The sequence below is a fragment of the Streptomyces chilikensis genome (assembly GCF_001642695.1).
In the GTDB taxonomy this organism is placed as follows: Bacteria; Actinomycetota; Actinomycetes; order Streptomycetales; family Streptomycetaceae; genus Streptomyces; species Streptomyces chilikensis.
The window spans coordinates 6,408-64,078 of record NZ_LWCC02000146.1; the positions used below are offsets into that span (position 1 = coordinate 6,408).

General features: G+C 70.4%; 38 protein-coding genes and 5 pseudogenes (1 of these 43 only partly in view). 18 read left to right on the plus strand and 25 right to left on the minus strand.

Going from position 1 to position 57,671, the window contains the following annotated elements; translation table 11 throughout:
• Window positions 1-5 precede the first annotated feature (5 nt).
• Entirely contained in the window at window positions 6-1,133 is a 1,128-nt protein-coding gene (locus tag A2U95_RS29080) for a lipid II:glycine glycyltransferase FemX (protein WP_166028488.1), read from the minus strand.
• A 107-nt stretch (window positions 1,134-1,240) separates the two neighbouring features.
• Between A2U95_RS29080 and A2U95_RS29085 the strand changes: the two genes are divergently transcribed.
• The gene (locus A2U95_RS29085) at window positions 1,241-1,666 is read left to right on the plus strand and encodes a CoA-binding protein (protein ID WP_166028490.1); all 426 of its coding nucleotides are present in this window, start codon (window positions 1,241-1,243) and stop codon (window positions 1,664-1,666) included.
• 898 nt (window positions 1,667-2,564) lie between these two features.
• Here the strand turns inward: A2U95_RS29085 and A2U95_RS29090 are convergent.
• Both A2U95_RS29090 and A2U95_RS29095 read right to left on the minus strand, forming a co-directional pair.
• Window positions 2,565-3,002: a hypothetical protein gene (locus A2U95_RS29090; protein WP_166028492.1), complete on the minus strand. Its 438-nt coding sequence runs from the start codon at window positions 3,000-3,002 to the stop codon at window positions 2,565-2,567.
• Between the two features lie 146 nt (window positions 3,003-3,148).
• The gene (locus tag A2U95_RS29095; protein ID WP_206283109.1) at window positions 3,149-3,886 is read right to left on the minus strand and encodes an EcsC family protein; all 738 of its coding nucleotides are present in this window, start codon (window positions 3,884-3,886) and stop codon (window positions 3,149-3,151) included.
• A 581-nt stretch (window positions 3,887-4,467) separates the two neighbouring features.
• Between A2U95_RS29095 and A2U95_RS29100 the strand changes: the two genes are divergently transcribed.
• Window positions 4,468-6,321, plus strand: a complete 1,854-nt coding sequence (locus A2U95_RS29100) for a DUF262 domain-containing protein (protein WP_166028496.1) — start codon at window positions 4,468-4,470, stop codon at window positions 6,319-6,321.
• An 87-nt stretch (window positions 6,322-6,408) separates the two neighbouring features.
• Here A2U95_RS29100 and A2U95_RS33135 read toward each other — a convergent pair whose 3' ends face one another.
• Entirely contained in the window at window positions 6,409-7,005 is a 597-nt protein-coding gene (locus tag A2U95_RS33135; RefSeq protein ID WP_240958331.1) for a hypothetical protein, read from the minus strand.
• 309 nt (window positions 7,006-7,314) lie between these two features.
• Window positions 7,315-7,992 (minus strand): serine/threonine-protein kinase, encoded by a 678-nt coding sequence (locus A2U95_RS33140; RefSeq protein ID WP_240958333.1) that lies wholly within the window; start codon window positions 7,990-7,992, stop codon window positions 7,315-7,317.
• A 366-nt stretch (window positions 7,993-8,358) separates the two neighbouring features.
• Between A2U95_RS33140 and A2U95_RS29110 the strand changes: the two genes are divergently transcribed.
• Window positions 8,359-9,015 (plus strand): hypothetical protein, encoded by a 657-nt coding sequence (locus A2U95_RS29110; RefSeq protein ID WP_166028498.1) that lies wholly within the window; start codon window positions 8,359-8,361, stop codon window positions 9,013-9,015.
• 250 nt (window positions 9,016-9,265) lie between these two features.
• Window positions 9,266-10,059: pseudogene (locus A2U95_RS29115) on the plus strand (IS5 family transposase).
• 14 nt (window positions 10,060-10,073) lie between these two features.
• Here A2U95_RS29115 and A2U95_RS29120 read toward each other — a convergent pair.
• Together A2U95_RS29120 and A2U95_RS29125 are read right to left on the minus strand one after the other, a co-directional pair.
• Window positions 10,074-11,748 (minus strand): annotated as a pseudogene (locus tag A2U95_RS29120) (type I restriction-modification system subunit M); the annotation flags it as partial.
• A 138-nt stretch (window positions 11,749-11,886) separates the two neighbouring features.
• On the minus strand, window positions 11,887-14,067 hold the full coding sequence (locus A2U95_RS29125; RefSeq protein ID WP_240958334.1) for an N-6 DNA methylase: 2,181 nt from the start codon (window positions 14,065-14,067) through the stop codon (window positions 11,887-11,889).
• Window positions 14,068-14,275: 208 nt separating this feature from the next.
• On the opposite strand from A2U95_RS29125, the gene A2U95_RS29130 reads away from it, so the two are divergent.
• The 9 genes from A2U95_RS29130 (at window position 14,276) to A2U95_RS29170 (ending at window position 31,851) form a co-directional block, all read left to right on the plus strand.
• Window positions 14,276-15,508: a DNA sulfur modification protein DndB gene (locus A2U95_RS29130; protein ID WP_166028500.1), complete on the plus strand. Its 1,233-nt coding sequence runs from the start codon at window positions 14,276-14,278 to the stop codon at window positions 15,506-15,508.
• A gap of 10 nt (window positions 15,509-15,518) precedes the next feature.
• Entirely contained in the window at window positions 15,519-17,228 is a 1,710-nt protein-coding gene (locus A2U95_RS29135) for a ribonuclease HI (protein WP_166028502.1), read from the plus strand.
• 51 nt (window positions 17,229-17,279) lie between these two features.
• Window positions 17,280-18,353: a DUF3644 domain-containing protein gene (locus A2U95_RS29140; RefSeq protein WP_166028504.1), complete on the plus strand. Its 1,074-nt coding sequence runs from the start codon at window positions 17,280-17,282 to the stop codon at window positions 18,351-18,353.
• Between the two features lie 288 nt (window positions 18,354-18,641).
• Entirely contained in the window at window positions 18,642-20,804 is a 2,163-nt protein-coding gene (locus A2U95_RS29145; protein ID WP_166028506.1) for a hypothetical protein, read from the plus strand.
• Window positions 20,801-21,793, plus strand: a complete 993-nt coding sequence (locus tag A2U95_RS29150; protein WP_166028508.1) for a hypothetical protein — start codon at window positions 20,801-20,803, stop codon at window positions 21,791-21,793. Before A2U95_RS29145 ends, A2U95_RS29150 begins: the two co-directional genes overlap by 4 nt.
• Window positions 21,794-21,795: 2 nt before the next feature.
• Window positions 21,796-27,255, plus strand: a complete 5,460-nt coding sequence (locus A2U95_RS29155; RefSeq protein ID WP_166028510.1) for a DEAD/DEAH box helicase — start codon at window positions 21,796-21,798, stop codon at window positions 27,253-27,255.
• Window positions 27,255-28,994 carry a hypothetical protein gene (locus A2U95_RS29160; protein ID WP_166028512.1) on the plus strand — a complete coding sequence of 580 codons (1,740 nt, stop codon included), beginning with the start codon at window positions 27,255-27,257 and terminating at the stop codon, window positions 28,992-28,994. The genes A2U95_RS29155 and A2U95_RS29160 overlap by 1 nt, the downstream gene beginning before the upstream one ends.
• A 197-nt stretch (window positions 28,995-29,191) precedes the next feature.
• The gene (locus A2U95_RS29165) at window positions 29,192-30,100 is read left to right on the plus strand and encodes a hypothetical protein (protein WP_166028514.1); all 909 of its coding nucleotides are present in this window, start codon (window positions 29,192-29,194) and stop codon (window positions 30,098-30,100) included.
• Entirely contained in the window at window positions 30,097-31,851 is a 1,755-nt protein-coding gene (locus A2U95_RS29170; RefSeq protein ID WP_166028516.1) for an Hsp70 family protein, read from the plus strand. Before A2U95_RS29165 ends, A2U95_RS29170 begins: the two co-directional genes overlap by 4 nt.
• 276 nt (window positions 31,852-32,127) lie before the next feature.
• Here the strand turns inward: A2U95_RS29170 and A2U95_RS29175 are convergent, their stop codons facing one another.
• The 4 genes and pseudogenes from A2U95_RS29175 to A2U95_RS29190 all read right to left on the minus strand — a co-directional run bounded on the left by A2U95_RS29175 (window position 32,128) and on the right by A2U95_RS29190 (window position 37,328).
• The gene (locus A2U95_RS29175; protein WP_166028518.1) at window positions 32,128-32,376 is read right to left on the minus strand and encodes a recombinase family protein; all 249 of its coding nucleotides are present in this window, start codon (window positions 32,374-32,376) and stop codon (window positions 32,128-32,130) included.
• A 555-nt stretch (window positions 32,377-32,931) separates the two neighbouring features.
• Window positions 32,932-34,410 (minus strand): SulP family inorganic anion transporter, encoded by a 1,479-nt coding sequence (locus A2U95_RS29180; protein WP_206283112.1) that lies wholly within the window; start codon window positions 34,408-34,410, stop codon window positions 32,932-32,934.
• Window positions 34,411-34,511: 101 nt separating this feature from the next.
• Window positions 34,512-34,664, minus strand: a pseudogene (locus tag A2U95_RS29185) (carbonic anhydrase); the annotation flags it as partial.
• Between the two features lie 1,884 nt (window positions 34,665-36,548).
• Window positions 36,549-37,328 (minus strand): flavin reductase family protein, encoded by a 780-nt coding sequence (locus tag A2U95_RS29190; protein WP_166028520.1) that lies wholly within the window; start codon window positions 37,326-37,328, stop codon window positions 36,549-36,551.
• Window positions 37,329-37,762: 434 nt separating this feature from the next.
• Between A2U95_RS29190 and A2U95_RS29195 the strand changes: the two genes are divergently transcribed.
• The gene (locus tag A2U95_RS29195; protein ID WP_206283110.1) at window positions 37,763-39,661 is read left to right on the plus strand and encodes a WD40 repeat domain-containing protein; all 1,899 of its coding nucleotides are present in this window, start codon (window positions 37,763-37,765) and stop codon (window positions 39,659-39,661) included.
• Window positions 39,662-39,672: 11 nt separating this feature from the next.
• Window positions 39,673-40,956: an MFS transporter gene (locus A2U95_RS29200; RefSeq protein ID WP_166028522.1), complete on the plus strand. Its 1,284-nt coding sequence runs from the start codon at window positions 39,673-39,675 to the stop codon at window positions 40,954-40,956.
• A 77-nt stretch (window positions 40,957-41,033) separates the two neighbouring features.
• On the opposite strand, the pseudogene A2U95_RS33150 reads toward A2U95_RS29200, so the two are convergent.
• Window positions 41,034-41,279 (minus strand): annotated as a pseudogene (locus A2U95_RS33150) (aromatic-ring hydroxylase C-terminal domain-containing protein); the annotation flags it as partial.
• A gap of 222 nt (window positions 41,280-41,501) precedes the next feature.
• Between A2U95_RS33150 and A2U95_RS29205 the strand changes: the two are divergent.
• A complete protein-coding gene (locus A2U95_RS29205; RefSeq protein ID WP_240958336.1) occupies window positions 41,502-42,254 on the plus strand; it encodes an alpha/beta fold hydrolase in 753 nt (250 codons plus the stop codon).
• A 22-nt stretch (window positions 42,255-42,276) separates the two neighbouring features.
• Here the strand turns inward: A2U95_RS29205 and A2U95_RS29210 are convergent, their stop codons facing one another.
• The 10 genes from A2U95_RS29210 to A2U95_RS29255 form a co-directional block, all read right to left on the minus strand.
• Window positions 42,277-42,615, minus strand: a complete 339-nt coding sequence (locus tag A2U95_RS29210) for an STAS domain-containing protein (protein WP_166028526.1) — start codon at window positions 42,613-42,615, stop codon at window positions 42,277-42,279.
• Complete coding sequence (locus A2U95_RS29215; protein ID WP_166028555.1) at window positions 42,612-43,919, minus strand: PP2C family protein-serine/threonine phosphatase; 1,308 nt, start codon at window positions 43,917-43,919, stop codon at window positions 42,612-42,614. Before A2U95_RS29215 ends, A2U95_RS29210 begins: the two co-directional genes overlap by 4 nt.
• On the minus strand, window positions 43,919-44,722 hold the full coding sequence (locus A2U95_RS29220) for an alpha/beta fold hydrolase (protein ID WP_166028528.1): 804 nt from the start codon (window positions 44,720-44,722) through the stop codon (window positions 43,919-43,921). The genes A2U95_RS29215 and A2U95_RS29220 overlap by 1 nt, the downstream gene beginning before the upstream one ends.
• A gap of 76 nt (window positions 44,723-44,798) precedes the next feature.
• On the minus strand, window positions 44,799-45,677 hold the full coding sequence (locus tag A2U95_RS29225) for a carbon-nitrogen hydrolase family protein (protein ID WP_166028530.1): 879 nt from the start codon (window positions 45,675-45,677) through the stop codon (window positions 44,799-44,801).
• 135 nt (window positions 45,678-45,812) lie between these two features.
• Window positions 45,813-46,757, minus strand: coding sequence for an isopenicillin N synthase family dioxygenase (locus A2U95_RS29230; RefSeq protein ID WP_166028532.1), 945 nt, complete (start codon window positions 46,755-46,757; stop codon window positions 45,813-45,815).
• Between the two features lie 237 nt (window positions 46,758-46,994).
• The gene (locus A2U95_RS29235; protein WP_166028534.1) at window positions 46,995-47,972 is read right to left on the minus strand and encodes a formylglycine-generating enzyme family protein; all 978 of its coding nucleotides are present in this window, start codon (window positions 47,970-47,972) and stop codon (window positions 46,995-46,997) included.
• On the minus strand, window positions 47,969-48,634 hold the full coding sequence (locus A2U95_RS29240; RefSeq protein WP_166028536.1) for a GTP cyclohydrolase II: 666 nt from the start codon (window positions 48,632-48,634) through the stop codon (window positions 47,969-47,971). Before A2U95_RS29240 ends, A2U95_RS29235 begins: the two co-directional genes overlap by 4 nt.
• Window positions 48,631-50,493 (minus strand): WD40 repeat domain-containing protein, encoded by a 1,863-nt coding sequence (locus A2U95_RS29245; RefSeq protein WP_166028538.1) that lies wholly within the window; start codon window positions 50,491-50,493, stop codon window positions 48,631-48,633. Before A2U95_RS29245 ends, A2U95_RS29240 begins: the two co-directional genes overlap by 4 nt.
• A 437-nt stretch (window positions 50,494-50,930) precedes the next feature.
• A complete protein-coding gene (locus A2U95_RS29250; RefSeq protein WP_166028540.1) occupies window positions 50,931-52,508 on the minus strand; it encodes a pectate lyase family protein in 1,578 nt (525 codons plus the stop codon).
• Between the two features lie 289 nt (window positions 52,509-52,797).
• Window positions 52,798-53,982: a CaiB/BaiF CoA transferase family protein gene (locus A2U95_RS29255; RefSeq protein WP_166028543.1), complete on the minus strand. Its 1,185-nt coding sequence runs from the start codon at window positions 53,980-53,982 to the stop codon at window positions 52,798-52,800.
• Between the two features lie 280 nt (window positions 53,983-54,262).
• Here A2U95_RS29255 and A2U95_RS29260 point away from each other — a divergent pair, with 280 nt between their 5' ends.
• Window positions 54,263-55,360 carry an ABC-2 transporter permease gene (locus A2U95_RS29260; RefSeq protein WP_420857073.1) on the plus strand — a complete coding sequence of 366 codons (1,098 nt, stop codon included), beginning with the start codon at window positions 54,263-54,265 and terminating at the stop codon, window positions 55,358-55,360.
• Window positions 55,361-55,417: 57 nt separating this feature from the next.
• Here the strand turns inward: A2U95_RS29260 and A2U95_RS29265 are convergent, their stop codons facing one another.
• From A2U95_RS29265 to A2U95_RS33905, 3 genes and pseudogenes are all read right to left on the minus strand, one after another.
• The gene (locus A2U95_RS29265; protein WP_166028545.1) at window positions 55,418-55,783 is read right to left on the minus strand and encodes a hypothetical protein; all 366 of its coding nucleotides are present in this window, start codon (window positions 55,781-55,783) and stop codon (window positions 55,418-55,420) included.
• 84 nt (window positions 55,784-55,867) lie between these two features.
• On the minus strand, window positions 55,868-56,470 hold the full coding sequence (locus tag A2U95_RS29270) for a cellulose binding domain-containing protein (protein ID WP_206283111.1): 603 nt from the start codon (window positions 56,468-56,470) through the stop codon (window positions 55,868-55,870).
• A gap of 136 nt (window positions 56,471-56,606) precedes the next feature.
• Window positions 56,607-56,669, minus strand: a pseudogene (locus A2U95_RS33905) (hypothetical protein); the annotation flags it as partial.
• Window positions 56,670-56,854: 185 nt separating this feature from the next.
• On the opposite strand from A2U95_RS33905, the gene A2U95_RS29275 reads away from it, so the two are divergent.
• A protein-coding gene (locus A2U95_RS29275) for an RNA polymerase sigma-70 factor (protein WP_166028546.1) crosses the window boundary here: on the plus strand, window positions 56,855-57,671 show its 5' portion. 128 nt of this gene lie beyond the right edge of the window; the window shows 817 of its 945 coding nt (coding positions 1-817); it begins with the start codon at window positions 56,855-56,857; the stop codon falls past the right edge of the window.

Here is a 57,671-nt window from a genome sequence, read left to right on the forward strand (position 1 = left end):
CCGCGTCAGCCGCCGCGACGGGCGATGTACAGGTCGAGGGCCTTGTGGAGGACCTTGCTGATCGGGAAGTCCCACTCCCCGAGGTACTCCACCGCCTGCCCGCCCGTGCCGAGGCGGTGACGGAGCTGCGCCAGATGCTGTTCGTCGCCCGAGACGGCGTCCGTGATGCCCCGCAGGTCGTAGACGCCTGCCCCCATCTCATGGGCGTCCGCCATCATCCGCCACTGCAGAGCATGGTCGGGGCACACATCCGTACGGGTGTAGGGCGAGGCCCCATAGGCATGCCACACATGGTCGCCCACGGTGAGCATCAGGGCGGCGGCCTGGTCCTCGTCCTCGTGGCGGGCGAGGTAGAGCCGCATCCGGTCCGGGTGCTCGTTGCGCAGGGCGATCCACATCCGCTGGAAGTAGGAGAGGGGGCGCGGGATGAAGCCGTCGCGCTCGGCGGTCTCCGCGTAGAGCCGGTGGAAGGCGCCCAGGTCCTCGTAACCGCCGCGGACCACCTCCACCCCGGCCCGCCACGTCTTCTTCGCGCTTCGTCGCCACTCCGGGCTGAAGCCCTGCTGGACGTCCCTGAGCTGCCGCCCGGCGAACGGCACCTGGAACACGTAGCGGGGCTGGCTGACGGCCGCGCTGTCCTCCCCGTCGGCGGTGACCGCACGCCAGCCCAGCCCCTGCAGTCGCTCCACCAGCTCCCGCGCCGCCGGGTTCTCCTCGGAGGGCGTCACGTCCCGCAGCCACCGGGCCTCCGGGTCGGCCACCGCGGCCCGCACCGCGGCGGCGTCCCACCGGCGCACGACGACCGGCGGGCCCATCCGCACGGTGAAGGCGCCGAGGTCGCTCAGGTACTCGGTCATCGGCCGCAGCCAGTCCCCGAGGTCCGCCGCCGCCCAGTCGAGGACCGGGCCCTCCGGCAGATAGGCGAGGTACCGCCGGACCTTCGGCAGCGACCGCAGGAGCACCAGCCCGGCCCCGACCAGCCGGGCCTCGTCGTCGAACCAGCCGAGCGAGGCCGAACGCCAGTCGCTCTTCACCTCGCCCCAGGAGGGGATCTGCAGGTGGCTCACCGACGACTGCCGGGCGACGAAGGCCAGGTGCTCCTCACGGGTGATCGCTCGCAGACGGTACTTCATGGCGGTGCAGCGCTCCTTTGTTCGAGCACCAGCCTAAGCGGAGGGAATGCCGCCGCGTTCCGTGCCGTTCGAGTGGTACGACGCCCCCGACGACGAGGAGGAACCCCATGAGCGACGCCCCGGACACGGCCGCGGTCACGGCGACGGCCCGGAAGATCCTGACCGAGCTGGGCGACACATGGGCCGTCGTGGGCCTCTCCGACAACCGGGACCGCGCCGCCTACGGTGTCGCCCAGGTGCTGCAGCGCTTCGGCAAGCGGGTGGTGCCGGTGCACCCGAAGGCGGAGACGGTCCACGGGGAGCAGGGCTACCCCTCCCTGGACGCGATCCCCTTCGACGTGGACGTGGTCGACGTCTTCGTGAACAGCGACCTGGCCGGCGCGGTCGCCGACGAGGCGGTCGCGATCGGGGCGAAGGCGGTGTGGTTCCAGCTCGGCGTCGTCGACGAGGCGGCGTACGACCGGGTCCGCGGGGCGGGGCTCGACATGGTGATGGACCGGTGCCCGGCGATTGAATATAAGTCCCTAAGTTAAGGGATGCCGGGTAAAGAGCGGTAGTCCTACACCCGCTCGGGCTACGTAGCCCCTTCCCCGACGAAGAGGCCCGGTCGGTGGTAGATCACCACTTGCCCATCCGCCGCTGTGCGCTCTTCCCGGACCAGTCTGAGGCGGCAGTGATACGACTCCGTGAGGTCGGGCAGTTCTGCCCGAAGATGTGGGATGGACTCTGCGAAATCCCACGACGACGAGGTGAGTTGGAAGCGGCCCAACGCGGGGGCATCCGCCAGGCGAAAGCCGATTTCGCACACCGGCACACTTCCGAGGCTCCGCCAAGCTGTTGTCCTATGAGCGCGCCAAAAGGCAGCGCACCGACAATGCGCGCTGTCAGGCCGGTGGGCGGCGGGGAAGGGCGTTTCTACTTGGGGGATGCCGGTCCCGTTCACGGGGCTCATCCGGAGAGAAATCTGGTCCGCGTCCGTGAGCACCGGTACTCCCTCGCGATCGATGACCACGACTTCGTCAGAGCAGAGTTCCCCGCTCAAAGCGTGCTTGAGAGCTGTGGCACCGTAAGAATCGGTGCAGCGGACCGCCCACCCGCAGCGTCCGGAGTTGAAAAGTCGGGGAGAAAACCGCCCAACATATTCCTGTTCTTTGAAGGTTGTGGTGTTCGTCCCCTGCTACATCGACCGGAGGTGTGCTTGATCAATCGCTGATGGCATGCCTGGGTGGCCTGGTGGCATGGTTTCCGCTCGTGCTGACGCGGGTGATAGAGGACGAACCCGTCAGGATTGTCTCGCGGCGTCTACTTGGCCGTGGGTCTTGCTGCCGGACTCGTCGTATGTCAGGCGCTCCCATAAGACTCGGGGTCCTACAACGCCGAGGCCCGGTCCGGGAAATGCGGCAACCGGGCCCTGCGCCTTACCGCGATGGGTCAGAAGTCGGGGCAGAGATGCTTACGCACGGCCGCGGTGATCTTCTCGCCCGTCGCCGGGATTGCGATTTCCGGCAGCCGAGAGTTGACGGTGAAGCGGTCCAGAGCAGCCTCGGCAAGCTTCTGCGTGTCGTCGGGGGAGTCCTTGACGGTGCGGCACTGATTCATGCCGCGGCTGACAGCTTGGTCCTCCTTGCCGGGCTTGATGATGCGCGCGTCGATCGCGTTCAGCGCATCCAGGTAGGCGCCGCGGGCCTTCGCATCGGGCTCTGGCGGCAGTCCGGCCGCCTCGCGGGCCTTCGCAAGGTCCTCCGCACTGATGGAAGGCGCCTGACTGGTGGCCGATTTGGCATTGGCCGGGTCCGGCGAGGTGCTGCCGCTACCGCAGGCGGTGAGCGTGGCGACGATGACGGACGCGAAAGTGGTACGGATACGCATGGTGCGGGTTCCCCCCAGGGAAGTGGTGCTTGATTGAACATGGTTGAGCTGCGCAGAAATTCGGACACCGGGACGAGGCCTCGTGCGCTGGTCTCTCGCCGCACGGGCGATGCGTGGGGTATGTCCTGTGCACCCGGTGTGATCTTTCACTGCGGCTCGGGGTCGCCCTGCAGGGTGCCGTCGCGCAAGGCCTTGTCCGTGGCGCGGCCGATGAGAGCGGTCGAAGTCGCGTCCACGGCGCCTCCGACGACGCCTCCGAGTATCGGCACGGCCTTGGCAAGCGTGATCGTGGCGCGCTGGGTCCCGTACTTCGCGAGGAGGTGGAAACCCACCTTCTTGTTGATCGCCTTGATCGTCTCGTGCGAGACCTTCTTGATCATTTGCTCGGCGATCTTCTGGCCAACCTTCACACCGAAGGAGGACAGAACGTTCTGTGCGCTCATTCCGATCGCGAGCATCATCGCGACGGTCCGCACCTGCGGATCGGCAATGTTCCATCCTCGCAGGTGAACGATGGCCCCGGCCATCCGCATGTTGATGGCGATGGAGGCGGCCACGTTCGCCGGTATCGTCAGTCCTGCGGTGATCAAGCCTCCGAACCCGGTGACGAACCCCTGGGTGCCGGAAGCAGTCGCTGACTCTTTGATGAGTCGGGCTATGACCGCATCGATATCATCCGCCATGTCCTCGGGGGAACGGCGCTCGTCGTCGCCGGGCGGCCGGTAACCGTCGCCCTGCCGACGCGCGAGACGCTCCTCGGCCCAGGTCTCCGAGCCCGAGATCCGGCCGACGCCGTTCATCATGACCTTGTCGGCGAGACCACGGACCCACTGGACGGCCTTGTCGGCCGCTCCCTCGTCAGGAGTCTTCTCGTCAGCCATCATTATCCCCTCCGTGGGCGCCCGGTCAGGAGCGCCCGCACCGTTGCGGACAGGAGAAGGAACCCCCAGTGCATGCTTCTCTGGCCTGGCTGCGGACGGCCGAAGCCGCACCCCCTCGCCACCGCCCGTCCACCCCTCGGGCCGCGACGTCGTTCGCCGCGACACCTCAGCGAGCTGAGGCGATCGCACTTTCTCATGAAAGTGAAAGCGTCGTCAAACGCTCCTCGGGTGTTGCGAGGCGGTGACTATTCCGCCCCGCAGCAGGCCTCCACCAAGAGCGGGCTTCGCTGCCCGTCCACGAGAGGTGCAACCGCACCGAGCCCCCGTGCACGAGACGAGCAACAGGCAGCGTTCCGCGACGAGGTCTGCCTCATGCTGGAGCCGGCCGACCTCTTCCGCTGTGACTCCCGCCGGGTTCGGCGGCGCGCGCTCAGCTTCGACGGTTATCACGTTCACCCGGTCGCGCAGGTCCGGGTTGTCGACGAGCAGCGAGAGCCCTTCCGTCAGGCCAATCTTCAGGTAACCGAGATCTATCCGCAGGGAGATCACTACCGTAGGGAGAGGTACACGAGGGAGGGATAGCCATGCGGGCGGACACGGTCGACCTGCGGCGGATCTTCGGTAGGGATGTCCGGTACACAGTGCCGCTGTTCCAGCGGCCTTATGTGTGGAACCGCGACGACAACTGGTCTGCGCTCTGGGAGGACGTCCGCCGCACGATCGAACGGGCGGAGGACGCGGCGGCCCGGAATGAGGAAACCGTGGCTCCCCACTTCCTCGGTGCGGTGGTCTTTGACCGGACCCCCTATCTCTCGTCGAACCTGGAGACCCGGCAGGTCATCGACGGCCAACAGCGCTTGACCACACTTCAGCTGTTCCTGTTCGCGGCCCGCCTCTCCGCCAGGTCGCTCGATCACGAGCGCTCCGAACGGCTGCTCGGCAAGTTCCTGGAGAACGACGAGGACCTGTTCGACCGACACAAGCATCCGGACCACCTGTACAAGGTCTGGCCTACCAACGCCGACCGTGACGAGTTCCGCGCCGTGATGCTCGGACAAGGTGGTGAGGGTCGGCTCGCACAGGCCGTAGCGTACTTCCAGGGGGAGCTGGACAGCTGGCTTGCTGAGGCATCCGATCCCCATGTGCGGCTCGAAGCCCTCGTGCAGACCATGCGGGAGCATCTGCGGCTGGTGGTCATCGATCTTGAGGAGCACGATGACGCCCAAGTCGTGTTCGAGACGCTCAACAGTCGCGGTACGCCTCTGGAGCACGCCGATCTCGTCAAGAACCTTCTGTTCCGAAATGCCGAACATGCCGGAGAAGACGTCGACCGGCTCTACGCCACCTACTGGTCCCCCTTCGACCAGGACGAATGGCGCACGGAGCAGACCACCGGCCGGATCACGCGCAGCCGGCTCGATGTCTTCCTGACCTACTGGCTCACGATGCGCAGTCGACGCGAGTTCACTGCATCAGCGTTGTTCAAGGAATTCGAACGCTGGCTGCGTGACTCTTCCATTCCCACCGTCGAGGTGTTCAGCGAGCTGGCCAGGTACGCTGAGATCTACGACAGCCTCGACCAGCATCCGCTCAACGGTGTCGAGGGCCGGTTCCTGTACCGGATGAAGGTCATGCAGACCTCCACGCCCATGCCGTTGCTGCTCTTTCTATACGGGCTGCCGAGTGCGGTGCTGCCCCTTGAGCGCCGACAACGGGCAATCCGCGCGATCGACAGCTACCTTGTCCGGCGGGCCATCCTCAACCTCAGCAACCGCGACTACAATCACGTGTTCCGCGAACTCGCCGGCGTGGCTGCGCAGCAGCCGGAGCGTGCCGATGAAGCCATCGTGAAGGCGTTGTCGGCCTTGCAGGGGCATCACCGGCAGTGGCCCTCAGATGTGGCGTTCCGCACCGCTCTCGAGCAGGACCCCCTCTATTCCAGGCTGTACCGTCACCGGGTCAGGGTTCTCTTGGAGGCGCTGGAGGATGAGCTGCGTACCGAGCACACGGAGCAACTCACGGTGCCGGTTGGAGAGCACGTCGACGCGAAGCTGACGATCGAGCATGTCATGCCCCAGAGCTGGCGCGAGAACTGGCCTCCTCGGGAGGACGATCCCCTGGAGGGCGCCGACCGGGACGAGCTGGTGCACACCCTCGGCAATCTCACTCTGGCCACGTCGCGACTGAACCCAGTTCTCGGCAACATGCCGTGGGAGGACAAGCGGCAGTGGCTCAGCAAGCACAGTCTCCTGGTCCTGACCCATGGGACCCTGCTCAATCCTCCGCCGACCGTCGAACGCGGGGACTGGGCAGCAGACTGGGACGAAGATCGCATCCGCGCACGCGGGAGTTACCTGGCCTCACTGGCTTTGACAATCTGGCCGTCCGCGAACGATCTACTTGCTCTGCGCGTAGAGCCGCAGCCGAACGGTGCGTGACACCGAGCGCACTTCGCCCAGGCATCACACACGCCGTTCCGCATGTGCTTCTCGCTCGTGCATCGGGTTCCTGCCGTGCTGCGAGGCTCACCCGCTGCCGAGTTCTCGGCGGAGCATGGCCAGCACCTCCGCGACCTCGATGGCCACTTCGTGGTGCGGGCCGTGGACGAGCGTGACGTCCTCGTACAGGGGCTCCAGGTACGCCCAGGCCTGCTCCGGGCTGCCCTGGCTGAGGAGCAGCATGCCGATGTCACGGCGGATCTCCAGCGCCGCGTCACTGACGTCGCTCTCGACGGCCCGCTCCACGTCGAGGACGGCTCGCAGCTCCGCCAGCGCTTCGGTGGCCTGGCCGAGTTCGCCGCGGCAGCGGGCGGCCTGGGCACGGCAGTCGCGGGCGGCGTCGCTGGTCGGCCCGTTGATGCGGGTGAACGCCTCGGCCAGCGCCTCGAACTCGGGCAGGGCCGCCCGGTGGTCGCCCGCGAGTTGCCGGCTGATCGCCCGGCGACGTCGCAGCCTGAGCACCGCCTTGTTCTCCGAACCCAGCGCCCTGGCCAGGGGCTCGATCATCTCGCCCGCGACCTCGGCGGCCTGCGTGTAGCGCTCCTCCCCCATGAGGGCGATGTAGTGCTCGTCGACCTCCCGCAACTGCTGCCGTAACAACTCCCGTTCGGGCGGCGAGACCACATGGTCGGCGACCTGCCGTGGTGTCAGGGGAGAGGCAGGGGCGATTGTCGGCCCGTACGCGGGGCGCGTAGGGGCGCCGGTAGAGGCCGGTCGGGTCCGGTGCTCCGGGCGGTCCGGCCTCCCCGAGGGTGGAGGACTCTCCGGGCGAGGGCAGGAAGGGCATCAGCCGCTCGTAGACCTCCTGCACATCCACCGGCAGGTTCTCCGGGGTCTTGCGGAGCAGATGCAGGACCAGTGCCTCCAGCTCCTCCGGCACGTCGGCGCGCAGGTGCCGCAGCGGGGTGGGCGCGACCCGGACGTGCTGGTCTATCAGCTCAAAGTCGCTGGCTGCCGTGAACAGCGGCTTTCACAGAGGAGTTCGTGGAGCACGCAGCCGAGCGCGTAGAGGTCGGTGCGCGGGATGAGCCGGGTGCAGCGCACCTGCTCGGGCGACATGTACTGGTGAGTGCCGACGTGCCGGCCGGAGGCCGTCAGTCTGGTGACGTCGGTCTGCAGGATCGCCGCGACGCCGAAGTCGAGCACCTTCACCGTGCCGTCCTGGGCGACCAGGATGTTGGACGGCTTGAGGTCGCGGTGGACCACGGGCACATCGTGCGCGTACGACAGCACGGTGGCGACCTGTGCGGCGACCGCCACGGCCCAGCTCACCGGGAGGGGCCGTTCCGGGTGCACGTACCGGGTGAGGGGGATGCCCTCCACCAACTCCATGACGAGGAAGAGGTGCTCGTAGGTGCTGTCCAGGACGGCGTCGTACACCTGTGGCACGCCGGGGTGCTGGATGCGGGCGGTGATCCGCGCCTCACGGCGGAAGCGCCGCTCGAGCTCCTCGGCCATCCGGGGAGTCGCGGTGACGGCCTGCGGTCGGATCCGTTTGACAGCGACCGGCCGATCCAGCACCGCGTCGTAGCCCCGCCACACGTCGCCCATACCGCCGTCGCCGAGCTGGTCCAGCAGCTCGTAGCGGCCCGCGATCGGTTTCTCCGGCACCTGTCCCTGCCCCGCCCCTGCGCTCACTCGTTCCCCCGAGCCCTGTTGGTCCAGGTCAGTTTTCCGGAAGGGGGAGCTGCGCGTCCAGCGACGTCTCATCGGGGGTGCTGAACACAACGAACCTCTCTTGCCCTTTGGTGACGTTCACGAGCACCACCACATCGAGCTCAGCGTCCTGTGTGGAACCGGCTGACCTGTGCGAGGCGTTGATCACTACAGCAGTGCTGAAGATTGTCGAGCTGAGGGGAAATGATGGAAGAGAGCTCAGACTGCGGCGAAGTGCAGCCTCCGGTTTCCTGCCAGGACGGGTGCCGCGGCGCACTGTTCACCGTGGAAGCAGGGGAGAGAGCTTGGCCCTTGGGCTCCGTGGATCCATTTCTGAAGTCTGCTGTCCGTCAGGAGGTCAGTGATCTCTACGAACTCGGCCGCAGCGCGGACGGTGACTTGCAGATCGGCGAGAACGCGTTGGCGATGTCCAAGGTAGCCGTCGCCTACGGTGAACTCCGCCTGTCGCTGCTGCGGGACTCCGGGCAGGAAAACAGCGAGCCTCCATGGCGCACCTTCGGGAACGGAAGACTCGCCTTGCGTATGCGTCGTCGTCTGGGACTGTCCGAAGCGCTCGTACTGACCCCGGACAGGGTTGAGGGATCTTCTCGGGAGTGGCCCTGGACCTTCACCGTCCTGTCCCGCCCTCGGGATCCGAACGGTCCATCGACCCGCTTTGGAGTGACCCTTCACAGACGTCGCGATGCTGAGTCTCCTCGGCACCGGGTGGACGCTCAGAAGGAGCTGCTGGCGGACGAGGAACTGACTCAGCAATTGCTCTACGGCTTGGTGGCCTTGGGGCTGGAGCTTGATTCGACCGTAGGAAGGGAGTGCCCAGGTGTGGGGCAAGTAGGCAAAACGATCTTCCTGGAGCCGAGTGACGAATGGCGTGTCAAATGCCATGTGTGTGGCATGCAATGGGCAGGAGGAAGTGACGTCCTCTCCGAGCACCAGGACTTGCGGTACGGCTTCTGGTAGACCGGCTGAAGCGAGCGGCAGGGTCGGCGCTCACGTTGACGACGATGCACGGTCGGCCCTCGTGGAGCAGGATACGAGCGAACTGGCGACAACTGAACGCTGGGGCTCCGGTATCGAATCGGCACCGGAGCCCCAGCGACTGAGCGTTTTCCAACCTGTCGCGTAAGCTGGGCAGTTGGGCTGACAGACAGGTGAAGCCCCTGGTAGATGGGTTTTCGGCCAAGAAATCCGTCTCCACCAGAGGCTTCGTGTGCTTGTCTACCCTTCCGGCGTCGACGTGTCCAGCTCTGCCCTGCGCTTCCTGTCCGCCAAGCTCCACCAACACCGCCGGGAGCTCGGCACCCGGTGGCGGCGCCTGAGCCCAGGCCGGCAGGCCCTGCTCACGCTCGCCCACCTCCGCAACGGCCACCCGTACGCCCAGCTCGCAGCCGGGTTCGGCATCGGGACCACCACCGCCCACCGATACATCACCGAGGCCGTACAGCTCTTGGCCGCCCTCGCCCCGACTCTCGCCGAGGCGGCCCGGACGGCATCGACAAAGGCGTTCGTGCTGCTGGACGGCACCCTGTTGCCGATCGACCGGGGGCACCTCCCGGCCGCAAGCTGGGGGACATCGCCGCGGACCATCCCTTCTATTCCGGCAAGCACAAGAGGCACGGGATGAACGTGCAGATCCTGGCGGACCCCTCCGGCCGGCTCCTGTGGGCCTCACCTGCCCTGCCCGGAGCCGTCCACGACGTCCGGGCCGCCCGTGAGCACGGCATCATCGCCGCTCTTGCGGAGGCCGGCGTCACCTGCTGGGTTGATAAGGGCTACCGAGGCGCCGGGAGCACGGTCCGCCTCCCATACTGGGGCCGCTGGGAGACACTTTCCCGAGGTCAGAAGGCCGTCAACCGGTCCCACGCGAAGATCCGGGCTCTCGTCGAGCAGACCGTCGCCACCCTCAAGTCCTGGCGACTCCTCCGCAAGATCCGATGCTCGACCACCCGCATCACCGGCCTGGTCCAAGCCGTCCTCTGCCTGCATCTGGCCAGCTCAGACTGAGGATGGAAAACGCTCAGTGCCTTGTTGAACGGGGCGCCCGTGGGCCACGTGCCGCCGGCCTGGACGACTGCGTCCTTCAGGGCCAGCCAGGCCTCCTGTTTCGTGTCCCAGCTCGTGCCCATCAGGGACTTGAACGCGTCGGCTAGGGCCGCGGCCTGCGGCAGCTTCTGGATGACCTTGGACGCCTCGAGCGCTGTCAGCGTCCTCTCCGTGATCTCGAACCGCAGCTTCAGCGGGCGCTCGACCGTGATGCGCTGGTAGCCGAAGTCCTCGTTGCGGAAGACCTTCACCTTGCTGTGCAGCGGGTGCTCCGGGTTGTCCGCCACCGACAGAGCCTCGCCGTACAGCTTGACCACCGTGGCGATGTGCTCCTCGCTGAGCTCCTTGCGCTTGTCGCCGAGGGACTTGCGCATCTTCTGCCACTGATCGCGGGCGTCCAGCAGGACGACCTTGTTCTTGTGGTCCGCGCTCTTGCGGTTGGTGAGGATCCAGAAGTACGTGGAAATGCCGGTGTTGTAGAAGAGCTGGTCGGGGAAGGCGACGATGGCTTCGAGCCAGTCGTTCTCGATGATCCACCGGCGGATCTCCGACTCGCCGGAGCCAGCCGCGCCGGTGAAGAGGGGCGAGCCGTTGAAGACGATCGCGATGCGGGAGCCACCCCCGCCGTTGACGTCGACCGGCTTCATCTTCGAGATCATGTGCTGGAGGAACAGCAGGGAGCCGTCGTTGATGCGCGGCAGGCCCGCGCCGAAGCGGCCGGCGTCGCCGAGCTGCTTGTGCTCGGCCTCGACATCCTCCTTGACCTTCTTCCACTCCACGCCGAACGGCGGGTTGGCCAGCATGTAGTCGAAGGTCTTGCGGGCGTGGCCGTCGTCGGAGAAGGAGTTACCGAAGGCGATGTTCTCCGGATTCTGCCCCTTGATCATGAGGTCGGACCGGCAGATGGCCCACGACTCCGGGTTGAGCTCCTGCCCGAACACCTCCACCATGGCGTCCGGGTTCAGCTCGGTGATCAGGTCGTCCATCGCGGAGAGCATGCCGCCCGTGCCGCAGGCCGGGTCGAGCACGGCACGGACCGCGCCCGGGAGTTGGAGTGCGTCGCCGTCCGGGGCGACGAGCAGCCGCACCATGAGCTGGATGACCTCACGCGGAGTGAAGTGCTCACCGGCCGTTTCGTTGGACTGCTCCGAGAAGCGGCGGATGAGTTCCTCGAAGATGTAGCCCATGTTGTGGTTGGGACGATCTCGAGCGCAGGTCCAGGTCGGTGAACTTGCCGATGACCTGGTAGAGCAGCTCCGCGCTCTTCAGGCGCTTGATCTGCTGGGCGAACTCGAAGCGCTCCAGCACGCCTCGCGCGTTGTCGGAAAACGAGCTCACGTACACCGTGAGGTTCTCCGCCGCGCTGTCCGGGTCCTGGGCGATCTTCTTCAACGTGAGCGTGGACGTGTTGTAGAAGGCGTGGCCGGAGGCCTTGCGGAGGAACTTGTCCGCGACGATGTCCTAGCCCGCGAACTTCGCCACGGTCTCCGTGACCCTCTCGCGGGTCGGCTCCAGCACGCACTCCAGTCGCCGCAGCACCGTGAACGGCAGGATGACCTTGCCGTAGTCGGACTGCTTGTAGTCCCCCCGCAGGAGGTCGGCGACGGACCATGCGTGGTTCGCCAACTCCGTGTGCTTATTGCTGTTCAAGTGGATCCCCGGGTTCCTTCCGAAATTTCCCAACCCCACCGTCCTGCCGCGCTGTGCCGGGACGGTCTGACAAGTCTGGTGCCTCTGTGAGGCACCATGAGCCGAACGGGGCAAAACGGTGCCTTCGGTACTGCTCTGTCATGCCTCCGACGGTGTCGGCAGCAGCTGCCCGCCCGTGAGCCCCCCCGCCAGCAGCCGGGCCGTCTCCTCGGCCAGCTGTGCGGCGCGCCGGGCCTCCGCGCGCAGGGCGTGCACGTGCCGGAACGCCTCCCCGTACCGCCGCTGGTCGTCCAGCGGAAGCAGCGGGACGCGCAGCCGGCCCGGGCTGACGGTCAGAACCGTGCTGCCGGTGGACGCGCCCGCGATGTTCTCCTCCGCGCCGAGGAAACCGGCGAGGAACCAGGGGTCCAGGCGGGCCGGGTCCGGGCGGAAGAGGTGGACGTGAGGGCCGAGGAGCGCGCCGGCGTCGTCCTCGCTCGCGACGCGGGACATTGGGCCGTCGCCGCCGGCCAGCGCCCGCACCAGGACGTCCCCGGTGGCGATCACAGGGGCCGCCTCACCGTGCAGCTCTGCGGGGTCCCCACTTGGGCCGGACCCGCGCGCGATGTCGGAACCGGTGAGCACGGCGCGGGTGCCATCCGCCGGCTCCCCGCTCGGGGTGCCGGCGGCCTCGCCCCGGCCGCTGGCGCGCCCGCCCTCCGGGACGGTCCGCAGCAGCGTGAGCGCCCCGCCGCGTGACAGGTCGGCGGCGGTGGCGGTGCGCCACTCCCGCGCCGAACCCGCCGCCGCGCTCCAGCCCTCGTACCCGGCGCTCTTCGCCAGGGCGCGCGCGGCCTTGGCGAGGTCCTGGCGGGTGGCGTCGACCTCCGCCGCGAGCTTCGCCGGGTCGACCTCCGCGCGGGAGGCCTTCACGAGGCGGGCCGGGGTCAGGTCGACCATGTCGTCCAGCAGGTCCACCACGTCGACCGCGTGCGCGACGCCCGGCTCGCCCCCGTAGGCGTCCGGATCCGCCGCGAAGGCTGCCCACGCCTCGACGGCGCGCATGATCCGGGCCCAGTCCACGACGATCCGATTCCCGCCCCGCGGCCGCGCGGGCGCGGGACCCGAACCCGCGACGAGGCTCGCGCTGGCCGCCGCGGTGTCGACGAACAGCACCGACCGCCGCTCCGGCCCGCCCGGCTCCGGGCGCTGCAGCACCCACACCTGCAGCCCGATGTGCAACGGCATCGACGCGCCCGGCGGCAGGGCGATCACCGCCCGCAGCGCCCCGCTGCGCACCAGCTCCGCGCGGACCCGGCGCCCCGACGTGCGGCTTGCCGTGGCCGGGGGCAGCAGCAGAACGGCGTGGCCGCCCGGGCGCAGGTGAGACAGCGCGTGCTGCACCCAGGCCAGCTCCGACTCCGCGCGGGCCGGCACGCCGTACGCCCAGCGCGGGTCGTAGGCCAGCTCGTCGTGGCCCCAGTCCCGGACGCCGTACGGCGGGTTGGACAGCACCGCGTCGACGAGCAGGCCGGGGAATGCATCCGCGCGCAGACTGTCGCCGGTGCGTACGGCGGCCGTCGCCTCCGGGGCCGTCAGCGCGAGGCTCACGGCGCTGCGGCGAGCCTGCACGGGGAGGGCGTCCTGGCCGTACAGCTCGCGCGCGCCCCGGCGGGCGGCGGCCGCGAGCAGCGTGCCGCTGCCGCAGGCCGGGTCCAGGACGGCGGCCGGGGTGCCGGGGATCAGGCGGGCGAGCAGGTCGGCGAGCGGGCCGGGCGTCGTGTACGCGCCGGAGGCGGCACTGTCCTCGAGCTCCCGCTCCGCCAGCACAGCGAGAGCGGCCTGACCTCCCTCGTCGCGTACACACGCGTACAGCGCGCGCAGCACGGTGGCATCGGCGGCCGTGAAACGAACCGGGCCGTCGGCGGCTGGCATGCCGTCGGCCTCTGCCACGGACGCGCCCTCCCGCTGCGCCTGGGCGGCGAGGTCCGCGTCCGACAGCTGCGCCGCGTCCGTCAGCTCCTTCGGCCTGCGGCGCGCGGCCGCCAGCACCAGGAGCAGCAGGTCGCCGGACAGGGCGCCGCCACCGCTCTGTGCGTGCAGCCGCAGTGTCGTCCGCAACTCCTCCGACGGGTTCGCGGCCGCGGCGTGACCGCGCCCCGCGAGCCAGGAGCGCACGGCCTCAAGGTCGTAGAGCGGGCTGCTCTCGGTCCCCCCGGACGGCTCCGGGAAGTCCTCATGCCGGCGTCGCCAGTTGCTGACGGTGGCGCGGGTGACCCCGGCGATGCGGGAGATCTCGGCGGCGGTCACCTGGGCGGATGGTGCGGGTGGCTGCGACATGGAGTGGTCCTGGGATCCGGTGGACGGCGTGGTGCCACCCTACAGCGGAAGTCAACTCCGCAACACGTGTTGGACAGTGCTTTCATGTCTGTGCTTTCATGTGTTTGCTTCGAGAGGTGAGCGGCGCTCCCGCTCGGCGCGTCTTCCTGCCGTGGTCGATGTCGTCCGGACCAGGTAACGGCAGACCAACCACCACCCAGGGGGAACCATGCGCCTGACCATGCCGAGCGGCACCCCGGAAGGCATCCCGCTCACCGTCATGCCGTTCCGCGAGGACGCCGTCATCGGCACCATGTCGCTCGCGACACTGGTGCGGCTCGTGCCGTCGCCGCGTCAGGAGGAGGACCCGCGCCTCCTCAAGAACGCCTCCGGGCACGACCGGAAGCACGCCGAGCTCCGCTCGACCGTGCAGCGGACCCTTAAGTCCCAGAAGGGCAAGAACATCCCGGAGTACGCCGAGTACATCGCGGGCGGCATCCTCGGCAAGCACGGCTCCGCCTGGTCCACGCCCCCGATCACGCTCTGGCACGCGGGCGATGTCGCCGCGATGAGCGAGGAACTGGTCCCCGAGTCGGGGCTGCGCACCCTGACCGTCGCCCCGGACGCCATGGTGATCGCCATCGACGGCGAGACGCAGACCACCGCCTGGCACGACATCTATCGCGACCCGGAGGCGTTCGGCCTCACCTACGCCGAGCTCAGCCGGCGGGTCCGTATCCCTTTCGAGCTCTACCTGGGGATCTCTCCGGCGGACGCCCGGCAGATCTTCTACGACCGCAACGTCAAGGGCATCGACGTCGCCAAGAACCTGGCCATGTCCATGGACCAGCGTGACCTGGCCACCCGCCTCGCCTACACCATCGGCGAAAAGATCGAAGTCGAGACCAGCGGAAGTCGCGTCCCGTTCGGCACGCTGGTCAACGCCGGCAAGCGGCAGCTCACCCGGGCCGACAAGGAGGTCGTGACCCTGTCCGCGCTGCGGGCGTTGATCGTCACCACCATCTTCGGCGCGAAGGGCGTGCAATACTCGGCGGCCAACGTGCACGAGGGAGACCTGCCGCCCAACACCGACGCAGACGAAGTCGGGCCGGTCGTCACCCGCCTGGTGTCCCGGCTGATCACCAGCCACTTCCTGGAGTTCGCCCGGCGCAGCGCCATCACCGCCCCCGCTGTCATGGCGGGCCTCGGCGTCCTGCTCCACCGTGCCACCCCCTGGTGCGCCCCTGCCGACGCCGTCGGTTACGAGACCGTCGAGCGCCTGCTCGCCGACGTCCGCTGGGAGCGCGAGCCCGCCTACTGGGAGGGCGTCTGCGCCACTGTCGGGGCCACCGGACGGCTCAACTTCAGCGGCGGCGTGAAGGACTCCGGCGGCCGCGTCGCGGGAGCGCTCCTCAACCCGCACACGGACCTGGGCCGGAAGATCCGGGGTCGGCTGACCTGACCGTCCGGCCGTGCCCCACCTGTGGGGCACGGCCACCGACGGCTCCCGATCCCGCCCCCGACCATCCACCTCGCGCGACCTGGAGGCCACCATGGCGACCGCCGAGCAGACGGAGTTGGTCCGTCGCCTCGCCGACGACTTCACCGCCCTGCAGGACGCCGTCCTCGCCCGCATGAACGGCGTCTGCGCTCCGGACATCGCAGCGGCCCTGGAAGATGCCTCGCTCGCCGGCCCCATCGTCGTCGGTCTCGCCCACGCCGATGTCCTCGCTCGTGGAGCTGTCCGCATCGCTGAGCTCTCGGCGCAGACCCCTGGAGAGAGGCACCGTCTGCGGGTGCACGCACGCAAGGTGCGGCGGGCCCGGTCGCAGGCCGAGGCCGCATACAAGGAGCAGTGTGCCCGCATGCTCGCCGGCCGTCATCGGCCGGTGGAAACGCTGGAGCTGAGGGTGGCGCGCATGGCCTACCCGGAAGTGTACGCCGAAGCCATGGCGCAGGAGCTCCGCGACAGGGGACTGCCGGACGGTACACCGCAGGCACCGGAGAGCGACCTCGTCCGATGGTTCTGGGACCGCAGGGCTGCGGTCGGAGGCGGGCTGCCGGAGCCGGTCCGTGAGCTGAGGGATTGCGATGAGGAGGCCTTCGTCCAGGCCCTCCTCCGTGATGCCCGGGACGAAGAGAATCCGCATCTGCTGCACGACACCGTGGTCGAACGGTGGAGCCGCCAAGCCCGAACCGCGCTGGCCTGGGGACGTTACGCCATCGGCCAGGCCGAGCGGGACGTGCACGCCGCCTCCCGCTCTGCACGGCAGACCCGACTGCACGCTCTGGAGGACGCCTACCAGGACGCGGCGGTCCTCGCCGCCCGCGCCCGAGAAGCACGGATACGGGTCGCGGAACTCCAGGACCGGATGTGGGCCTGCACGACGACGGAGCCCGTCGCGGGTCTCGCCGCCGAGTGCCGCGCGGCGGCCCTCACGCGCTTCGCGGACGCCCGGCCCGAACTGTGGGAAACCGTGCAGGAGCTGACGGCGCAGCACCAGGAGTGCCCCGAACAGGCCGACGGCTGTCCCCGATGCCACCGCGCCCTCGCCGCACCTCTCGTCGAGTCCGGCCCCGCCGACAGCGGGGAAAACGAGGACGACGACGGCCCGACGGCGGTTCCGGTCGACGGGGACCGCTACGCGGTGCTCGCGGATCTGCCCGACAATGCCGCCGTGGCCGTCGCCGACGCCACCGTCAACGACGAGTCCGCGCTGTGCGGATACGGCTGGGCCGCTGAGGACGGTGCCACCGGATACGGCGACTCCCTGGCCTCCAGCAGCGGCGAAGCGGAGATCATCGGCATCTGCGCGGCCGCCCTCAGCCTCCTCGACCGTCACGAGGACGTACCCGTGGTCGTCCTGTGCGACAGCATCCAGGCGGTCCTCGCGGTCTCCAGGGTCTTGAGGACCACCGAGCGGACGGTGATTCCGCGTGCGCTCCTCTTCCCGGAAGGCCGCGAGCTGATGGAGAAGCTGCTGCTCCACCGGCACCGCGTCCAGGTCCGCTGGCTGAAGGGCCATGTCGGACACGACCTCAACGAGGCAGCGGACGCGTTCGCCGGCCTCGCCCTCCGCCGGGTCAGCGGCCGAATTCTTCCCGCCGCGGCCCGCAGGGAGGAGACCCGGATCCTGCGCTCGCTCGGTTCCGGAGCCGGCACCTTTTCGATCGCGGCCTGAGGCCGCCCCTGTCTACGTAACTGTCCCCGGAGAAGAGGAGGAAGGCCCTCTATGGCCCACCCCCGTTGGCGCCACATCCTCATGGAGTCGCAGCGATACGCCCTGAAGGCGCTCGACGAATGGAACTGCTCTCGCGGCTCGTACAGCGACTTCCTCACCCACATGCACAAGGCCTGGCACTACCTGCTCCACGCCGAGTTCCGCAAGGACGGCAAGGACTACCACTACCGGGACCGCAAGACCAACCGCTACCAGATGGTTGACGGCGAGCCCAAGGCCTGGGACCTCGAGAAGTGCCTGAAGGTGCGGTTTCCCGACAGCAACGACTTGGTGCGTCGCAACGCTGAGCTCTTCGTCGCCCTGCGCAACAAGGTGGAACACCGCTACGAACACAACCTTGAGGTCATCACCGGGGGCAAGGCGCAGGCCTACGTCGTCAACTACGAACAGGAGATGACCAGTCACTTCGGCGCCGAGTACAGCCTGGCCGACCGGCTCCGCTTCCCGATCTCGATCCAGGCGCTGACTGCGGAAGGATACGAGGAGATGCGGAAGGCAGCCCGGAAGCTGCCGAGGAAGACCCGGGACCTGGTGGCCAAGTTCGAGGCGGGCATTGATCCGTCGATGCTCGACGACCCGAAGTACGACTACCGCGTTCGTCTCGTGCCCATCATCGGCTCCAAGACGGACGCGGACCTGGCGGTCAACTTCGTCAACCTCGCCGATCTGAAGGAGGAGGAGCGGCGGACCATGGTGGAGGCGGGGCGCCGGGGCACCGTCATCACGCGGGACCGCCATGTCGAGGTGGCGGACAAGGATCGGATGCGCCCGTCGCAGGTCGCCGCCTGCGTCGAGTCGCAGCTGCCCTTTCGGTTCAGCGTGAGCCCGGAGCACACGGAGATGTGGAAGCGGCTGAGGGCCCGTCCGGAGGGGGACGCTGAGGACCCGTACGCCACGGACGCCAAGTACTGCACGTACAGCGAGCCCTTCAAGCAGTACGTCTACACCCGGGCGTGGGTGCAGCGGATTCTCCGGGAGATCGGCTCGGTCGAGAAGTACCGGGCGTTCTTCGGCAGGGAGCCGCGGATGAAGACGGAGGCCGCCGAGGTTCAGGAGGCGGCGTAGGCGAGTCGGCTCCCGAGGAAGCGGAACGGGTGAGGCGCGATTTGTCCTCCAGGCGGGTAACCTTTAGTTGAAGGGCGAAGCAACTGACGCTTCAGTGCATGTCGCCCTGAACGAAGGCCCTGACCCGGCCTTCCGGCCCGGCTGCTCGACTGCCGTCGTGGCCACTGGGGAAAGTGGTGGGGATGAATGGAGACACCTGCCCGCGCAGCACACCGTTAGGAAGTGCCGGGCGGTGACGGCCGTGGAGGAAAACCCGGCCGAGGGGAACCGGCACCCGAGGAGCGGCCGGTGGCAGCCCGCTGTCTGTGGCGGGACCAGGCGAAGCACAAGACCGTTCCGAGCCCGGGGGAAATGCAGACAGGGCGACGGAACTTCTCTTTTGGGGACAGGGTGGACCATTCATACGAGGCGTGGCAGGAAGTGCTGGCCGAAGAGTTCTTCGGGTGTCAGCACGCCGGCCATCCGACACTGTTCTACGTCGACGACGACGTAGAACAGGAACTCAGGCACGGATACGGTCTAGAGGAGCCCCTCACCCAGTGCGTGGGCAGATTTCTGCGGCTGGGGATTGCTGAACCGTACGGCCTGCTGGAGGAGTACCGCTGGCGCAGGCGGCAGCACGACAAGGACGGTGTGCCCGCGTTCCTGCCGCTGCTCGCCTGCTCGGTGATCGCCGCCTCCCGGATGGTCAACGACCGGAATCACCGGGCCACCGCCTACCACGCTCGCTTCTCCGAACTGCTCACCGGCGACGACAAGCGGCTCGGCAGTCAGCACTACGAGCCCGTATCCCGCATGTGGCAGGTGCTGGCTTCCTGGCAGCACAGCCAGAAGGGCGCGCGGGGCCTGTGCACCATCCCGGCCCCCGCCGACCTGCCCTCCAACCGCAGCATGATCGGCTTCGCCCAGTCCCAGGCACTCCTCAGCGGCGCGGACCGGACCTTCATGCCGAAGTTCTTCCGGTCCCTGCGGGAACACGGCACGACTTGGCCGCTGCCCGGTGAGACGCTGCTGGCCCAGATCGAGATTCGCGGCATGGAGCGGCATTTCTCCAAGGGCTTCCGCAACGCTCTGCACGAAGAGGAGTTCCGCCCCCTCCTGGCAAAACTGATCGGCAACTACGCGGCATCCTGGGACGGCTCGGAGGAGTTGGTGCCCACCGGTGTCACCCGCGCCGAACTCCTGGTGCGCCTGGACGCCGGGCGTCTGGGCTGGGTGGCCCGGCTGCGGTCCGCAGAGCAGAAGCAGCGCGTCGAACTGAAGGGCGGCGTCGTGCTCGAGCAGCTCGGCGACACGGCCTACTACGAGGTCAGTGACCTGCCCGCCCCCAGCGCGGAGAGTCTCACCAGGGGCGTCCGCCGCAACGGGGAAGGGCTTGTGCTAAGCCGCCCGGCCAGCTCCGTCGTGGTGCTCTCACGAGACGACGTGCTCGGTGTCTGGGCGAGCACCGAAGGATTCCGGCCGGGAGAGGCACACGTGGTGCTGGCCGCCCCGGCCGCACAGCGGGACGTGCAGCGACTCCTGGACAAGGCCGCGACCTCCGGACGGAAAGCCGACACCGGCAAGCTGGCCTGGGTTCCCCAGGGCTGGTCCTTGCACAAGCCCGTCGTCTTCGACAGCGCGGTCACCCTGCGACGGGCTCTCCAGGAGGTCCAGGGCGCGGTCGGCCTTCTCCAGCCGCCGGCGCAGTTCAAGCTCCGCCTCGAGGGCGGACTGAAGCTTGCACCTTCGCTCGATCCTTACCTGTACCTGACCGGAGGAGAGCCTCAGGTCGTTCTCCCGGACACCACGGAGGGTACGGACGTCCTCCTGGTCGACGGTGAGGCGCGGGCCGAGCTGGGCATGGCGATCGCCGCGGGGGGCGCCGTCCCCCTGGCCGGGCTCGGGCTGGAGCCGGGCCGCCACACGGTGAACTACGCGGGCGTGGAGATCGAGTTCGCCACTGCGGACCAGTCCGTCGTCGAACCGAAGATCGCGAAGATCTGCGGTTTCGCCGTCGTGGACGGGAAGGCTTTCGAGTCGTCTTCCGTCCTCGAAGGGGATGCCCTGACCACCGGCATCATCGGGGCCGACTGCGCAGGTGCCACTCCCGACGACGAGACAGGAGTCACGGAACTGTGCCGCCGGGACGCGGACGAGGTGCTGTTCGCGGCGGCCGACGGACGGCTGTGGACGCTGGAGCGCCCCGAGCACCCCGACTGGTGGGCTGAGCGCCTTCCCGATACCCCCCTTTCCCTCCACTTCGAGGCCGACTTCCACGGCATCGGCGGCTGGCTCCTGGAGCGCCGGAATGGACGCTGGACAGGCAGCCCGGTCAACCCCGGTACGCCGAAGCCGGCGCACGCTGCCAATCCGCGGGCATGGGCCTGCGCCGTCCTCAACGCCCACCAGGCGTCCGACGAGCCCTTGTGGGCCGTTTACGTACAGGCCGCGAAGGAGCTCGACCGATGACGGAACCCATCAGAAGCAACGAGCTCGGTGGTCTTCTCCTGCGCTGGCTGAGCGAGAGCCGCAGCGGCAAGGCGTCCGCGCTGCGCGACGGCGTGCGCGGCCAAGCGCATGCGCGTGGCCTGGAGCTGAAGGAGTATGCCGACTGGAACTGGATGCGCGGTGCCACAGCCCTCGGCTTCATCGACCTGGACCTGCGCGCCGACCGCTGGTCGGTGGCCCCGCCGGTGCTGACCCGGCTGCCCCACGCCGACGGCCTCGCTCTGCTGACCGGTGCGCGCACCGCGCGGATCAGCGCGCACATCGCGAAGGCGGCACAGGAATGGATGGAACTGATCTCTGTTCCTCACCGGCCGGATGCAGGTGAAGTGCCGCTGCCCGACACCCTCCTCGTCCAGTACGAGGACCTGAAGACGCTGCGGGACACTGCCGAATCCCTGGGTGTCCGCTACGTCCCCTGCGCAGCGCGTCAGTTGGCGGAGCTGCTTCCTCAGGCGGAGCTCGGCTGCGAGGCTGCGCCCCCAGGAGGGAGCACGGCCAACACGCTGGAGAAGTACGAACCGCGCTTGCAGCGGTTCGTCGCCATGGACCGGGACGACGAGGACGGCCTGTACCGTTGGCGCGGAGCCGACTACGCGCGCCTGACCCGCGTCCGCCGCGACGGCGTCTTTCACGCGGTGGAACGTGAAGCGGGTATCTACCTGGAGCTCGCCCGCCATCGCATCAGCGCGATGCGCTGGCGGCCTGAATCCGGGCCGGGCCGTGCTGGCGTCGGTCGGCTCTTCGTCGACCGGTACGCGCCCCTGCCCGCCCTGCACGAGCGCGCGGCCGTCCTGTGCAGTGGCTTCCCGCCCTCCACGAGCAGGCAGGCGCAGACCCGCGCCTACGACAACGTGCCGAGGGCACTCGCCGACGCGATCGCCGCCTCACTGTGCCAGACCTTGGAGATCATGCCGCGACCGGCGGCCACCGTCGGCGGGAGGACGAAGTGAGCATGGAACAGCAGACAGCGGCGATTACGGACATCGACGCCCAAGACGTTCTGGGCACCTTCGACGACCTGCGCAGCGCGCTCTTCCGCTACTACGACACTCCGTTCTGGGTCGACGACCCCTCCGTCATGAAGGAGCGGCGCGATCTTCTGGACCGGGACAACGGCGCCTGGCGCGATCCGTTGATCGAACTGCGGCCCCAGTACGCCTCGCAAGACATCGGCATCCCCGAATCCTTCGCCGAAGCAGGGGCACACCCCGACGCGGCCGAGTTCGCCCGGTTCACGCTCCCCGACGGTGTGACCAGCCTGTACCAGCACCAGCACGACGCCCTGGTCGCCGCCTGCCAGGGCAAGGACTTCGTCGTCACCGCCGGCACCGGTTCCGGCAAGACCGAGTCCTTCCTGTTGCCGGTCCTGGCCGACCTGGTCGCCGAGTCCGCCCATTGGAAGGGCACCCGCGCGGTGCAGCCGGAGTGGTGGAAGGGAGAAGCCGACTTCGTGCCGAGCCGGCGAGGAGAGCACGGCCACGCCGCCGCCATGCGCGTGCTGATCCTCTACCCCACCAACGCCCTCGCCGACGACCAGCTGGTCCGGCTCCGGAAAGCCCTCGACAGCCGCCAGGCCCACGAGTGGCTGGACAGGAAGCGCAACGGTCACCGCTTCTACTTCGGCCGCTACACCGGGGCCACCCCCGTCTCCGGCAGCCTGGACTCCGAACCGGCGAACTTCCGTCTCCGGCAGTACCTGCGAGAGGTCGAGGACAGGCAGCGGAAGGCCGACAAGAAGCTCGGCGAGGAACTGCGGTCCTTCATCCCCCGCCTCGGCGGAGCCGAGATGCATGCCCGCTGGGACATGCAGGCCGCGCCGCCGGACATCATGGTCACCAACTACTCGATGCTGAACATCATGCTGCTCCGCAAGCAGGAGGAGCACATCTTCAGCGCCACCCGGAAGTGGCTGGAGGAGACCCCGGGCGCCCGCTTCACGTTGATCCTCGACGAGCTTCACATGTACCGCGGCACAGCCGGCACCGAGGTGTCCTACTTGCTGCGCAACCTCCGCCAACGCCTCGGCCTCGACAGGATGCCCGAGAAGTTTCGTGTCATGGCCGCCTCGGCCTCACTGGAGGCCGGGCGGGACGACGAGTTCCTTGACGGGTTCTTCGCCCTGTCCGGGTCCCGACGCGTGATCATCCCCGGCAAGGCCAAGGAGGTCCCCGGCGGGGGTGACCTGGCCGCGCACGTCGAACGCCTCACCGACGCGGCCAAGGCCGCCATGACCCGGGACGAGGCAGCTGCTCTGGGACGCGACACAGGGCTTGGTCCCGCGCTTCACCGCGCGCTCACTCCCGACGGAAAGCCCCGTGCCCTGCCCGCCACGGAACTGGCGAGGACTCTCTTCCCGGACGTTCCTGCCGAGCAGCGGCGGGACGCTCTCCATGGCGCTCTGCGGGCACTCGGAGCCGCAAAGGACTCCGGGCTTCCGCAACTCCGAGCCCACTTCTTCTTCCGGAACATCGAGGGTATCTGGGCCTGCTCCGACCCCCAGTGCCCCGACATCCCCGTGGAGCACGGACCCGAACGCCGAGTCGGCCGCATCTTCGCCGAACCCACCTCCCGGTGCACCTGTGGCGCCCGCGTGCTCGAACTCCTCTCCTGCCAGGCCTGCGGTGACCTCATGCTGGGCGGCTACGCCAGCCCTCAGGACACCAGTAAGCGCACCTTCACAGGCGCCCTGCACACCGACTTCCCGGATCTGGACCTGCTGCCGGACGAGAACAGCGGCGCGCCCACCGCGGCGAACTACGTCGTCTACTGGCCACGCCCCAAAGGGCTCGGTCTGGACGACCCCGCCTGGCACGCGGGCCTGTCCGACGGCGGTCCGCAGGTCGAGTTCGCCTTCCGTCGGAGCGCCTACCAACCGGGGACCGGCCGTCTGCAGAACCGCGACGTCCACCACACGGGATGGTCGTTCCACATCTCCGTGCCCATGGATAAGGAGGGGAAGAAGCCGGCGTACGATCCGGCCCGCTTGCAGGCATTCCCCACTCGTTGCCCCGCCTGCGGCGACGACTGGGAGATCAAGCGCGACCGGGACGGCCGCTACGTGCCGCTGGAGTCGCCCGACCGGCTGCGCAACGCACCCGTCCGCAGGATGCGTACCGGCTTCTACAAGATCAACCAGGTGCTGGTGACCGAAGCCCTTGGCCACCTCCCCGAGGGCCAGCGGAAGGCGATCGCGTTCTCCGACAGCCGCGACGACGCCTCCGAACTCGCCAGTGGTCTCGCCCTCCGTCACTACCAGGACCTTCTCCGACTGCTCAGCGCCCAAGCGGTCGAGAGTCAGGGAGACCCGTTCGGCGACCTCCAACTGGTGAAGGCCCATTACGAGAAGCAACCGGTGGACCGCGATCAGGCCCGGGCTGCTATGAACCGGATGCGGGAACGCCATCCGGCCGACTGGGGACGCTTGAAGGCGATTCTCACCGACGACCTCGATGCCGAACCCGAGCTCCTGCCCGACCTCGAGCGGAAGTTCTCCGAACTGCCGTCGCTCGACGACCTTGCCACCGACCTCGAAGGCAGGCTTCTGACGCACGGCACCAACCCCGCCGGCCCCGCCGCCTCACTCCAGCAGACCTCCGCGGAGCAGCCCTGGACCGTGCTCTACAACTGGGAGCGCGACAGGGAGTCCGTGGTGGAGACCCAAGCGCAGCAGGAGCTGCTCGACCGCCTCCGCACGCGTCTCCGCCAGGAAACCGTCGGCAGCCTCTTCTCCGGCGGCGGCCGTGACTTCGAGTCGCTCGGTCTCGGCTGGCTCTGCCTGCGTGACGACCGCTCGCCCACCGAGGTCAGCCCGGACAGTGACCTGGCTGTGGCACGTGCCAGTCTGCGGATCCTCGGCCTCATGCGCCGCTTCAGCAGGATGCGCGGAGCTCTGCAAAGGCCACCCGCGCCCTTGAAGCGGTTCTGGCAGAAGGTCGCCGACCGCCAGGGCACCGACATGGAGACGGTCAAGGACCGGGTGCTCGGCGTCTGGAAGGACGCCGTGGTCGAGTACGTCATCAAGCCGGAGAGGGTCGCGCTGCGACCGGCGGAGAACAAGACCTGGACGTGCCCTGCCTGCCACCGGCCGCACCTGCACCCGGGTGTGGGGCTGTGCACCAAATGCCTGATCGAGCTGCCTGGCGAACCCCGGCAGTACAACGGTGTCCTCGAGGACGACTACTACGCCTGGAAGGCCGCTCACCGCACCGGCGACTTCCCCCTGCGCACCGCGGAACTGACAGGCCAGACGGACCGGCTGGAGGCCCAGCGCCGGCAGAGCCTCTTCCAGGACGTATTCCTCGGCGACGACGATGTCCCCCAGGCGGACGGGCTGGAGCTGCTCTCCGTGACCACGACCATGGAGGCCGGCGTCGACATCGGTCCCCTCAACACCGTGATCATGGCCAACATGCCCCCCACCCGTTTCAACTATCAGCAGCGGGTGGGCCGTGCGGGCCGACGGAACAGCCCGGTCGCCGTGGCCCTCACCGTCTGCCGCGGACGCAGCCACGACGAGCACTACTTCGCCCGGCCGGAAGCCATCACCAACGATCCGACTCCGCCGCCCTATCTCGTTCTCGGCATGGTCTCCGTCTTCCGGCGGGTGCTCCTGGGAGAAGTCCTGCGCCAAGCCTTCGTGCCTCTGCAGCCGGGGGACCCCAGGAAGGGGCCGGACATGACGACGAATGTGCACGGACAGTTCGGTCTCGCCGCGGACTGGACGACACACGGTCCGTTCGTCCGCCGCTGGATCGCAGAGCATCCGGACCGCATCAGGGCCGCCGCCGATGCCTTGCAGGCCGGCACGCCGGAGAACATTGCTGCCATCGACCCGGTGGCCACCGTCGACGAACTCCTCGATCGGATCGACGACGTCGCAGCCCAGGCCGTCGGACACTCCGACCTCAGCCAGCGCCTGGCGGAGGCGGGGCTTCTGCCCATGTTCGGGTTCCCCACTCGATCCCGCCTCCTCTACCGCAGTATCCCGAAGAAGACCTTCCCCTGGCCGCCGGCCGACTCCGTCAACCGGGACCTCGCCGTCGCCCTCAGCAAGTTCGCGCCGGGCAGCGAGACGCCCCAGGACGGCCGCCTGCTCCGCTCGATGGGCGTGGTCTCCCTGGTCCCGAGCGGCCGCGGAGTGCAGGCAGCCGAGGAGCCCTTCGGCCCGGAACAACTGGTCGCCATGTGCCGGATCTGCTCCCACGTGGACCCGGAGGCCGTCATCGACCCTGAGAGCGGAAGCGCCGGAACCTGCCCGGCCTGCGGCGCGGAGAGCAAGTACTACAAGGCCGTGCCTTTCCGGGAGCCCGCAGGCTTCCGAGCTGCTCCCGAAGCACGCGACTACGACGGCTACAAGGAAGTCGGCTCCAACGCCACCAGCGCACGGACCGCCACGGACCTCGAGAAGACCGCCCCACGGATTCACCGCTCCGCCGACGACTGGATGGTCGTGCACACCGGCAGCGGCTCCCGGTACATTGTCAACACCAACGCCGGCAAGCTCTTCCGGTTCGCCAAGAGCCCGGCGCCCTGGTTCGGGTACCGGGCGGTGGACAATCCGAAGGCGGAGGCGGACCTGGAGATCGCCCTCGGCGCCACCCAGCACACCGACATGCTGTTCATCGGCGCCAAGGGAGCCCTCGACACCAGCAGAGGACTCCGCTTCGACATCTCGAAGTCGCAGCAGATCGACGGCTTCCCCGAGGCGTACCACGGTCGGCGTGCCGCCTGGTACTCCCTCGCGGCCCTGCTGCGCCGTGCTGCCGCACCACACCTCGACGTACAGCCCGAGGAACTCCTGAGCGGCATCCACGGCTCGGACGCTCCGGTGGCTGCTCCCGTCATGGCCTACCTGGCGGACAGCCTCGACAACGGAGCCGGCTTCAGTACCTACCTCGGTTCCGAGCAGCACATCGAGGAGTTCCTTCAGGCTGTCGACCAGTACGTACAGGACTTGGAGGAGGATCACCATGCACTGCACTGCCGGAGCTCGTGCTACGCCTGCCTGCGCGACTACTCCAACATGCGTCTCCACCCGCTGTACGACTGGCGACTCGCACGCGACCTCACCGACGCCCTGCGCGGCCGGGAACTGCGGATCCTTTCGGACGAGCACGCCGTCCTGCTGAAGGCGTGGGCGAGCGAGGACACCGCTGTCGAACTGGCGGACACCGCTGCAGGACCCGTGGCGCTCTTCACCTCGGACTTCACCGGCGAGCCGGTCGCGGTCGCAGTCAAGCACCCACTGGAATCCGCCACCGAGGAGTGCGGGACCGAACGGCTCCAGAAGCTGCGGCATGAGGTCCGTTCCAACGGTCTCGCCACCCAAGTTGTCTTCGCCGACTCCTACAGCCTCGACCGGACGCCTGCCGCGGTGATCGAGCAGGTGCGCAATTTCGCGGAGGAATTCTGATGATCACAGGAAATCTCCCGGGAGGGGGCCGGGACGAGGAGGTGCACCGGGAGGAGTTGCGGCAGCGCGAGATCGCCCGCCGCCTCGCCCTCCGCCAGGCCCGCGAGCAAGCGCAGGGTGCTGGAACAGCTCCGTCCGCAGCAGCCTCCGATACCCCCGCCCTCGTCACTTCGCAGCAGCAGACGGAACCGGTCACGGCTGTGCTTCCGCCTGTTCCCGAGGGATTCGCAGACCGGGCGGCGTGGGAGCGCGCCCGTTCCTTTGCGGAGATCACAGTGCCCGACGTGTTGACGATGGGGGCCGGAGCTCTGACGGCGCGGAAGCTGGCTCGCGCTGCGGCCGAGGCAGCCTCCCGGCACGACGACCCGGTCGGAGGCGTCTCGCTGCTGGCCATGGCTCAGGACCATGGACTGGACGTCCTCAGCAGCCGGCTTGACGAGCGTGCCCGGGCTCTGCTGGAGGACAAGCCGCTCGCGCTCCCGGGGGAGTCGGGCAGCATGTGGCAGATCTACCAGGATGACCGCCGACTGATGGACGGCAATCTGCCCGCCGCGCGGCAAAGGGTACTGCTGGCGGAACTTCCTCGGCCGCTGCTGGACGACTACATCGACGAGGAGTGGATCAACGCCGTTCCCGAGCGCGACGGCAGCTCCCGCGCGGCCTACTTCCGTGCCCGCCTGAACCCGGAGTCCCTCACCGACGAAGAAATGGATCTGCTTGCGTGGCCCCTGGAGAGGGAGCGCCGAGAGGCAGGGCCGGGAACAGAACCCGGCGCTGACTGGCCAGAGGACTGGCGCCTCCTGGCGAGGTTGCAGGCCAACGACGCCAAGGCCATCACCGAGGAGTGGACCGACATCCTGCCGCCGACGCGGAAGCTCCTCGACGCCCTGCGTGAAGTGCAGCGGACCGGAGAGGTCCAGGACGAACTTGTTGCCGACGAAGGGCTGTGGGTTCTCCTGGAGCGGATCCATCCCAACGTGCACAGCCGGCGGGAGAAGAGGTTCAACAGCTGGATCGCCGTGCGCATCATGCTCAGAGCCGTCCGGCAGATGCACCATGCCCTGCTTCGGGGGGACGCCGAGACGGCGGAACAGCGGCGGAAGGCCGCTGTCACCGTGGCCATGAAGCTTCGGCACCACGCGCAGCCTGCGCGCTGGGAGGCCCAGAACATCCAGGCCTACTTGTGCGCCGGCCCGGGGATCACGGAGGCCCTCGCTTTCCTCGAGCGAGACGCCGAAGGCCGTCCCGCGGTGGCGGAGCAGCTTGGCCAAGCCACCCTGGCCGTACTGCGGAAGAATCGGAGCGTGCTCGAGAGCCGCTCCCGCGCCGAACGCGACCTGCCGCCGCTCAACCCGTATCTGGTGCTCGGCGTGCCAAACGGTGCGGATGACTGGAAGGACGCCTGGCGGAAACTCAGAAGGATGCTCGACGACCGTGGCCGTGTCCAGATCAACCGCGCCAAGGACATGATCGAAGGAGCGGCCAGGGAGCAGCGGGAGGCGTCCTGGTTCGCCGTCCCGCTCACCCCGCACCGCTGGAAGGACCCCGCTGTCTCCAGCCACCGGCTGGAACTCCCGCCCGAGCCCTTGCGGAGGCTCACCGAGCCGCCTACGGACAGCGACCGCGAGTGGTCTCGGAGCGAGGCGGCGCGAGAAATAATCACCAAGGCGACAGAACGCCTTTCCCCGGCTGCCGATGATGTCGCAGCCCTTGAAGACGCAGAGAGCAGCACATCGTGAGCAATAATGCCGGTCGAGGCCGCAAGGGGTCCGGTCCCCGTGACGGAGCCAAGAACCGGGGGCGCGGGCCGAACAATGGAAGTGTGCGAAATCGGGGTGAACAGCGGGCCCTCGAAGCTGCCCCCTGGCGGGCCGAGGAAAGCCGGATGCCCCAATTCGCACCTGGGGTGTTGGATGCCGCGGCGATCCTGAAGTCGGTGAACGAGGCACTCCTGCCCGTGGTGGAGAAGGGGTTGGAGGAGGCCGCGGAGAGACTCGGCGCTGCCCTGACGGACAAGGGGACCGAGACCGATCTGGTTTCGGTCCTTCAGGCCGAGTTGATGCGCAGAGTGCTTCCCCAGTTCTCGGAAGCGGTGCGTGCGGGCGTGCTGGAGGGCATCCGCACCCGGCAGATGCACCTGGCCCAACTGGCCGTTCTGCACCGACAGGCGCTCGAGGCGAAGAGCATGCAGGCAGTACTGACCCGCCTGGACCACGAGGTGGCGAAAGCAGGCCTGCAGATCGTCGGCGACAGTGGTGACCAGTCGCTGTTCAACATCGTGGAAGAACAGCCTGGTGTGATGAAGCGAGGGCCGGTGGTTCTCGAAGTCATCACCCCCGCCTACGTCGACAGGGAATCCGGGAGGCTTGTCGAGCGCGGATGGCTGCGAGCCACTCCCAAGAAGCCGTCGACGACGGTAGCAGCGGACAGGGCGGAGCCGGGGCGGAAGCACAAGGCCGCGCATACGAACGCGCACAAGAAGCAGTACAGCGAGGCCAAGGAGGGCGATGGGGATTCCCCGCCCAGGAAGAAGGCCCATCGAGGCCAAGGGCCTCGAAGGCCTTGGGCGGGGAAGGCCGCGCAGCCTCACGCCGTTGGCGGCTCTGAAGCAGTGAAGTCGGTGGAAGAGTTGCCAGAACGCCCAGGGGAGCAAGAGCCGGAGCAGGGACGGACATCTCGAAGGTCCACGGCAGGGGGCGGTCAGCCGGCTCGCACGGACGGATCGCGCGGTGACGCTGAATCGCAGCGGGGTACGCCAAACGGCCGTGCGCAGCAAGAGCTGGGGTTCAAGCAGACACTGAGGGCCGGGGCTTACAGGCAGAGGGATCGGAAGGGTACGCGATGAGCTTCGGAATCGATTTCGGCACGAGTAACTCGGTTGTCGCCCGTTGGAACGGGCACGCCGTCGAGGTGCTGCCGGTCGACAGTGACAACGTGCCCGCGCAGTGGCAGATGGCGGAGTTCCAGCAGCTTTTCCCCTCCGTGCTGTCCGTCCGCGACCTCCAGCGCACCCTCTGTTTCGGCTGGGAGGCGAAGACCGGCACCAGCGAGCCCCTCGACGCCGTGAAGCGCATGCTCGGTACCCGTTCCGGGGCAGAGACGGACGACGACGGGCTCGAGGTCGCCGCCCAGCTCGAGGAGCACCACGTTTGGGTGGGCTCGGAGAATTTCCACAGCACGGTCGCGGCCGCGTCCCTCTTCAGCCGGATGAAGGAGGGGGTCTCCGCCCAGCTGCTGGACCTCTCCGACGCGGTCGTCACCGTCCCCGCCAACGCGACGGGCGGCGCCCGTTACCGCACGCGCGCCGCGGCGGTACTCAGCGGCGTCAAGGTCCGCGCCCTGCTCAACGAACCCACCGCGGCTGCGATCTCGTACGTCCATGAGATCCCGATCCCTGGTAAATTCCTCGTCTTCGACTGGGGCGGCGGCACCATTGACGTCACGGTCCTCGAATACAAGGACGGCCTCTTCGAGGAGCAGACCTCCCGCGGCATCACCGCCTTGGGAGGCCTGGAATTCGACAACGTGCTGGCCCAGCTGATCCAGCGGAAGATCGGCCTGTCTGCCCAGCAGCTCACCAAGGCCGAACGCCGCCGGTGGCGTCGGTCGGTCGAGCTGACGAAGATCGCCCTGTCCTCCGTGCCGATGGACGGAGCACTCTACTTCGATCTCCCGGTCGGCCTCGCGCCGTCGGTCTCGAAGCGCGAGGTGCGAATTACCGCGGCGGAGTACACGGAGGTGATCACCCCGCTCATCGCCCGCGCTCTGGGGTCGGTCCGACAGGCGTTGGAGGATCTGGCCATCGCCCCGGGTGACATCGATTCGGTTCTGATGATCGGCGGAACGTCGCAGATCCCCCAGGTGCGTCACGCTCTGGGCGAGCTGATGGGGCACGATCGCATTGTCGACAGCGGCCTGTGCCGACCCATGACAGCCGTAGCCCGGGGCGCGGCGATCTATGCGGCGTCCCTGGACGGGGATCTCGGGGATGACAGTGACTTCTCCCTGGTGAGCAGCTTCGACCTGGGCACTGCTGTGAGCGCCGGCGGACAGAAGGGATTCCGTGCGATCATCCGGCGGAACTCCACGCTCCCGGCCGAGGGGTCGGACAACTTCTACCCGGACAGGCCGGGAGCGTCGTCCGTGCGCGTACCGGTCATCGAGGGTGAGGTCGGCTATACGGCCGACAGCGACCGTGCCTTCCCGCTGGCGAACATCGAGGTCAGGCTTCCGAGCCGGGAGCAGGACATCCGCCGGAACAAGATTGAGATCAAGTTCCGGTACAACGAGAGCGGCATCCTGCACTTCACCGCCACCCACGTCGCAACCGGCACAGTGCTTGACGAGCGTGAAATCGATTCGTTCGGTCCCGATGGAACCCCGCTGCAACATGGCCTGGAGGACGAACTGACTCGCCTCCTGGCCCACACCATCCGCCCGTTCGCCGACGGTTCCTCCACCGCCCGGTATCTCTCGGCAGCCGAAGCGGCGAACACCCGACCCGCGCCGATCGACGTGTCCGTGCGCGTGGTCGAGGCTGACGCGGCAGTCACGGTCAACGGGGAACCACAGGGGGCTGTCACACGAGGGTTGTGACCGCTCGCGTGGGCTGTCGACGGGCGCACAACTCCCTGGGCTGTTCCGGTCGTGGTGTGCATTCGGTGTTGCAGGGGGACTGCATCGGGCGGGTTGAAGACGCAGGCGACAGTCGCCATGCGTGACCGGTTGGCGATCTTGCGGGACGAGGCGTCCGCGGACTCTACGACGTGCAGGCGCTGGGAGTGGAGAGGATCCGTTCCCAGCGCCGTTGCGCTGCGCCGCATTGCTGTGTCAGGCGGTCGTTTCATCGACTCGGGCGATCTTCCGCCCCACCTAGCTCTTCCGCGATCGAGACAAGACGAGAACGTCGGCGGTCCATTCGTCGTGCAGCTGTCCTACGGCCCCCATGCCGCGTCCGTCGAGACGGTCGGTTTTCCAGACGGCCAGCGTCCGGGAGCGGCCGGCCAAGACGGCTTCCTTCACCTTCTCGAATTCGTCGCGCCGGACATGGATCTTGCTCGCGCTCCGCTGTTCGAACCACACATGCCGGATCGACAGCCCTTCCGTGCCGCACCAGCGCACGATGTCCCTCAGGTGGGCGCGGAGGGTGGCCAGGTCCTCGCGCTTCTTCGATCGACGGTGTACGCGTCGACCAAGACCCCGGGGGCCCCGACAGGAACCCGGTCCAAGCCCATGTTGGTCAGTTCGTCCGTGCTGAAGCCCAACGCCGCCAGCGCGGCCTGATCCGCTCTCGCCACTACGTTCACACCCACGGTAGAAAGTCAGATCACCGTGAGTGACATGGGGACTTACTCCACCGCACCCCGGCGATCGAGATCCCGTCGCTGCGCTGAGCGGAGGCGCCAGCCACCGGCACCCCCGGGCGGGGCGGATCCGGAGGCAACGACGGTGCCGCCGGGCAGGAGGAAGGCCGGGCCGTGCTCGCGCAGGACCTTCGGCGGACCCGGTGCTCGCCGGGCGAGCAGCCGGACGACCGCGCGGGTGCGCGGGCGCGGGCGGTGGACCCGCCGGTCCCCTCACGGGAGACGGCGGGCACGGCGCCCCACTCCACGAGGGCATGGGGCGGGTGGAGCGCGGCCCGTCCCGCGATCCGTGCCGTCCGGCTGCCGGGCCGGGTCAGGCGTCCGCGGCGGTCTCCTTCCCGGCCGCCGTGACCTTCACGGGTTCCGTACCGGTCGCGCTGTGCCGCTCGGCCCAGTGCTCGAGCGCCGTCCGGCAGGCGTGGTCGAGGTGGTGCAGGCCGGAGAGGTCCAGCTCGACGGGGCGGTCCCGGGGGAGGGACTCCAGGCTGTCGAGGATCTTCGGGAGCCGCAGGAAGGTCGCGTTGCCCGCCAGGTGGACCTGGACGGGGCCCGCGCCCTTGTCGACGACCTCTGTCCTGAGGTGTGACGCCTCCCAGGCGGTCTTGGCCACGGCCAGGCCCAGACCGATCAGGACGCCTTCGAACATGTTGACCACGACGATCGACACGGCGGTCACCACGAGGATCAGCGCCTCTCCCCTGTGGCCGCGCCACAGGGACGCGATCTGGCGGAACGGGATCAGCTTCCAGCCCGCGTGCACCAGGATGCCGGCCAGGGCGGGGATCGGGATCAGGGCCAGGGCCCACGGCATCGCCGCGGCGAACAGCAGCAGCCACACGCCGTGCAGCACCCGGGAAGCCTTGGTCCTCGCGCCCGCGGCCACGTTGGCGGAACTGCGCACGATCACCGCGGTCATCGGCAGCGCGCCGAGCAGACCGCAGACCGTGTTGCCCGCACCCTGGGCGACCATCTCCTTGTCGTACTGGGTGCGCGGACCGTCGTGCAGCCGGTCCACCGCCGCCGCGCTGAACAGGCTTTCCGCCGAGGCGATCAGCGCGAACGCCACGACGGTGCCCCAGACGGCCGGGCCGGCCAGTTCACCGAACGCCTCGGCCCCGGGCGGCTGGACGACGCCGAGCAACCCCTCCACCCGCACGGTGGCCACCGGCAGCTCGAAGGCGGCCGTGGCCGCCGTGGCCAGGACCACTGCCGCGAGGGCACCGGGCACGGACCGGACCGCCTTGGGCGCCTTCCTCCACAGCACGACGACCGCGACGGTACCCGCGCCGACCAGGAGCGAGACCGCCTCCCCGGTGCCGCTCACCGCGTCGGCGAACGCCCCCGGCAGGCCCGTGATCTTCCCGAGGCCGGTCGCCGGGGCGTCCAGGCCCGCCGCCGCGTAGATCTGCCCGGCGATGATCACCAGGCCGATGCCGCAGAGCATGCCCTCGACGACGGAGACGGATATCGCCCTGAACCAGCGGCCGATCCTCAGACAGCCCATGGCGAGCTGGAGCAGGCCGGCCATGAGCACGATGACTCCGAGCGCACCCACGCCGAACTCGCTGACCGCCTCGAAGACGATGACGGTCAGGCCCGCGGCCGGCCCCGACACCTGGAGGCTGCTGCCCGGCATGAGCCCGGTGACCAAACCCCCCACGATGCCGGTGACCAGACCCAGTTCGGCCGGGACGCCCGAGGCGACCGCCACGCCGACGCACAGCGGCACGGCCACGAGGAAGACGACGACGGAGGCGAGGAAGTCCTGCCTCAGGTGAGGGAACGTCGACAGCACCGTCACGTCCCCCTTCGGAACGACCGGAACACGGCGGAGCCGACGCGCCGTTCGCGCACGACGCAGGCGCGGACCTCGTGGTACCGGCCGCGCGACCCGCCGGGCCGGGCGCCCGCGAGCAGGGCCGGAACGACCCGGGAGCCGGAGCAGGTGGTGGAGGGGACGTCGGGGGAGGAGTGCCCTTCGCCGGGACGAGCGAACTCCTCGGGGCGGCGTCCGGACCCGCGGGCGTTGTCGATGAGGGGTTGCATGACGTGATGACTCCTTCTGGCGCACCGTGGGGGGGCGCGTCGGACGTGCGAGGACAGGGTGGGGGCCTGTTCCGTCGCTCAGCGACGGAACACCTTGAGGAGTGCCGGGTGGGCGGTCGAGGAATGCGCCGGCGGTGTGGCGCCGTCGGGGATGCCCGAGCGACCGGTCGGGTCGCGGAGGGCACGGGGAAGCGGCAGGGCACCGGCATGCCGGGAGGCACCGTTCCGGGAAGGCCGACTCCGGACCCGGCCCCCTCCACGGCTCGGAAACACGCACCTCGAGGCAGCTCACTACCTCTTGTATCAACGGCGATTGGTCAACGGACAGTCAAAAATAAGTTAACTCTGCAAAGGTTTGTCCAAGGTTAACTACGTGTTACCGGGCGGAGAGAGGCCGGAAATCGGGGCAAGGCTGGCGTGAATGCGCGCCGTGTCGGGGGAGGGCCGACCGGCAGCCGGGAGCGGCTCGGTGATTACCGGCCACACCGCACGGTATTCGGCCGACGGCCGACCACAAGGGGCCGTCGAGGCGGTCCCGGTGATGACCGCAGACGTGACCCGATCCGTGCGGCTGCCGTTCCGCGACGGACGCCGGCGGCCCCGGCCCGGCGGCTCCCGGCGGGATCTCCTTTTGCGTGCCGGGGAGTCGGTGATTCGGGGAGCCGGCGATTCGGCAGGGGTGCGATGCGGAAATGCCTCCTTTCGTGACTGCCGCCCACATCGGCATGAGTCGTCGCCTCCGTTCGGAATTCCTCTCCCGCTCGGGGTGAATTGCCGCATCGACGTGATCGTCCACGAGTTCCCGACCGGGACGCGGTGGATGTACCCGCTGGAGAAGTCCGGCGATTGGCGGCCGTCCGCGACCGGTCGCGGATGCGGGCGGACCGAGGACGCGCGTGCCCCCACCTCGGTGACGGCGCGCCTGTGGCTCTCGGGTGACCGGGGCAGGACCTGCTGGTCAGGCGTCGGTGGGCCGTCCGGAGCGCGTCGAGCTCGTGAGGCGGATCCCGCAAGGGGGAGCGCATCCCGTACTTCCCCGCGATGGCCGCCGGGGTTCGACGGTGGTCGCCGGGCGGAAGGCGCGTCGGATCAATTGACCGGACCGCCGAAGAACCGCGCTGTAGCGCTGCTCGAATCCCGGTGGAAATCAGCTCGACCGGCCCTCGGGTCCGGGGGGTGACGCCGACGTGCGACCGTGCCGAGGAATTCCTGGCGCCCTGGTGTCGCCCGCCGGGCGGCGTCCGGCGGCCGACGGGCTCGAGGTGATCGCCGCCAAGGGCGGTCGGAGCGAAGAGGTGCAGGTCGGAAGGACCTTCGAGCGGCAGCCGGCGTTGCGCGCCCCTTCCGGGAGGAGCGCGGCGCACACGCCGCCGCGGCACACGATGCCGGTGCGCGTGTGGCCGAAACAGGACTCCTGGTCCTCCCCGGCGCAGGGTGAGCGCCGATTTCGGCCCTCCTCAGGGGCGCCTCGCGCGCTCCGCGGGGCGCGGGACGGCGAGGCGGGGCCGCGGAGCGCCACCGGGTACGCGTACGGCCACCGGCCGTTCGACCCGGCTCCGGGTTCCGGCTCCGGGGTGCGCGCAGGCCGTCGCGCGGCTCCTCCCGGAGGCCGTGCGCAGGCGCAGGCGCCGCGGTGAAGGGCCTTCGTGTCCCGTCGCACCGGAACGGCCGGCGCCCGGAGTTCGCGCCGGTGGGCTTCGGCATGGGCACGCTGTCGCCGCCCAGGAGCGTGCCCTGTGCGGGGCGGACGCGTCCGCCGCCGCGGAGCCCTGGCAGGCCGGCGAGGCCGGCGGGACCCGCGGGGGCGGGGCGCGCAGGACCCGGCCCCGGTCCGATGCTGCGGAGGACCGGGGCCGTGGTCGGTTCGAAGGAGGAGGCGTCAGCTCACGACGAGACCGCGCCGAGGACGCGGGCGAAGCCGGGCTTCGCGCCCTCGCGTTCCACCATGATCCGTGCGTCGGCAGCGGAGAGGAGGGCGTCGGGGAGCGGAAGGTCCACCAGGAAGTCCCCGTACTCGTGGGAGGGGTGTTCTCCCAGTTCGAGCCTGGTTCCGTCGCCGGTCAGCAGGTGCACCCGCCAGACGTCGGCGCCCTGGGCCGCGGGGCCCGTCGCGGCCACCCGCAGGGTGCGGTCCGCGAGGATCTGCGCGGTGGCGACCACGGCGGTACGCCGCACGGGTTCCCCGAGGGAGTGCATCGGACCGTGCTTGACCAGCGGCCTGCGGTCCGTGTCGGGAAGGTGCACGGCCACGACCTCGCCCACGAACATGGTGTGCACGGGGAAGGGGACGGTGTCGCGCAGGACGCATTCGAGGGCCACCAGGCCCCCGTCGGCCCACGGGGTGCCGATGACCTCCGGCGTGCCGAAGCTGAGGAGTTCGGCCCCGGTCTTGTCGATGTCCCCGATCGAGAAGCTGCCGGCGAAGTCGGCGAGTTCCGCCTGCTCCTCGGAGCACAGCGTGAGGCTGAACTCCCCGCTCAGAGGGAGGAGTTCGCGGGTCCGTGCCCGTGGACCCAGGACCACGGCGGCGTACAGGGGATCCTTGTTCACGAAGTACGACCACTCCGCGGACATCACGTTCACGCCGTCCTCGTGGCGCACGGCCACCAGACCGACGGTGCTCGTGGCCTTCTTCCACAGCTGGCCGGGGATTTCGCGGGACACGTGCCACCTTGTCTGCGTCGGGTCGGCTCCCGGGACCGGGGCGCCGATGGCGGACCGCCCATCCAATCCCTTGGGTCACACGGTGAACAGGCTGATTCGAGCCATCGCGCCACCCGCGGCCAAAGAGCCCGGGGCTACCCGTCGCTCCCCGGCGCGACACGTGAATGCGGCGTGATCCAGGCCACATCGGGCCCCCTTGCTGCAATTCGCGAAATCCTTGTTCAATCGACCCCGCAACCTGGATTCGAATGATGCGAAAGGGGGTGCTTTCCCATGAAGAAGCCGGTCCGCCGCAACGTCGTCGCCGCGAAGTGATCATTTCTTCGCCCTACCCGCAATTGATGCGGGATTCGAGGCCGGCCGACCCGGACATTCATTCCGGTCGGCCGGCTTCGCCCACCCTCCGGCAGGTAATCGACAAGGGGACGGTCGCTGTGGAACTGACAGACCGCGTCATAAGAATTCTTCACGTCCAGGGCACGGGTCTGGTCGTTTCGGACTCCTTCGGCCGTGTCCACGTTCTCGACGAGGAACTGCGGCTCCTGCGTTCCTCCCCCCGGGTCCGGCAGGGCCGGCCGCTCTACGGCCTCACGGTCGCCGACGGCTGGGTCATCGGCAAGGACCGCATGGGCGCGGTGTGGCGCTGGTCGCTCGAGACCCTCGACCTCGTCAACCGCCTCGACCCCGCCACCGTCTGCGACCCGTCGACCCTGATCGAGGGCGAGGAGCCCTCCCCGGTCAGTTCCCGGGGCATCGGCGTGTGGGAGGGCCGCGTCTTCGTCACCAGCGGCTACCACCACCAGATGCTGGTCCTCGACCTGGCCACCTTCGACGTACTGGAGATCCGTCCCAACATCTGCGGGACCAGCCCCATGGAATGGGCGTCCACGGAACATCCGGCCTTGCACGCGATATCGGACAAGAAGGGGAATCTCCGGTTCGGAAGTTTCTCCGACCTGGAGTTCCCGGTCCATGTGAAGCTCGACGACGGCAATATCCACCGCGTCCGCTACGACGCGAGGCACGACCGTTTCTGGTGCACCCAGGACTTCGGTGAGGGCGAGACCGCGGACATCGCCAACGGCGTGGTGACGGTAAGGCCGGACGGGACCAAGGAGAGCGAACTGCTCTTCGCCCGCGACGACGTCGAATTCGTCGCCTTCTCCCCCGACTTCACACGGGCGTACTCCGGCGGATTCGACGGCGAGCTGTACGTGTTCGACAACACGGACCGGGAGCTCCGCGTCGAGCGCGTGGTGACCGGGTTCTCCCACCAGCTCAGCGACATCACCGTGAGCCCGGACGGCGACCTCTACGTCCTGTGCCAGGACGGGGAGATCGTGCGCCTCGCCCCCGACGGCTCCTTCGTCCAGGGGCTGGGTTTCCGGCGGCAGGCGGTCTGGGACATCCAGCCCTCGGACGAGGACCCGTCCGTGCTGTACTGCGCCACCGACTCCGGCGTCGCGGTCGCCGAGGTCCGTCAGGTCGCCGGCGGACCGACCCTGCACGTCCTGGAGGACCACGAGACCGGCCACGGCTTCACGCGACGCGTCGCACCGGTGGACGGCGGCTGGATCGGCATCAGCCGTGACCGCCGGGTCTTCCGCGCCCGCCGCGGCGGGGAGGTCCTGTGGAGCCGCCACCTCCCGGAAGCGCTGCTGCACACCGTCGCCGCCTCCCCGGACCGCACCCGCGCCCTCGTGGCGAGCAACGCCGGCGCCGTGGAACTCGACACCACGACCGGGGAGACCCTCGCCTCCCTCCGCGTGGACGGGCTGCCGGTGTGGGCGTGCGCCTACCTGCCGGACGGGAACCGGGTGCTGACCACCCGGAACGGCGTCGTCGCCGCCTTCGCGCCCGGCCACGACGAGCCGACGTGGCGCCTCGACCAGGGTGAGTACCCCAAACGCATGTGGGCGCAGGACGGCTTCCTCTACATCGTCGGCGACGGAGGGCTCAAGGAGATCGCCGTCGGCCACGGCGTGACCCGCCTGTGGAAGGACCTGCTGTCCAACACCGCCGAGAACGCGGCCGTCGCCGACGGCCTGGTCTGCGTGAGCTCCTACGGCATGCAGGTGGCCGCCTACACCTACGAGAACGACGAACTCGTCGGATTCATGGAGGACCTCCCCGACTACCCCAAGGCCCTCACCTTCGTGCGCGACGACAGCGGCCGGCCGTACCTCCTCCTCGGCTGCCGCACCGGCCTGCTGTCCCTCTACCGCCTGGACAAGTCGCCCGAGGAGGGGACGTTCGCCGCACTCGAGGACCACTGGCTGCCGCGCCGCCCCGCCCGCTACACGCTGCGGAGCCTGCCGTCCGCAGCCGGGTGAGGGAGCCGACGATGCCCCAGCAGACCGCGCCCGACGAGGAACTCGCCCCCTGGCGGGACCGGCGCTTCCTCGTCTTCGCCACCGGGAACTTCGTCAACAACCTGGGGGAGGCCGCCTACAAGGTCTGCCTCCCCCTGTTCGTCTACGACCTCACCGGGTCCCTGGTGACGATGTCCCTCCTCGCGGCCCTTGCCCCGGCCATGCTGCTGCTCAGCCCCTGGCTGGGCGCGGTCGTGGACCGCTGGGGCCCGCGCGTCCTCGTCGTCCCCGGCCTGATGATCCAGCTCGCCGGCGCGGTGGCGCTGAACCTGAGCGTGCTGGCCGGACGCCCCTCCACCGCGGTCCTCTTCTGCATGGCCGCGCTGGTGCAGCTCGGCGGCGAGATGTACCGGACCGGATGGATCACCGGCGTGCCCGGCATGTTCCCCCGCAACGCCGCCCGGTCCCGGGCGGTGCTCAGCAGCCTGTTCGTCACCTCCAACATCGCCGGCCCGCTCCTCGTCGCCGTGGGCCTCGGCCTCGTCGGGTACCTCGGGCTGCTCTGGTTCAACGCCGCCACCTTCCTCGCCCCGGTCGTCGTCTGGCTGCTCGGCGTCCACCCGCCCGCCAAGGCCCGCCCCGCGACCGCGGCCGGAGGCCGGCTCGTCTCCGGACTGGGCCGCGACATCCTCGACGGCTGGCGGGTGGTGAAGGCCGAGAAGCGGGTCCTCTACGCGGAGGCGATCGCGCTGCCCCTGCACTTCGCCAGCGGGATCGGCGTGCTCTCCTTCATGGTCTGGTACCTGCGCGACGAGTGGCACGTGCCCGCCAGCGGCGTCAGCACGGCCCAGGCCGTCGCCAACCTCGGCGCGCTGGCGGGGAGCGTCTACATCGCCGCCCGGGCCCGCACCCGCCCCCACATCGTCCTGGCCGCCTCCGCCACGGCCATGACTCTGTCCCTCATCGCCATGGCGCTGCCGTCGACCACCCTCTTCGTGATCTGCATGGTGGTCTTCTTCACCATGCGCTCCGCCCTGACCGCCGTCACCGCGATGATCAACGTCAAGTACCTGCCGCCCGAGGTCATCGGCAGGGCCGAGGGCCTGTTCAACCTCATGGGCGGCGCGCCGATCCTGCTCGCCCCGCTGCTGATCCCCGTGGTGCAGCAGGCGTGGGGAGGCACCGCGGTACTGGTGTTCCTCGGCCTGACGGCGAGCCTCTCGCTGCTCCTCCTGGCCCGCGTCTGGCCCCGCTGGAGCGCTGCGGAGGCCGCCCGTCCCGGCGACGCCGTGCGCGACGACACGCCCGTCGGATAGCCGAGGAGGCCGCGGCGCGTCCTCGGCCCGCGCTCCGCCGACGCCGGCGGCCACGCCGGCGCGGACCGCCAGGCCGGTCAGGCTCGGCCGGTCCTCGCGAGCCTGCCGATCGCGGCGCGCAGGGCGTCGCCGGGGCCGGTGAAACGGTCCGTGGCCCAGGAGACGTAGCCGTCGGGACGGACGAGCAGGGCGGCCGCGCCGAGGTCGTCCGGGCAGGCGGCGTGGGCGAGGTCGACGCCGGGCGGGAGCCGGAGGCCGTCCGGCAGGGTGCCGGCCAGGTCGAGCAGGACGGCGCGGCCCGGACCGAGGAGCGCGGACAGCCGGGCGGGGCCGGTGACGGGTCGTCCGCCGCCGGCCGCCGCGCGGCTCCCGTTCTCGTCCGGGCGGGACTCTTCTCAAGCGGGGGCCGGGCGCGGACAATGAGGCCGTATCAGCTCTGCCGGCCGTTTCCTCGTGGTTCGTCCGCCTTCGCGGCGCGGGGACACCGGCACGGCTCCCATCACGCCGGCGTGGGCCGCGGCGTTCGTCACGAGAGGGCAGGCGGCGTGGCATACGAGGAGTACGGCGACGGGCCGCACGCGGTCGTCGCACTGCACGGCTGGTTCGGATCGGCCCGGGAGTGGCGGACACTGCATCCGCACCTCGACGGCGCCGCGTTCCGGTACGTCTTCCCCGACTACCGCGGCTACGGGGCGCGCCTCGACGAACCCGGCGAGCACACGCTCGCGGAGGCGGCGGCGGACGTCCTCGCGCTCGCCGACAGCCTCGGGCTGGAGCGGTTCTCGCTCGTCGGGCACTCGATGGGCGGCGCGGTCATGCAGCGGGTCCTGGCCGACGCGCCGCACCGGGTGCGCGCCATGGTCGGCATCTCCCCGGTGCCGGCCGGCGGGGTCCCCTTCGACGACCAGGCCTGGGCACTCTTCTCCGGAGCCGCCGACGACCGCGCCAACAGGCGGGTCATCGTCGACATGACCACCGGCAACCGGCTGAGCGGGGTCTGGCTGGACGCCGTCGTCGACCGGTCGTGGCGTAACTCCACCCCCGCCGCCGTGGCCGGCTACCTCCGCGCCTGGGCGAGGACCGACTTCCACACCGAGGTGGCGGGCAGCCCGGTCGAGGTGAAGGTGATCGTCGGCGAGCACGACCCCGCGCTGGGCCCGGACATGATGGAAGCCACCTTCCGGCAGTGGTATCCGCACTGCGAGCTGGAGGTGCTGTCCAACGCCGGCCACTACGCCATCGACGAGACGCCCGTCGCGCTCGCCACATCGGTGGAGCGGTTCCTGGCGAACCGGTGACGGCGCGCGGCGGCGGAGCGCGTCAGGGACCGGCGGCCGGTCCGCTGTCGGGGAGGAGGGTGAAGACCTGGTCCAGGCCGATGATGCCCAGGATGCGCAGGGTGTTGGCGGGTACGGCCGCCAGTGCGATGTCCGCCCGGGCGGCGTGGGCGTGGCTGCGGGCGGCGATCAGGGCGGTGATGCCGCTGGAGTCGCAGAATTCCATGCCCCCCAGGTCCAGGATCAGGAGCTGGCCCGGCCGGAGGGTGAGGCCCGCGACCAGTTCACGCAGCTCGGGGGCGCCGGCGTAGTCGAGATCGCCGAAGATCTCCAGGACGGGGCCCGTCGTGGCGCTTCGGGTGGTGATCTTCAGCAGGTTCATCGTTCGGTTCTCGTCGGGTGGTCGGAGGCCGGGACGCCCAGGGCCAGCAGGGCGACGTCGTCGTCGAGCCCGTCGCCGAAGCCGTCCAGCAGGCCGGTCAGGGCTTCGATCACCGCCTGCGGGGACGCGCCGGCGTGCTCGGTGGCGAAGGCGAGCAGGGCCTCCTCCCCGTACAGGCTGGTGCGGTCCTCGCCCGTGCGGGCTTCGGTGAGGCCGTCGGTGTAGAGGAGCAGCGTGTCGCCGGGGGCGAGGACGGTGGTGGCGGCGGCGAGGGGCGCGGAGGGCAGGATGCCCACGAGGAGACCGCCCGGGGTGGGCACGTAGTCGGCCGTGCCGTCCGCGCGCAGCACGACGACCGGGGGGTGGCCGCCCGAGGCGAGGCGCACGGTGACCCGCCCGGTGGAGGGGTCCGGTTCGAGGGTGCCGAAGACCGCGGTGCAGTAGCGCGGGTCGCCGCCGGCGGAGTACCGGTCGTACAGGACCGTGTTGAGGGTGGACAGGGCCGCGACGGGGGTGGCGTCGTGCAGCGCGGCCGCGCGCAGGGTGTAACGGGTCAGCGAGGTGACCGCGGCCGCCTCGGGGCCCTTGCCGCACACGTCGCCGAGGAAGAAGGCGAAGCGCTTGGCGTCCACGGGGAAGACGTCGTAGAAGTCGCCGCCGAGCCGGTCGGGGGAGGCGGTGTGGTAGTAGGCGGCCGCCTCCATGCCGGGGACCGCGGCCAGGGTGTCGGGCAGCAGCGACCTCTGCAGGACGGCGAGGGCGTCCTGCAGCCGGGCACGGTCGGCCTCGGCCTGCCTGCGCGCTTCCTCGGCCTGCCTGCGCGCCTCCTCGGCCGCCTGCCGGCGGCGCAGGAGTTCCTCCTCGTAGGCGCGGCGGTCCCGGGCGTCGAAGACGGTGGTGCGGATCAGCAGCGGATCGCCGGTGCTCCCGTGCTTGACCATGGAGGAGACCAGCACGGGTATCCGGCCGCCGCCGGCCTGCTTGACCTCCAGGGCTATGCCGCTGACCTCGCCCTGCATCCGCAGCAGGGGCGCGAAGTGCGTCTCGTGGTACAGCTTGCCGCCCACGGTCAGCAGGTCGGTGAACCGCGTCCGGCCCACCACCGCCTCCCGCTCCAGGCCGAGCCAGTCCAGCAGGGTGGCGTTGATCTTCGCGATGGTGCCGTCCATCAGGGTGGACAGGTAGCCGCACGGCGCGTTCTCGTACAGTTCCTCGGCGCTGTCCTCCAGCACCGCGGCGAACGCCGCGTCCAGAGCGCTGCCGTCGGCGTCGTGCGGCTCCTGCTGCCGCCCGCTGCGGCACATCATCGCAGGCCGGCCAGGAAGCCGCGGATCGCCTGGTTGGTGGCGTCGGGCGCGGACAGGTGCGGGCAGTGCCCGGTCGCGTCCAGGGTGACCAGCGTCGAGCCGGGGATCGCCCGGTGGACGAAGGCGCCGACCTCCCGGGGAGCGATCGCGTCCTCCACGCACTCCAGCACCAGGGTCGGCACCCGCACGCTCTTGAGGTCGTCCCTCGCGTCCGACAGGAACGTGGTGCGCGCGAAGACGCGCGCCATGTCGGGATCGGTGGCGCAGAAGCTGTTCCTGAGCTCCTCGCCGAGCTCGGGCCGGTCGGCGTTCCCCATGATCACCGGTGCCATCGCCGCCGACCAGCCCAGGTAGTTCGACTCCAGCGACTCCAGCAGCTCGTCGATGTCCTCCGCGCTGAACCCGCCCCGGTAGCCCTCGTCGTCGATGTAGCGCGGCGACGGGGCGACCATGACCAGCGCTCCGATGCGCTCCGGAGCCGTGTCGGCGGCCAGCACCCCGACCATCGCGCTCACCGAATGGCCCACGAACACCGCATCGCGCAGGTCGAGCGCCTCGCACACCTCCACCACGTCCCGGGCGTACCCGTCCAGGGAGCCGTAACGGTCCTCGGAGAAGGCGGACAGGTCCGAGCCGCCCGATCCCACGTAGTCGAACAGCACGACCCGGTGGTCCTCGACGAGAGCCGGCAGCGTCAGCCGCCACATGTTCTGGTCACAGCCGAACCCGTGGGCGAGCACCACCACCGGCCCCTGCGGATTGCCCGTCACGGTGACGTTGTTCCTGCGAGCGATGTCCATGCGCACCAGTCTCCCAGGTCCCTCCCGGACCTCCCGCGCGGCCCGGTCGCCATGGCCCGCACGGGGCCGGCCGCCGTCAGACGACCGTCCGCCGCCTCTCCCGCGCCCGGCCGGCCCGCGCTTCCCGCCGTTCCGCCAGCATGTGCAGGAACGTGCGGACGGAGGTGATCCGGCCGGGATCCAGCTCGCCGACCAGAACCTGCGCGCGGTCCGTGCCCGCGACGGCGACCGGGGAGCCGTCCGGGGCGTAGAGCGCGCTCGCGCCCCCCGCCCGGCGGTCGGCCGGCCCGCCGTACGCGTTGGCGAAGACGCTGTAGACGGTGTTCTCCAGGGCACGGGCGGGCATGTACACAGCGGCCCGGCGCTCGGCCCCGGCCACGAACGCGCTCGCGCACACGTAGACGTGCGCGCCGCAGAGGGCGGAGGCTCCGGCGTGCGCGGCGAAGGACATGTCGTAGCAGACGGCTCCGCCGAGCCGCCAGCCGTCGACCTCCCAGAGGCCGTCCCCGCCCGTGCCGGCGGTGAAGAGCCTCGCCTCGTCCGCGTGCCAGAGGTGCTGCTTCGCATAGCCGAGCGAGACCGCGCCGGAAGGCGCGAAGCGCAGGAGGCCGTTGACGAGCCGGCCGTCGGCACGCCGGACCGCCGCTCCGGCCAGGACCAGCGTCCCCGTCCGTACGGCCGCTTCGGTCAGCGCGTCCAGGCGCCGGTCGGCGACGGCGCCCGCGGCGTCGGCCCGCACCTCGCAGGCGGCGTCGCCCGCCAGCGCCGGAAGGTCGTAGCCACAGAGGTGGAGTTCCGGCAGGACGGCCGCGCGGGCGCCCCGCCGGGCGGCCTCGGCGACCATGCGGGCCGCCTGCCGGGCGTTGCCGGCCACATCCGCCGGAGTCGCCTCCGCCTGGAGAACGGCGAACCTGAGCGGTGCGGTGGGGACGTCGGTCGGGGCGTGCACGGTCATCGGTCCTTCCTGGTACGCGGCGGACGGCCGGCGGGCGCCGGGCCACCGGACCCGTACGGCAACGCTCGCGCCCGCCTGCTCGTGGAACGCGGCTCCGGGCGGCCCTCCGGCACCGCGGGGGCGCCGCTCCGTCCCTCACGCACCGGAGCCGTGACGCGCGTCGAGACGGTTGATGCGGTACATGGTGCGCTCGAAGAGCGCGTCGGCGGTCAGGGTGGGGAAGCGCTGCGGCGCGTCCGGGAAACCGGGAAGCCGCAGGGGCGTCAGGACCGTCCACGGAGTCGGATGGCAGAACTGGACGATGGACAGCCGGGCGCCCGTCTGCCGGGGGTCGGCCACCACGCGGTGCACGGCGGCGCGTGCCAGACCGTCGGTGAGCCGCTCCAGGACCATGCCGACGTTGACGACCGCGTAGCCCTCCGGGGCGTGCGCCGGCAGCCACTCGCCGTCCGCCCCGAGCACCTGCAGGCCCGGGGAGGTCGCCCGGGGCAATGCCGTGACGAGGTCGAAGTCCTTGTGCTCCACGGCCCAGACGTGCTCCTGCGAAGGCGCGCCCTCCATGGGCGGGTACCAGGCGGCGCGGTTGACCACCGGCCCGTCCTCGAGCATCTCCTCGAAGTAGCCCGCGGGGACGCCGAGGGCCTCGCCCAGGACCCCGACGACCCGGAGCTGGAACTCCCGCATGCGCACGTGGAGTTCGGACAACGCCCTGCCCATCCCCGGAACCAGCGCATCAGGCATGCGGGGCTCCGGATAACGGGCGGGGAAGCGCGTGCGCAGCGGGTGGCCCACGGGCAGCGGCGCGCCCCAGTGGAACAGCTCCTTCCAGTCAGGGGTGCGGTCCGACTTCTCGGCCGTCTCCACGAGCGGCGGCGTGTACCCCGACTGTCCGTTGCTGCCCGCCACCCGTGCGTCCAGCTTCGCCTCCAGGGGCAGGGAGAAGAAGGCCTCGAGCAGGGCGTAGCACTCGTCGAGCAGGGCCTCCGGCACGGAGTTCCGCACCAGGAAGAAGCCGTCGCGCAGGGCGCCGCGCACCGTGGCGGCGTCGGGCTTTCCGCCGAGTTCCAGCTCACGCAGCAAGGGAGGTCCCTCCCCTCGCGGCCCGCCGGGGGAAGGCGGACGCCACGGCCCCGGCGGCCCGGTCCCGGCGACGGCCGCGCACCGCGGGGCGTACGCGGTGCGGGCCCGGTCCGGTCGCGATCCCCGGCTCCGGCCCGGGCCGGACGGCGCCGCGCCCCTCCCGGCCGGGGACCCGCACGAGCGCGGTGTCCCCGGCCGCGGCGCGCGAGGCGGCCGGCTCCGGCACCACCGTCGCGGTCATGACGGCCGCTCGCCGGTGGCCAGGCGGAAGCCGACCGGGTACAGGGGGCCCGGGAAGGCCCCGTGGCGGCGCCGCGTGCGCGTCAGGTCGCCGAACCTCGAGAAGCTGCCGCCCCGGGCGACGCGGTACCGGTCCATGCTCTCCACCAGGTGGTCCTCGATGAACGGTCCCGAGGGGTAGGGGGCGTAGTCGTCGGCGACGAACTCCTCGACGTTGCCGCCCATGTCGTGGACCCCGTACGGCGAGACGCCGGCCGGGAAGGCCCCCACGGGACTCGTGGTGTGGAGTCCCGTCTCGCGGGTGTTGCAAGCCTCGCCGTCGAAGCGCGGCCCCCAGGGGAACTCCCTTCCGTCCTCGCCCTTGGCGGCACGCTCCCACTCGGCCTCGGTGGGCAGGCGCCAGGGGTGCCCGGTCCGCTCGGACAGCCACCGCGCGTACAGGTCGGCGTCCTCCGCCCGGACGCCGGCGACCGGGTGGTTCGAACGCTCCCAGGGGTACGCGCCGAGGTACCACGTCGTCGGACGTGCCGCGTGGCCGGTGTCGGCCAGGAACCGCCGGTACTCGCCGTTGGTGACCGGGTAGGTGGCCATCCAGAAGTCCCGCAGCACCACGGTGTGCTGCGGAGTCTCCTTCTCGATCCAGGAGCTGACCACGCCGACGTGCTCCCACCGCTGCACCACGTCGGCGACCTCGCCGGGAGGCAGCCCCACGGTGGTCTCGCCGCCGGGGACGAAGCACGTCGCGGGCGACGGACCGGACAGCCGGGGATCCCCGGTCACCGCCAGGATCGCGCCCGCGGCCAGCCGGACGGGAAGGGACAGGGAGGGATCCTCGACCTGTGCGGCGAGCCGGGCGGGGTCGGCCGTCGCCCGGACCGCCGCGGCCTGCTCCGGTGACGGATGCACCCGCGAGAACTCGGCCAGGGCGTCCTGTTCCCTGAAGTGGGGGGAGCCGGCGACCTCGGCGAGCCTCATGACACCCCCTCCGCCAGGGCGTTCAGCGTGTGGCCGCCGATCTCGGCCTTCGCCGACAGGTACCGGGCGTTCTCGTCGGTCAGGTACACCCGGGTCGGAAGGACCTCGACGACCTCGATCCCGTGCGCGCGCAGCTGGACGGCCTTGTCCGGGTTGTTGGTCAGCAGGCGGACGCGGGTCTGCCCGAGTGCGTGCAGCATCGCGGCCGCCACGCCGTAGTCCCGCTCGTCGGAGCCGCGCCCCAGGAACCGGTTGGCCTCGAAGGTGTCCAGGCCCTGGTCCTGCAGCACGTAGGCGTCGAGCTTGTTGTAGAGCCCGATGCCCCTTCCCTCCTGCCGCAGGTAGAGGACCGTGCCCCCTTCCTTCTCCATGTGGGCCAGGGCCTCGTCGAGCTGAGGACCGCAGTCGCACCGCTCCGACCCGAAGAGGTCGCCGGTGAGGCATTCACTGTGCAGCCGGACCAGGGGCGTGACGCCCGGTCCGGTGGGCAGGACGCACGCCACGTGCTCCCCGTCGTCCGGGAGACCGGAGAACGTGACCAGTTCCGTCGACCTGCCGCCCACCCGGGCCATGGTCACCCGGACCCGGGCCCTTACCGTGGCGGTGGCGGTGGCGGTGGCGGTGGCGTCCGTGCCGGGCCGGGTCCACTTCGCGTACCTCATGCGTTCCGGCCCTCCGTCCCACGGGCGCCGCGCACGAGGTCCTGGACGTTCCAGGAGGCGCGGACGCGGGGGGGTCCGCCGTCCGCGGAGCACGCGACGATGCTGATCCTGCCGTCCCAGCCGGCGACCGCGACCGTGGAGGCGTCGAGCTGCGCCATGCAGGAGAGGCCCTGCCCGAAGACGTCGAGGAGGTGGCCCTCGGTGAGGACGGAGGCGCCGTCCTCCCAGCGGACCGGCCACACGTACAGCCCGAAGTCGTAGGAGCCCGCGAGGACGAAGGGCGACTCGGCGGTTCCGAGCACCGCCACGCACTTGACCGACTCGTCGGGGCCGATGAGGGTCTGCAGGGCCTGTACCTGCACCTCTCCGGCCGGGGTGCGGGCCAGTCTGCCGACCTTGACCGTGTGGTCGCGGGAGGCGCTCGCCGCCACCTCCTCGTCCAGCGCGGCCACCGCGTTGACCAGGTTCCCGTGCTCCCACAGGGTGACGCGGCCGGTGAAGGAACCGGCGGCGACGGTGCGGTCGGTCGCGGCGGAGAGGAACCCCGGACCGGGCAGCGCGGTCAGCGACTTCACCGACCCGCCATGGGCCTGCGACCGCTCCGCGACGGCCAGGGTGACGCGGTCCAGGGAGAAGAGCTCGCCGTTGTACGTGCCCGCCACCAGGGTCTCGCCGTCGAAGCAGAGCGACGGCAGCGGGGCGCCGAGCTGCTCGCTCACGAGGACGGCGCCGTCGTACCGGACCACGTGGCCGGCGTAGGTGCCCGCGTAGACGACCCCGTCGCGGACGGCGAGGGAGAGGATCGGCCCCTCGGTGAGGCCGATGAGGCGGGCCCGGGGCCGCGGGGCGTCACCCGCCGGGACGACGACCACCGTGCCGGAGTCGCAGCCGATGTACAGCTCGTTCCCGTCGGCGGCCATGGCGTTGGGACCGTGGGTGGGCTCCACCGGCCCGGCGATCTCGGCGGCGGAGGCGAAGTCGAGGAGGTGGGGGCTGCCCCAGAAGCTGCCCGCGGCCACCAGTCCGCCCGCCGCGGAGACCGAGCGCGGCCAGATCCGGGCGTCGTCCACCCGGTGGAGGCGCTCTCCGCCGACGGTGAAGAAGTGGAGCGCGCCGTCGTAGGCACCCACGACGAACTGCTCGTCGTCCTGCGACCAGGACACGCAGCGGGCGGCCGAGGTGGACACCTCGACGGTGCGCAGGAGGTCGAGCTTCTTGGTGAGCAGGTCCACGGCGCCGTCGTCGCGGGTGACGGCGAGGACCTCACCGTCGCCCGACCAGGCGCAGCCCTCGATGGAGGACTCGTACCTGCGCAGGAAGGGGTCGGCGCCGAGATCGGGGTCGGCGACGGCGACGAGCCCGTCCTCGCCCACCGTGGCGACCAGGCCCTCCGGGCTCACCGAGACCATCATGCAGTGCGCCTCGTGGGAGCCGACCTCGCCCAGGAAGCGGCCGCCGATGGCGTCCCACATCGTGGCGCGGCCGTCCTCGGAGACGCAGATGAGCCGGTCCCCGTCGGGCATCCACGCGACGGAGTTGATGTCGTCGGTGTGCCTGGCCAGGACGTTGACGAGGGAGGCGGACCCCTGCTCGGGCAGGCGCCAGACCGAGACGGTCTTGTCGGCCGAGGCGGTGGCGAGGAGCTGCGGGGCGGCGGGGTTCCACGCGGAGGCGTTGACGAGGCGCCGGTGCTTCAGCGTGGCCGTCCGCGTGGGGCGGGCGGGGTCGGAGACGTCCCAGACGACGACGGTTCCGTCGTAGGAGCAACTGGCGAGGAGACGGGCGTCGTCCCGCAGGGCGACATGGGTGAGGGGCGCCGCGTGGCCCGAGGCGGCGGGCGGCATGTCGATCACGTGCATGTGCGACCTCTCATCTCGTGGATGTAGGCAACGGCGAGCAGCTTGACCGCGCGCGTGCGGACGTCACTCCCGCCCCCGGCGGGGCGGCGGGTCACCCGAGGAGGCCGTTCCTTTCCCGTTCCAGCGCGCATACCGGACCCCTTGGGGTGAGTACGGACCAAGTGCGGAAACCGAAGCATCGTGAACACCGGCCGCCGTCGGCCGACGTACGGACCGGCACCCGTGGCCGGTCCGCCCCGGTCGGTGGCAGCTCTCCGAACCCTCTCCTGACGCACTGGGATTTCGGCCGCGTTCCGCTCGAGAGGCCCTGGAGAACCGGTCGCGGCCCGCGCGTTCCGGGCGGCCGGCCGGGGTGGACGCAGCGCGGCGCCGCCCGTGTCCCCGGGGGACACGGGCGGCGCCGTCGGTCGTGGAGCGGAAGGGCGTGCCGGCCCGTCCTAGCCGGAGTAGGTCTCGAACTCGGCGATCCTCGGGGTTCCCTCCGCGGCGGTGATCTGGAAGGTGATCTTGCTCAGCGAGGTGCGCGGGAAGTCGATGACGCCCGCACCGGTGCCGGTGGCGAGGACGGCGCCGGTGTCGTGGTTGAGGAGCCTCCAGGAGCGGATGGCGCCCACGGCGCCGGTGGCCTCACGGATGTTGGCCTTCGCGACCGTCGTGGCCGAGCCCCACTTGACCGAGACGGAGCCGGTGGAACCGGCCGGCGACCAGTAGGTCGTCATGCTGCCGTCCCGCACGTTGCCGTAGCTGGTGCCGTCGGCCTTGCTGGAACCGTCGGCGCCGGCGCCGAGGCTGAGGTTCGTCCCGGTGGGCTGGGACGGCGACGCCGTGGGAGCGGGTGACGTCGGGGCAGGGGACGTCGGGGCCGGCGTCGTGGGCGTGGGGCCGGGGCTCTGCGGTGCGCAGTTGCCGTCGGAGACCCGCAGGCCCTTGTTGGCGCCGGCCGTCTGGCTCACCACGCCGGGCACGCAGCTCGCCGCGTCCAGGCTGTAGGAGTAGGGGACGGCGACCGTGGTGTTCGACTGCGGGTCAGGTCCCGCCGGGTTGGTGTCGCCGCTCCGGCCCGACCAGGTCACGTTGTCGAAGATGTTGCCGCTGACCTGCCAGTAGCCGGCCGCGTCCGTGTAGAACGTGCCCAGGACGTCCTTGGAGTCCTCGAAGTAGTTGTTGTCGACCTTGGCGCGGGCGCCGGCGCGGGAGTTGATGCCGGACTCGTTGAGGCTCACGTAGTGGTTGTTGTAGATGTGGGCCACGCCGCCCCGCAGCAGCGGCGTCCGGGAGTCGATGTTCTGGTACAGGTTGTGGTGGAAGGTGACGAACCCGTTCGACACGTCGCTCTCGCTGGAACCGATGAGGCCGCCGCGGCCCGAGTTCCGCAGGACGCTGTAGGAGAGCGTCACGTACTGGGTGTTGTCCTTCATGTCGAACAGGCCGTCGTAGCCCTCCGACTCGCCGCCCGAGGCCTCCAGCGTGGTGTGGTCGACCCAGACGTTGCGGACGCCGCTCTCCATGCCGATGGCGTCGCCGCCGTTGGAGGTGGGCGAGCCCGACTTCTTCACGTTCCGGATGGTCACGTTCTGGATGATGATGTTGCTGGACTCCCGGATGTGGATGCCCAGTTGGTCGAAGACGGCACCGCTGCCGACACCGATGACCGTGACGTTGCTGATCTGCTTCAGCTCGATCACCCCGGCGGCCGTGCTGCAGCTGCCCCCCGACACCTGGCTCGTGTTGGCGTGGTTGATCGTCCCCTCCACCTGGATGACGATCGGGGTGCTGCGGCTGGCCCGGTTGCACAGGGCCGCGTGGATCGCGGTGCCCGTGGTGGCCCGGACGGTCTGCCCGCCCGCTCCTCCGGTGGTCCCGCCGTTCTGGGTGGCGTACCCGGTGGCGCCCGTGGTGGCCGCCGCCGCCGTGGGCGTCGACGACAGGGGCATCGACAGGACCCCCGCGGTCGCTGCCGCCGCCGCTCCGACGGCCAGGGCCCTCAGAGCTCGTGAGCTGGCTGCTCGCCTCATCCTCGATCTTTCCCTTCGGTTCACGTGCCGGAACGAAATGCCTGTCGTGATCATGACAACAGGAGTCGAGAAAGCGCTTTCTCATCGTGACGATAGGGATCCCTCCGGGGGCTGACAAGGGTTCTCGCGTTCAGCGGGTTGTTCGTGGTGCAAGAACGTGAACGCGGTCGTGCCCGGGGGCGAGCGGGTGAACGCCGGGCGTCCCGAGGTCAGGGCGCCCCGCGCCGGCCGCGGCGCGGCGCGTGGGGACCCGCGGTCGCCGGCCGCTCCGACGCGGCCGCCCGCGAGGTCACAGCACGCCGTCGGCGCGGAGTGCGGCAAGGGCCGCGGTGTCGAGGCCGAGGGCGCGCAGCACCGGTTCGGTGTGCTCGCCGACCGCGGGCACCGGGCCCATGCGGGGGATCAGCCCGGCGGGCGTGGCGGGCGGCAGGAGGGCCCTGACGGTGCCGCCCGGCGTGGCGACGTCCCGCCAGCGGTCCCGGCCCGCGAGCACGGGATGCTCCCAGAACTCGGCGACCGAGTTCAGCTTCGCGTGGGCCACCTTGGCGCGGTCGAGCAGGCTCACCGCCTCCGCGACGGTCAGCTCCGCGAAACGGGCGCGGACCACGGCGTTCAGCTCCTCCCGTCGGGCCACGCGGGCGCTGTTGCGGTGGAACCGGGGGTCGGTGGCCAGGGCGGGGTCGTCCAGGAAGACGGCGCAGAACGCGGCCCACTCCCGTTCGTTCTGGATCGCCAGCAGCACCGTCCCGCCGTCGGACGCGTCGTAGGGGCCGTAGGGCGCGATCGTGGCGTGCTGGGCGCCCGTCCGGGCCGGCTGCGTGCCCGAGTACGCCGTGTAGTAGGCGGGCGAGCCCATCCATTCCGCCAGCGCCTCGAACAGGGTCACCTCGACCGGACGCGCCACGCCCGACGCGCGGCGCTCGTACAGCGCGGCGAGGATGCCCGAGTAGGCGTACATGCCGGCCGCTATGTCGGCGATGGAGATGCCCGCCTTCGCGGGCGCCTCGGGCGAGCCGGTCAGCGACACCACCCCGGTCTCGCACTGGATCAGCAGGTCGTACGCCTTCCGGTCCGCCCACGGGCCGGTGGTGCCGTAGCCGGAGATGTCGCACACGATCAACGACGGGTGCCGCTCCGCCAGTTCGGCCGCGCCGAGCCCGAGGCGGCGGGCCGCCCCGGGCGCCAGGTTCTGCACGAACACGTCGGCCTCGCCGAGCAGCCGCTCCAGCACTTCGCGGCCGCCGTCCGACTTGACGTCCAGTGTCACCGATTCCTTGGAGCGGTTCAGCCAGACGAAGTAGCTGGACTGGCCGTGCACCGACTCGTCGTAGCCGCGCGCGAAGTCCCCGGAGCCCGGCCGTTCGACCTTGACGACGCGGGCGCCGAGATCGGCCAGCTGGCGGGTGGCGAAGGGCGCGGCCACGGCCTGCTCCAGGCTGACGACGGTGATCCCTTCCAGGGGCAGGCGGTTCACGGGAACTCCAGGGGGTGCGGGGCGGCGGGGGAGGGCGTGGCGCGGCAGGCCGGCGGAGTCCTTCCGGCCCGGACGGTCCACCGCGGCGGGTCCGCGGATCCCCGGCGTTCGGCGCGGGACCGGATGCGTGTTCGTCAAGCTAACAGGCGGCGGACGTCCCCACCATGCCCCGTCGGCGGAGCGGCCGCCCGGGGTCCCGTGCCGCGCCGCCGTCAGCAGATAGATGTATTATGCAAGGAAAATAGTTGTAATTACCAATCATTCGAAGGGTTCGCTCCCCATGACCGCCTCCTCCGCCGCCGCCGTTCCGGGAGGGACTCCCGCGCACGCGGGTCCCGGTCCGGGCCGGACCGTCGGGCACGTCGCCCTCCACCTGCTGACCCCGCTCCTGATGTGCCTGGGGATGGGGCTGACCTACCTGGGCGCCTTCCACGCCCCCGAGCCGAACGGAATGAAGGTTGCCGTCGTCGGAACGGGCGCGCGGGTGCAGGTCCTCGCCCAGACCCTCAAGGACGAGGCCGGTGACGCCCTGGACGTCACGACCGTCCCGACGCGTGACGCCGCCGTGGACCGCCTGACGGACCGTGACCTGGCCGGTGCGTACGTCCCGTCGGCGGAGCACCCGAGGCTGCTGGTCGCCAGGGGCAACTCCGACACCACGGCCACCGCCGCCGAGAGCGTCTTCCGGGCGGTGGCGGCCCGGGAACACGCCGTTCTGACGGTGACCGACGTGGCGCCGACCACCCAGGGGGACCCCACCGGCCAGGGCCTCTTCTTCGTCCTGGTGACGATCAGCATCGGCTCCTACGCCAGTGTCGCCGCCATCGGCACGGCCGGCGCCGCCCTGCGGCTGTGGACCCGGGCCGCCGTCGGCCTGGTGACCTCGCTGGTGGTCAGCGCGATCGGCATCGCCCTGGCGGGGCCGGTGTTCCACATCGTCGATCACGACCGTGCGGGCGTGTGGGGCATGGCCTGGCTCTACTCGGCCGGCATCATCGCCATCGGCGTCGGTCTGCACACGTTCCTCAAGCGCTGGACCACGCTGGCCATGATGACGCTCTTCGTGATGCTCAACTTCACGACCTCGGGCGGCATCTTCCGTCCCGAACTGCAGGACGGCTTCTTCGGGGCGCTGCACGCCTTCTGGAACGGGGCGGGCTTCGTCGAGGGCGTCCGCGACCTCCTGTACTTCCCCTCCGGCGGGGAACTGGGGGGCAGGGTGGCCTCGTTGGTCGTCTGGCTCGGCGTCGGAGTTCTCGCGCTCGCCGCGGCGGACCGGGCCGAGCGGCGCGCGCGACGGGCCGCCCCGCCCGCACCGCTGCCGACGGCCGGGGAGCGGCGCGCGGAGGAGGAGGTGGGCGAGGCCGTCGCCGCCTGACGGACTCCGCTCTTCCGCGCCCGCCCGTTCCGCGTCGCCGCCGTGGTCCGGGCCGGCTCACGAAGGGCCGGAGGCCCCGCGTGAGTCCCGCGCCTCGCGCACGAAGTGCCGCGCGAAGGCGAGGGCACCCCATGTCAGCAGGACGTTCACCAAGGCGCCCGCCACGTAGGGGATCAGGAAGGGCAGCGGGCCGAACCCGGGATCCGGGGAGTCCGTCGCCGTCGGCCCGCCGCCGGCCAGGCACAGGGCGGCGACGGTGACCACGGTGGAACCGGGGAAGGTCATCAGGGTCATGGACGGGCCCCAGCCGTCGGGCGCCCCGGCGAGGCCGTGGGCGAGCGAGGCCGCGGCGACGACGCCGAGGTAGGCCGTCGCCGCCCGGGTGCTCCTGCTCCGGCGGCGCGGGGTGGTGGTCGGTGTCATCGGCGTTCCGTCTCTCGCGGGGTCGGGGGAGCGGCAGGTGCGGCGGGCGGGCCTCCGCGGAGGGGCGCCCGTCCGCCGGTCCCATTATTGAACACGTTCAGATTTTCTGGGCCGGTAAATCCCGAACGCGCTCCGGCCGCCGGAACGCGGGCGCCCCGCCTGCGGCGTGCTCGGATGCCGGGGGCGGGGCGGTGTGGGGCCGGGTGGGGCGGGATGGGATCGGGACGCGGTGCAGGTGAGGCCGGTCGGGGCGGTGGAGCCGCCGTTGGCCGTGTAGCCGGAGATGACGCCGGCGCCGGCGCCCAGGGTGCCGTTCCACTGGTTGTTGCGGACCGTGACCGAGCCGCTGGTGCCGGTGTGCACGCCGTTCCGGAGGCCGGTGACGGTCCGGCCGGAGCCCGGGGTCATGCCGACGGACCAGCCGCTGATGGTGCCGGTGCCGTTGTTGCGGACCGTCACCTCGCCCTGGTGGCCGCCGGGCCGGGAGTTGACCGTGCGGTGTGTCGCCGCGCAGCCGGCGCCCGGGGTGCCGCCGGTGGTGGTTCCCCCGGACGTTCCGCCGTCGGCGAGGGCGGGAGTGGTCCAGTCGCGCCGGCCCGACAGTCTGCCCGCCTTGGCGGGGGCGACGCGGAAGACGCCGGGCCCGCTGCCCGAGTTCCTCAGGAAGGCGTTGATGCTCTGCTGCATCGGCGTGCCACTCCGGACGCGAGGCGCAGTGGGTGCCGTCCTGGACGTCGGGCCGGTACGAGATCGCGCTCTGCGCACCGAGCGCCTTGCAGACCTCCGCGCCGCCGGGCGCGGCCACGCTGCCGGACCTGGCGGCCGGCCGGTCGACGTGCGGGTTCGCCATGACGAACAGGCCGCGCGGCGCGATCATGCCGATCATCTGGTGGGTGTCCACCGGCAGGCCGCCGGGGCGGAGGCGCAGGAGGTGAACGCGTCACCTTCCGGATGTTTCGGACGTGCGGGACGCCTGCGGTCGCGGGTGTGGGTGTGGGCGTGGGCGACGGGGCCCGGGGGCGCGGCCGCGGGCGGGCGGCGGTGCGGTGGGGCGGCGGATAGCATCGGAACATGCCGCTGACCGCCGAGGACGTGGACAGGTTCGAGGTCGCCAGGCCCCGGCTGGGGGCGATCGCCTACCGGCTGCTCGGGTCCGCGAGCGACGCCGAGGACGTCGTGCAGGAGACGTTCCTGCGCTGGCACGCCGCCGATCCCGGGCGCATCGAGGTCCCCGAGGCGTGGCTGACCAAGGTGCTGACGCGTCTGTGCCTCAACCAGCTCACCTCCGCCCGCGCGCGGCGCGAGACCTATGTGGGCCAGTGGCTTCCCGAGCCGCTGCTCGAGGGGGACACGATGCTCGGCCCGGCCGAGACGGCGGAGCAGCGCGAGTCGGTGTCGTACGCGATGCTGACCCTGATGGAGCGCCTGACCCCCGGCGAGCGCGCGGTGTACGTGCTCAGGGAGGCGTTCGGGCACGCGCACCGGGAGATCGCCGACGTCCTCGGCATCAGCGAGGCCGCCAGCCAGCAGCTCCACCACCGGGCCAAGCGGCACCTGGCGCGGGACAGGGTCCGTACCGAGGTCGACGCGGGCGCGGCCCGGCGGATCGCCGAGGAGTTCCTGGCGGCCGCGACCAGCGGGAAGTACGACGGGCTGCTGTCGATGCTCACCGACGACGCGGTCGCGATCGGCGACGGCGGGGGCAAGGTCCCGGCCCGGGCCAAGGCGTTCGAGGGCGCGCGGGCGGTCGCCAGGTTCATGTGGGGTCTGTTCCGGCCCGCCAGGTCCAAGCGCGACCTGGTCGGCGGTTCGCCCGGCGTCTACGCCACGACGGCCAACGGCGAGCCCGCCGTGGTGGCGGTCGTGGACGGGCGGGTCGTCGGCGTCG

Bases quoted from the DNA above. Each gene is read 5' to 3' on its own strand.
- A2U95_RS29080 (WP_166028488.1), bottom strand. From the start codon at position 1,133: ATGAAGTACCGTCTGCGAGCGATCACCCGTGAGGAGCACCTGGCCTTC.
- A2U95_RS29085 (WP_166028490.1), top strand. From the start codon at position 1,241: ATGAGCGACGCCCCGGACACGGCCGCGGTCACGGCGACGGCCCGGAAG.
- A2U95_RS29090 (WP_166028492.1), bottom strand. From the start codon at position 3,002: ATGCGTATCCGTACCACTTTCGCGTCCGTCATCGTCGCCACGCTCACC.
- A2U95_RS29095 (WP_206283109.1), bottom strand. From the start codon at position 3,886: ATGATGGCTGACGAGAAGACTCCTGACGAGGGAGCGGCCGACAAGGCC.
- A2U95_RS29100 (WP_166028496.1), top strand. From the start codon at position 4,468: ATGCGGGCGGACACGGTCGACCTGCGGCGGATCTTCGGTAGGGATGTC.
- A2U95_RS29125 (WP_240958334.1), bottom strand. From the start codon at position 14,067: ATGTCGCAGCCACCCGCACCATCCGCCCAGGTGACCGCCGCCGAGATC.
- A2U95_RS29130 (WP_166028500.1), top strand. From the start codon at position 14,276: ATGCGCCTGACCATGCCGAGCGGCACCCCGGAAGGCATCCCGCTCACC.
- A2U95_RS29140 (WP_166028504.1), top strand. From the start codon at position 17,280: ATGGCCCACCCCCGTTGGCGCCACATCCTCATGGAGTCGCAGCGATAC.
- A2U95_RS29150 (WP_166028508.1), top strand. From the start codon at position 20,801: ATGACGGAACCCATCAGAAGCAACGAGCTCGGTGGTCTTCTCCTGCGC.
- A2U95_RS29155 (WP_166028510.1), top strand. From the start codon at position 21,796: ATGGAACAGCAGACAGCGGCGATTACGGACATCGACGCCCAAGACGTT.
- A2U95_RS29160 (WP_166028512.1), top strand. From the start codon at position 27,255: ATGATCACAGGAAATCTCCCGGGAGGGGGCCGGGACGAGGAGGTGCAC.
- A2U95_RS29170 (WP_166028516.1), top strand. From the start codon at position 30,097: ATGAGCTTCGGAATCGATTTCGGCACGAGTAACTCGGTTGTCGCCCGT.
- A2U95_RS29200 (WP_166028522.1), top strand. From the start codon at position 39,673: ATGCCCCAGCAGACCGCGCCCGACGAGGAACTCGCCCCCTGGCGGGAC.
- A2U95_RS29210 (WP_166028526.1), bottom strand. From the start codon at position 42,615: ATGAACCTGCTGAAGATCACCACCCGAAGCGCCACGACGGGCCCCGTC.
- A2U95_RS29215 (WP_166028555.1), bottom strand. From the start codon at position 43,919: ATGTGCCGCAGCGGGCGGCAGCAGGAGCCGCACGACGCCGACGGCAGC.
- A2U95_RS29220 (WP_166028528.1), bottom strand. From the start codon at position 44,722: ATGGACATCGCTCGCAGGAACAACGTCACCGTGACGGGCAATCCGCAG.
- A2U95_RS29225 (WP_166028530.1), bottom strand. From the start codon at position 45,677: ATGACCGTGCACGCCCCGACCGACGTCCCCACCGCACCGCTCAGGTTC.
- A2U95_RS29235 (WP_166028534.1), bottom strand. From the start codon at position 47,972: ATGAGGCTCGCCGAGGTCGCCGGCTCCCCCCACTTCAGGGAACAGGAC.
- A2U95_RS29240 (WP_166028536.1), bottom strand. From the start codon at position 48,634: ATGAGGTACGCGAAGTGGACCCGGCCCGGCACGGACGCCACCGCCACC.
- A2U95_RS29245 (WP_166028538.1), bottom strand. From the start codon at position 50,493: ATGCACGTGATCGACATGCCGCCCGCCGCCTCGGGCCACGCGGCGCCC.
- A2U95_RS29250 (WP_166028540.1), bottom strand. From the start codon at position 52,508: ATGAGGCGAGCAGCCAGCTCACGAGCTCTGAGGGCCCTGGCCGTCGGA.
- A2U95_RS29260 (WP_420857073.1), top strand. From the start codon at position 54,263: ATGACCGCCTCCTCCGCCGCCGCCGTTCCGGGAGGGACTCCCGCGCAC.
- A2U95_RS29265 (WP_166028545.1), bottom strand. From the start codon at position 55,783: ATGACACCGACCACCACCCCGCGCCGCCGGAGCAGGAGCACCCGGGCG.
- A2U95_RS29270 (WP_206283111.1), bottom strand. From the start codon at position 56,470: ATGCAGCAGAGCATCAACGCCTTCCTGAGGAACTCGGGCAGCGGGCCC.